This is a genomic window from Parabacteroides gordonii MS-1 = DSM 23371 (assembly GCF_000969825.1).
GTDB classification, from domain to species: Bacteria; Bacteroidota; Bacteroidia; order Bacteroidales; family Tannerellaceae; genus Parabacteroides; species Parabacteroides gordonii.
Map to the genome: position 1 here is coordinate 1,319,043 of NZ_KQ033920.1, position 40,388 is coordinate 1,359,430.

Consider the following 40,388-nt stretch of genomic DNA (forward strand, 5'->3'; position numbering starts at 1 on the left):
AGGACTCTGCATACGCACCACATTCAGACCGATGCCATGAACGTAGGTGGCAGTACGCTTGTTCCAGCGTTCCAGATTGTTTACTTCCTCCATATTCATGCCTAAGTTCATGTCCATGCCCGAACATATCCATCGTTCCAAAGGTTTATAAACCAACTGACTTTTCAAACTGCTACCTTTCCAGAAAGACATTCCATGAGGGGTATAAAAGAACCGGCTCTTGCCTTTGACACTATGTGCAAACTTCAGTAACAAGCCTCCTGTTTCTGTGTGTGTATGTACAATGTCATACTGCTCTCGTTTAAGAAGTTCTTTTAGTTGTGGCAAGCACTTCAGACTTCCAGTCAAACTATGGCGAGCAAAAGGGATAGAGTGTGTCTTTATACCATTAGCAACACACCATCCTTCATACTTTTGATTATGAATCTCTGGGCCTTCTCCATTTTCGAAGTTTGCACACAATTCCACATCATAACCTAATGCCAATAATGCATCTATATTTGCTTTATTAAAACGCCTATGAACAGACCCCATAGGCGCTAACATCAAAGCCTTCATCTTATTATTTGAAATTCTCCCAATTCTTAATCACCTCATCCCAAGGACCACGGTCTTCCTTATCATAGATGTACACACACTTGGCGTCTTTAAAGTCACGAAGCCACTCTGCGATAGAGCACATTCCACCTTCCACACGTTTTCCGTAGTCAATCACCTCACTCATTGAGGTAAATGGATCAAACTCTTTACGGTCTGCAGAATCGATATATCCATTCTCCATTCCCTTAATCCATAGGTAAGGTAATGGCATACCAGCGAACTTGCAGGTCGGATTCCAAGCAGAAGCACGGAAGTTTATTTCCATGAAGTAGTAGGTACCGTCTTTGTCAATCAAGAATTCCACTTCAAATACACCTTCAAAACCTATTTCCTCGAACATTGCCTGAAGTTTCTTTTCCATCTCCTTGTCCTCAAACATCTTCACATCATGATAAGGACTATAATACCCTTGGATGAGATACTTCCACTTCATTTCTGTGATAATCTGCATCTCCTTCCCTTTATTGATGGCGTAACCCTCCAAAGCCATTTCATTCTGCTTATCCACAAAATGCTGAATCATTATTAAAGGGCTTTCAATCTTAATGATAGCCTCTTTCAGTTCTTTCTCATCTTGACAGATATAGACATCACCCTTCCATGAACCAGAGTTAGGTGAAATGTCTTTGGTGATAATAGGATACCACAGATTTTCTGGAAACTCATCCTCCTTGCTGATGACATAGGAATCCAACACATCGAAGCCATGCTTCTTTGCAAGTTGCTGAATATTATATTTGTCCATAAATTCGTTTATACGACCAGCACGACCAGCGTTGTAGGTGATGAACTTGTCTTTCCATTCATCATAATGAAGGTCGAAATAACCTACCGATTTATCATCCGAAAAGACAATGTATGGTTTCTTGCCCGTTTCTGCTGCCAGATGACCATATTTCTCCATCAGAAGTTTAAAACCATCCTCAACAGTATCCACACGATACAGTTTTGAGATGTACTTACTCTTCGTTGCCACCTCGTAACGACGCATCACGGAGATATATACTGGATTCACGCCATTCTCACCCAGTGCGCGAATCATATTCAATGGGTTGTAATGCTCCAGTGCAAATACAATACACAAGTGGCCGTTGTATTGATTATTCATATATTTGATTATTTTTTATGCGTTCTTAAATATTCTATTAGTTTGAGCATTGAAAACAGTAAAAAAGTATGTTTGTGTTTGGCTAAAAGAAAAAAAACCTTCCACGCAAATGGCATCAAAGATGTATCTAATTTAGAGAGTGCGACTTCATAACGCTTACATTGAAGCATTTCCTTGATGAGCCTAGATCCTTCTATTAAACTATCATTAGAATGAGTTTGATTAATACCAGCCCCAAGAATACTAAGAGCTATTCTATTCTCAAGAGCTTTAGTATATTCTTCTCCCTTATTGTGCTTTACAATATATTCCTCCATATAGTCATACATTCTTTGCCACCTTTCAAACAAATGGGGATTGTACTTGGTAGTAAGCGACCCCTCGTTTATGCGAAGGTAATGGTAAAACGGTCTATCTATATAAACGAATCTATTGCAGTTTTCATAAAGTAGTATCTGATACCAACAATCTTCTGTACCAATAATCTTTGTATCAACAAAACGAATGTCCTTGAACTTCGAGGTTTTAAACAATTGCATACAAGCAGATACTATAAGATCACCGTCTTGAGGTCGAACCAATTCCTTACCTATCAATCCAAACAGTCTTCGGTGAATGTATGCTTTAATTTCGGGTTCATCCCATACAATTTTATCTTGATTAAACACATGATTGATAATGCTATGGTTTCCAAACTCCTTGGTATATGAAAACATCAAACAATCTGCATCCGAGACAACTATTTCATCATAACAGACTTTACAAGTTTCTTCATCCAGCCAGTCGTCACTATCCACAAACATATAATATTCTCCTATTATATGCTTCAACCCTTCGTTTCTTGCGCTTGACAGTCCTCCGTTCACTTTGTGAACAACGCGGATTCGACTATCCATTCTTGCATAATCGTCACAAATTGCAGGACATCCGTCAGGACTCCCATCATCAACAAGAATAATCTCAATATCGTGAAATGTTTGATTTATTAGAGATTTGACACATCTGTCTAAATATTTTTCAACATTATAAACAGGGACAATGATACTAATTAGGGGATTATCCATATCATATCTTACTAAGAATACACTGTACTATAGGTAAAAAAGGTGCCTTGATTCGTCTTTTCCACAGACATCGCTTCAAAGCACTTTGAATGCCAACCTTTCCATATACAGAATGAAATTTTTCTGCATTCGGAGCAATTGACGGCCTACTCAGATTATGATTTCCATCAATAGCTTCCTCTAAAGAACGCTCAACTGCCTCATACTTGTCTGCACAAGCGTCCACCAACAACTGTCCCTTGACATTATTAACAAACACCACAGACACATGACCATGAGGATTATGATTGAATGGTTCTTTCTTGCCAAGCCCCCAAAAGTCGCCAATTGTCAAATCACCAACACGTTTAGGTGAAGAATACCGACAAGTGAAGCAGGAATCGCGAAAACAGAGATTGTCATTGAAAGCCATGTAGTACAAATCCTTACATTCATTTTTATGGTAGACGCTACTACCTGACGATTTTATCGTCAGGTAGTAGCCTTTCGCTTCGCGAAAGGCTACTACAGAGACATCTTCTCGCTTAATACCTAACGACTCTATATACTCAAATAGGACTTGTTGCGATGGTACACCATGACAAATTAAATCTATGGTGTACAAATTATCATCAATTTTCCCTATATAGTTTTTTAAACCAGCTACCTGACAAGGAAGTCCAATAAAAAGCACAGATTTTTCTTCCTTCAAATCTTTCTTAATCGACTTGAATGTCTCGTTAATATGACTATGTACATATTTGCTTCCTTTCAACTTATAAGCATCCGCTTTATGGTCAATCCGAATATGTTCTATCACACCATAAGGAAGCGAGGCACACCCATATACAATTCCACTATTTTCCAACATATAGTTGGTAAAGCATGCTGCCGCTCCACCTGATGTACTACTATGATGCTCTTCATCGTCTTTCATCCAAAATGCCAAGGTCTTAGTTGGCTTCGATAATTCAATGGGGTTGTTTACTGGACAAATCTTAACACATTTGTTACATTCTATACACTTATCAGTTACCACAGGAAACAAATGCCCTACTTTTTCTGGTAACATTTGAATTGCGCCAACAGGACAAGCATTAGCACAAGCAAAACAGCCTGAACATTCGTCTAAGTCGCATACTTTATCTATCATACCTCTAAACTTTTCCTTAAAAACTCTATACTGGCCTTACGTGCAATGTTTATTCGCTTGTTTACGCTCTCAAAATCAGCAGAATAGGCTTGTTTACATTTCTCATTTACTGTAGTATACGTTATCTCTCGTACTTCAAGACCTGTTCTCTTCAATAATGTACTTATACGTGCATCGCTCATACCATCAATAGCAAAGAATGGTACATTTAGTAATATAGAGAAAACAGTACCATGGAATGATGAAACTACAACGAGTTTAGCATCACGTATCAAAGTCAAAAAATCAAGAGGTCCAGCATCATACCTTTTAATAAATGGGTTAAACACGTCATACTGATTTGAAAAGTTAGAAGTCACTACTGGCAAACCCGTAATCTTGGATATTTTCTTTACAATAGCCATTCGTTTTGGATCAGCAAACAATGTGTAGAAGAATATGTAATCCCCTTTCACTATTCGCTTCTCATCCTTTACCAGACTCAACCATTCTTCTTTTTTCAAAAGCAAAGTTGGATCAAGAACAATTTGAGGTTCCATCCCTATCAGTTGCTTTACATTATCGGCAGTTCCTTGTTCTCGTACGCTTATGGCATCAAAATCTTTCAAAGCGTCTGAAATACGATGCTTTGCTTCTGCGTCTCCCTTTGATGCTAACTGCCCAAAACTTGGAGCATATGATATTTTACGGCCCTCGTGCACAAAGGTAAGATAGTAAGACCAGTCGAAGTCTGCTGGAACAGGATTCCATATTTGGTCACTACCTGCTATATATAAGTCATAATCCAAATCAGCATTCTTCAAATCCTTCTCAGAAGCATATTCCTTTGTAACAATAAGTTTATTGTTAATAAACTCTTCAAACTTATCATACGCTTTTTTTAGCGGAAAATAATATAAAAGATGTGATAGGTTCTTGAATACATATTTTAAGCCCTTACGTTTTGTAAAAACCGTATATAGGTCTTTTTGCCGTTCTGTACGAAGGTTTATTATTTCATTTTCATAACCTAATTTTAATATGGCTTGCTGCAACGCGTATGCTTGAAGATTAGAACCATAATTATGAGCGGCATGGAAAGTTATTGTTGCTGTTTTTTTTGCCATACTAACTACGTTCTCCCTTGATTTTTAGTAATCCATTATAAACAAATCTCAAAATCATCTTTATTTTCCCCTTTATATAATAAGGGAATGCGATTTTTTTCATTTTAAAAATGCTATAACCATTGTTTTCCAACACTTTTGTAGACTCTTCTATTCCTGGTTTATTCCCCCCTTTTACAAATAGTTTATAATACAATTCATACAAGGTGTTCTTATCACTAATGCTAACAGATTCTTTTATTATGCCAAAATGCTTAACTGCCAGTTTTCTGCGATCTATGTCAAACACATCAGAAATAGTATTTGTCTGTTGGCCTCTGTGAATACGTGTCACGACAAGTAAATCTCTTTGGCATACAATAGTATATTTATTATACATAAGTATACGAAGCCACATATCTAAATCTTGAAGATATCTCATTGACTCATCAAATGTTCCAACTTTCTCAAAAATATGTCTTGGAATCAAAAAGCCAAGACCATTAAGGGCATAGTCATGTATAAAAGCATTAAAGACCTCTATATTATTCAATCGTCCCTCCAATGTCTTAACATGATGAGGTATCGGTTTTCTATTCTCATCTACAAGAGAACCTGAGCACAAGATAATGTCATTTTCATCTTGTATCAACGCAACTTGCTTTTCTATCTTGGTCGGTTCATACAAATCATCGTGAGAAAGCCAAGAGAAATACTCACCCTTCATTTCCTTGATACCTGTATTCAGAGCTGAAGATACGCCCCCATTTTTTTGATAGATATATCGAATCTTGTCACCATAAGACAATACCACACGCTCTGTGGCTCCATCGTCTGGAGATCCATCATTTACTACAACAATCTCAATATTCTTATATGTTTGAGCTAAGGTACTATCAATTGCCTCGGCCAAATATTTCGCCCCCTTATAGACCGGGATTACTATTGAAACCAATGGATTCTTATTCATATTGTTACTTTTCTATTTGCTTATACAATTGTCTATATTTTTCAGCCATACGATTAGCAGTAAACCTTTTGTGTATTAAATATGTATCTACATCGAGCTTTTCGGCGAGCATATCATTTGCAGCTTTATCCAAAGCATCAACATTGCCATACTCTACAAACTTTGCAAAATTTCCGACAAACACGCTTTCTGGTCCTCCAGCCCTAAACCCCACAATGGGAGTACCGCAAGCCAAACTCTCTGCACAAACCATGGAGAAAGTCTCACGTTTGCTGGTCAAAAGAGTAAGAGACGCTATATTATAATACCAAGAGAGTTCCTCTTTGTTTTGAGTATGGCTGATGGTTGTCACATTTTCTGGAAGTTCTCCATTTCCGTTATAGCCAACAATAACAAAGTGCCATTCAGGATTTCGCTTTGCAAGCTCTATAACATACTTGCCTCCTTTTAAAGGATGCAAGAAACTTGGCGTTACATGAAGAATAATAGGTTTTGAATTATCAATGCGGTTCTTTAATGGGTTATCCTGTAAAGCTACCGGATGGAAAGATACCAAGTTCAATCCATTCCCTATAGTATCGAACCTTGCATGAGTATGCTTGAAGATTGCTGATAGTCTGGCTCTATTCGTCAGCCAATCTGATACACTTACCACCGTCAGATTATTGAAGCCATTGAAAGCTTTCTGCATCTTGTGATAAGCGTGTTTTGCATCATCTCGAAAATGGTGTGTCAATCTGCCTTTAATTCTATCACAATTATGACATCCATTCACCCACTTCATGCAATCGTAGGCATGTTCACATCCTGCGGTATGCATTATCTCAGCGTGCAATGTCAGAACTGTAGGGATGTCTTTGCTCTTTAGATATTTAATAAGATCATATACATTGATAAAGTGTCCATTTAGGCAATGTAGATGAATAATTTCTGGCTTAAATTTCTCTATTGCCTTAATTGCTTTTCTCGTAGCTAAAGGAGAATAGGAAAAATCTAAACCAGTCATTCGTGACAATACTGCATGAATCTTGGCTTCAAACTCTGATGAGATTTTTATCACATTATGAGTGATGTTTTTTCCTTGCCTACCATATAAGATTAAGACCTCATCTCCATTGGAAGTACAAAAATTGGAAATATCTTCTACTATTTTTCCTGTACTTCCTATTGCGTATACGCAATTTATTTGAAGGATTCTCATAACTATTACAACACCGAATGATATTCAGGCAGATTGCTGCCTGTCAAGAAGAACAAATAATATAGACATACAACGGTAAAACTGAAATATATGAATTTGCGATAATTACCTGAATATTCTTTGAATGCACGCGGTAGCAATACCATCGCAAACATAGAAAAGTAAAATGAGATACGAGCCATCTCTGCCATCATTTCAGAAAGAGATTGAAAAACAAGACCCAAAAGTAACATATTAAAGAAAAAATTATTCTGAGTATCTCGCCTAATAAGATTATCCTTCACAGAGAAGCATACGAGGAAAAGTATAATTTGCATAATCCAAGCACTAAAATTCTGACTACTCTCATAAACGGTTCCATAAGTTGCAAATCTATCTTCAAAAAACAACTTTGAAAGCAAAACAATTTGATCAATTTGAACATATTTTCCAATAAAGAAAAGTCCGAATACCAAGAGTAAATACCACCATCGGACTTTCAAAAAGACTAATGGAATAGCAAGTAAGAATAAAACAGACGAGTTATGAATCAGATAAGCCAATCCAATAAGAATCGCAAAACAATAAATTGCTTTACCCCTTATGACTGACTTTATATCTTTCATACTATATTCTCTCAAATATTTTGCTCCAGCGAAGAACACCAATGAGAGGGCTGCTGTTTGACGTATGCCGGCAACATAGAATGCGAACAAACCTAACAGAAAGAATACGAGTATTGCGATCATGTAGTCCGTACTATTCTGCAACTCAGCTTTGAATACCTTGTACAATGAGCATACAGGAAACAATGCCCAAACCAAAAGAAAACAAGTATAATTGGTTGACAATAATGAAGGTATCCATGAAATAATCACATATAATGGTTCTTTCGTGGTAAATGCTAGTTTCCACATTTCAGAAAAAGACATATGAGAAAATCTTATAAAATCATCAGTATAGCTTAATGTATCAGTACCAACTGATACATCACGCAAACCAATGATAGCCAAAAGAAGAATCATTATCATGAAGAGATAATATACACTATCCTTGCGAGATTTCGTTGCCAACGTGCCCAAAATTAGTACAAAGAAAAATATTATGTAAACCATCTTATTTTAATATCTCAACTATAGATTTAGTCCTTTCTATTATATCATTATCAATCATAGTCCAATCTGTTGTTTTGTCCAACAGCGCAATAATTTGAGAAGCATGTTCTTTATACACAATATGATTTAACATTTCTATATTATATAGCAAAGTATAGAGTCGGTCGTTCATACCCACATTGCCTTCTTTTTCTGTGACAACTACAAAAGGCTTGTGAAGTTTCAAACACATCACTACACAATGGAATGAATCGGTAACAACAAACTCTGCATGTTTGATTTTCGAGAGCCAACCTTGCATTGTATAATCGTCATCTTCATTATTCCAAAGAATACACTTTCCTTTCAGTACGTTGCTGATCAATAGTTTTCTGTCTGCAATATGGCGGATAAAAAAGCTGTAAATGTATGATTCAGATTCGGAAGTTTTACATCCGTTAGCAAGTTGGTGGTAAAATTGTGGCTCCATCAACAGTGTCGGGTCAGGAACGACTATAGCATCGCCTCTACCTATGGACTTCACGATTTCGACACCTGTCTTCTCACGCACTGTTATCACATCAAAGTCCTTAATAAACTTTGCTGCCACACCACGAGCTATATCGGGATATTCCACACAACCAAAACTCAAAGCATATCCAATGCGTTTGCCATCAAAAGGAAATCCAAGAAAATATGCAGGTGATACCACCCCACAGCCTTCTCCTGACATCAAAAAGGAGGGGTTACATACCTGATCGCTTCCCGAAATGATAGCATCAAATTGTAATGCAAGTAAAGCTATATCTTTACAGTTATATACTCGCTCTGTTTGATTAAGATGTTCACAACGAAATTCGCGCAAAACAGATTCTTTCTTACGGTTATTAAAATATTCTCCCAAATTTAAAAACTTACGGAATCGTAAAAAGGTATAAAGATTATCGTCATACTGACGAGGCTTATAATTGATAACCTTCACATCATGCCCCATAGCTTCAAGATAGCTCTGTAATGCATAGCATTGTAGCACTGCCCCATAATTGGTTGCCCAATGAAATGTCAATATTCCTATTTTCATCGAAATAATCTCTTTATGACTCGTTTTAAGATATTCTGTTTCTTTCTTTTTAACGATAGAAGGGCTTTGATGCCTTGACATTTGTAACCACTCCAGAACTGCTGACGTTCCACAGGTTCGCTGGTACTTTTGAATATGCAAGAATTGTAATCGATGGAATTTTGATAATCAACTTGTTCCATTTGAATGTTGAACTGCTTGATAAATGCTTTGCCCTTTTGTGTGTTGTCACAGATAAAGCTGGTACCTTTGTTGTCATCCATCTTCGGAACGATATGTTCAATACCCCAGTAGTCGGCAAGAGTTATATCAGCTCTGCTTTTGCCTGCTTTGGCTGGGCAAGAGAAACATGATGGGCGAAGGGTGAGGTTGCGAACAAACGCCATCAGATATTTATTATCTCCAGCTCGTTCTGTGAATATCACCTTGTTTGCAGTATTCTTAATTGTGAACGAGTAACCTCTCCAACCTGTTGACTTATCTTTATGTAAGATAGAACCGATGTTCATCAAGTTTAATGATTCTAGATATTCTCGCCAAATTTTAGGGCTTGGTACACCATGACAGACAACCTCAATGGTAAGTAGGTTGTTATATTCCTTACGCAAATAATGATTCAAACCCGAAATTTGGCAAGGTGTTCCAGAAAACAGAACCTTACGATCTTCTTTCAAAAATGATTCAGTTTGCTTGAATGTTTCTCCTATTTGACTCTGAACGTATTTTGAACCTCTAAATGCAGCAAGACCTTGTTTTGTTTCGACACAAGCGTGAAACACTTGCCAGTTATTATCGAAACATGCTCCGAACACAACTCCGCCCTCAGCTATCACCTTCTCTGCAATGGCTGTAAAAATGCCACCACTACTACTTTGCTTACGTATTTCTTCGTCAGTATTCTTTGCGGCATAGCATGATAATGATTCCTGAGACTCCTCCTGATTGAGGCAAGGACATATTTTTTCACAGAGATGACAGTCAATACACTTGTCAAAATCAACCAATGGATAAAGAAATCCTTCCTCGTCCTCATGCATTGATATGCATTGCATGGGACACTTTTGTACACAGGCGTTACACCCACAACAATTATGTTTGTCGAGTATTTGAATCATGTATTAAAATCCTATAATCTTCAGATATTTTTTAGGTAATACTTTTCTTGCCAGATAGATGATCAGCATTGTTATAACTACAACGATTGCCCATCTTATTATCCAAACAGGTATCGAAACGAAATAGAATACCAGTATTATCACGAAGCAATGAATCAAGTAGATCGGGAAAGAATAATTCCCCATTACTATTAATACTTTATTTACGATGTTGCCTGATTTGTATTGCATTTCTATTCGTTTGGAGAAGAGCAAAAGTATCATTAGGAAAGAGAACACAAATGAAGATGGCTTTATACCATATCCTCCACCTGTAGCCTCATGTCTGAACTTCGTCTCTATTACCATCAGCACGAAACTAATTATTACACCAATGAGTATCCACCTTATATTATAATCTCGGCTGCTTCTTGAAATATATACTCCTAACCAGAAGAATATTAACCATACAATTACAGGACCGGCAAACACTATTAAAGGGAGTTTTGTAATACTCGTGTAAGAAACCACAGTGACACATATCATTGATATACAAAGAACTCCCCCCCTATTACAGGATTTAGCATTTTCTTTTGTATTACTGGGAGTAATAAATAACATTGAACGATTAATGCTATAAAATAATATATACTATAACCGCAAAAAAATAACAACAAGACATTCTCTAGTATCGATTGTCCTTCAAGTATTGCCAAGGCAAAATAGGGAATAGACCAGAATAGAACAGGAATATAAACCTTTGGTATCTGTTTCTTCCAAAACACAAAGACTTGTCTTTTATCTTCAAAAACCATCCTGCCGATAAAGAAGCCAGAGATAGCTAAAAACATAGGTACTGCCATATTGAAAATCTCGCGCATGCTTATAGCGCAGATGGATAACCAGCTTTCAAACTCACAAGCGTAGAATGTATGGATAGCAACAACCATCATGATGGCTATTCCACGAAGAGCATCAAAATATAAGTTTCTCTGCATACACCTTTACTTTTCTTTGATAGACTTCAAAATATTAAAAAGCCTAGAGTTCCTTGGGATTAATCTTCTAAAGAAGCTTACAATCTTATATGGTATTACCTGCATACGCATACAAAGAGTTATCTCATTCTTGAAATAAGGATACATCTCAAAATAGTCATGTTTACCATCTGATATTCGCTTCAACATTTGAACGAGATACCAACTTTTGTGCTCACGATAATAGTCTATATCAAACACCTTGCTGTATTTTTCAAGCACTCCAAGAGCATCTATTCCTAAAAGCGTACGTACACATTTCTCACACTTGCCACAATTGTCTCCTTCTTCCAGACAGACATTCAAGTATTTGTATGATGGAGCATATTTTACTACAGACTTCAGCTTTGTCATCCGTGACATGCCTTCACCCTCTGAATATACTCGCAAGTTATGAGTTGATAATAATGGCAATGAAAACATTTCATAACTCCCACAAGAGCTACCGGGCATATCATACAATCTGAATTCGTGATACTTATAACCAGATGAAGCATAATAATAAACTGAATAAAGTTTCTGTAAACAATACACTGCAAACATACTTGAATATGTGTGTGTCTTGAAGTGACTCTGTTTAATCACATCCTGCAAATTAGAATCACTTGTCACAAACTCAAAACCATATTCTTTTGCAAAACGTCTTGGACGTTCCAATCTTACATGGTAAAGATTCTCTGCTTTTTCTCCTTCCCCATGACTACCCACATTATTGAATGTCAAATGGGTGATATTATGCTTTCTGAATTTCATAGTCGTTTGACTTGCAAGGGCATGCATGGAGTCCACACCACACGAAATACCTGTACCAACTGCACCAGCACATGGCAATGATTTAGATGACACATCCGCTGTTATCTGTGGACGATAGAAGTCCTTGTTGTATTGCGCTATGGCATCAAGCAAGTATTTGTCTATATTGTAGTACAAATCTTCAGACAATGGTGCCTCGCTCACAATGTCATAATGGTTGCGCATGGCAAAGTTCAGCACTGCTATAACAAAGGCATCGCCACGTTCATCACAAAGATATTCCTCATATTTCTTGTCAACCTTAAACCATACCTCCTTACGCACACTGTCTATTGTAACATATGCAGAAAGTGTTGCCGTCGTACCATCAACACGTACTTGCGGCTTTTCAATCTTTATCATATTGTTATTTGTTTTTCTTGATTCTATTTAAAATCTTTTCTGTTATAAAGCCTTTTTCTGTTTTGTCAAGGCCAAACTTCCATATTAAGACAATCGATGTCAAGAATCCGACAACAGAATTTGCTATAAATGTCAAAAATGAAGTCTCTACAAAATTGTATATTGAAATTGGTACTACCAACGACAATGCCGATACAGGTAACAAGGGCAACATAATCTTAGCTAAATATGTACGTGCGGGGAAATCATTGTCACGCCTCAAAATTAATACCCTCACAAACAATCCGACAACGGCCAAAACCACCGACAATACAAAAGTACTATAAACAGGCATTTCCATTTTATACAACACATACGTCAAAATGAAAGTTACCAAGAATATTATAGCTATTGCCATTTGATAATTACGTATTTTTCCCGAAGCCAGATTTATTTGTGCAATGGGAACGTATGCAGAACTGATTAACAATTCTATCAACACAAGACGGGTGAACAACACGCAATATTCTGGTACTTGCTTCAACCACCACTGCAAAATGAAGTCTGTATATATAAGAACGGGGGTTGTCAAGACAAACAACAGATAGAACGAAAGTTTGGAAGAAGAGAACACAAGCCTGTACATATGCAGATATTCGCCAGCGGAATAACTCTTGATTATCTGTGGGCGTACTGCTGTCATAAAGTTTGTTACAAAATTATTGATTGCCGCTTGCACTTGTACGGCTATCGCACGAGCCGCATTGAACACAGGACCAAAGAAGATGTTTATCAGTACATTTACGCCTTGTTTACTTAACATATCGCTAATACAACCAAAGAGCATCCATCCAGAGAAGAAGAACATTTTTTTCATCAACTGCACATTCCACTTCCATTGATACTTGCACTTGGTAAAATTTCTGATACAATACACATTATATAAGATACGCATCAGAAGACTTACCCCAAGCGAAAGCAAACCATAAACAATCAGTTTGTTATAAGGAATAACCACAAGCAGATAAACAATCAATAGTTTCAGCACCACCTCTACAATAGAATAATAGGCATATACGCCCATCTGTTCGTTTGCAATTATAGCTGCATTATATGGTGTGCTTATTATACTCACAAACAAAGACAACACTGAGCAATGATACACCCACACAGCAGCATCAAATTGTTCGACAGGAATATTCAGCTTGTTATACACAAACCATAGTCCAACGGTTTCAAGCCCGATTACAGTGACTATGCCTATCAGATAATGGGCATTTACAGCATTGATAAAGACACTCCGCAACCCTTCATCATTGTTCCGCCCCATTTCATAGTTCAAGAAACGTTGCGTACTTGTGGCCATAGATGAGTTGAAGAAACTCAACATGGAAACGATTCCGCCCACAACATTATATATACCGAAATCTTCTACTCCCAGTGTATTCAGTACAACGCGGCTTGTATATAAAGCAACTACCATGCTGAAAAGCATACGGAAGTAAAGGAGAAGTGTGTTCTTTGCTATTCGGGTGTTGTTTGATGTATCTGACATTTATTTTTCTTTCTTTTCCATACCATCTATTGAAACCTACAATAAAATTCGTTTGAGGTTCTTCTTCATCTTGGACATCAACATTGCCAGTGTCCACCTGTAATCTGCATGTATTACGACTTACGCCAAACCATTTTGTTTATAATTCCAACATAACTCTGTATCAATTTAATGACCTTGGCAGATACATTGTTATCAGTATACGCAGGAACAGGACAGGCGTCATCGCCATTGGCATGCATGGCTGTGGCTAGTTCTACTGCTTGACATACAGCCTCAGAGGTTATGCTACCGATGGTAAACACACCTTTGTCCATAGCTTCGGGACGTTCTGTTGATGTGCGGACGCTTACTGCCGGGAACTTGAAGTATGCGCCTTCTTCCGGTACTGTACCAGAATCAGAAACCACACAGAATGCATTTTTCTGCAAATGGTTGTAGTCAAAGAATCCAAGTGGTTGGTTCTGGATGACTCGTGGATCGAACTTGAATCCACGTTTTGCGATCATCTTTTGGCTACGGGGATGGCAACTGTAAAGTATTGGCATATCGTAGGTTTCTGCCATTGCGTTTACTGCATTCATCAATGAGAAGAAGTTTTCCTCAATGTCGATATTTTCTTCACGATGAGCAGAAAGGAGGATATATTTCTTGGGTTGTAAATGCAGACGCTCCAATACATCAGATGCGTCAATCTCCTTTTGACAGGATTTCAATACTTCTGCCATTGGAGAACCTACAACATATGTATATTCTGGTTTTACACCACTCTGAAGTATGTATCGACGAGCGTGCTCCGAATAGCAGAGATTTACATCAGATGTTACGTCTACAATACGGCGTATAACTTCTTCAGGAAGATTTTCATCTTTGCAACGATTACCTGCTTCCATGTGGAAAATAGGTATTTTCAGACGTTTGGCTGCTATAATCGAAAGGCATGAGTTTGTATCACCAAGAACAATCACGGCATCCGGCTTGACTTCTGTCATCAAATTGTATGTCTTGGAGATGACATTACCCATTGTTTCGCCGATATTGTTGCCGACTACTCCTAAATAGTAGTCAGGGGCAGGAAGACCAAGATCTTTGAAAAATACCGCATTGAGGTTATAGTCGTAGTTCTGACCTGTATGTACAAGCACATGGTCGAAATATTTGTCGGACTTTTTAATAATTGCCGACATTTTTATGATTTCAGGACGTGTGCCTACAATGGTCATTAATTTTAACTTTTTCATTATCTGTCTGTTTATTTGAAATAATGAGGATAGAATTCTTTATGAGTGTTTACCCAATCTGCCATTTCCTTGATCTGCTGTTCATAAGAAGGAACAACAAATGAAAAATCGGCACGACGGTGACGGAGAGATTTATCCAACTGGAGCTTGTCACTCGGATTAATTACAATCCTGCCATTACGAAAATATTTGTTGAATAGTCCACAAAGATCAAATTTACTGATACTTTCGTTGTTTACCAAATTGTAAAGCCCTGTAAGATTTTGCTTAACAGCTTCTTCCATAGCCTTGACAAGTGTCAATGTGGTAACACCAGTCCAAATAGCTCCGGTAAAACCATTGATTGAATCTTCCTGTTTCATAAACCAATTGAAAAGCCCTATTCCTTTCTCGTTGATATCCGGCCCTACAATAGAATTACGGAATGTAAGATTCTTATCGTCATTTACTTCTCCGATTACTTTGGAACGATCATAAAAAATCTTTCCATCGGGAAACGAATCTTCATAATAAGGTCCTGTATTACCGGCAAAAATACAATCCGTACTCATATGGATGAGTTTGGTTTTACTTTCTCTCAATGTGTCAGCAATGAAATGCGGAAGAAAACCATTAAGCATCACAGCCATGGATTTGTGGTCTTCTGCATCTTGGTTGAGCACACCGATCGCATTGATCACGATATCAAAGTCATCGCCAAGAATAGCCGCCTTCACCTCTTCCGGTTTCATGGCATCACCGATAATGTTCTTACAGAACGATATCGGACGACGAGTGAAACCTGTTACATCATATCCCTGCTCTTTAAAATAAAGCGATATAACATGTCCAGCCATTCCGCTGGCTCCCAATACAAGTATTTTCATCTATTCTGTTATTTTTCACTGTATGAAATTGCCTTCACCGCTCATTTCGCGCTTAATATATTCCAAAGCGGCAATTTTAGCTTTAGTTTCTTCCAATGTCAGACGATAGGTATTATTTGAATTGAATTCGGTCAGAACATCACGCTTTTCATTTCCCTCTGTAAAGTATTTGTCATAATTAAGTGAGCGATTATCTGCTGGTACTCGGTAAAAATTGCCCATATCCTCAGCTTTGGCACACTCCTCATTGGTGAGTAATGTTTCGTACATCTTCTCACCATGACGGATACCAATGACCTTGATCTCCTCTTTCTTACCACCAAACAATTCACACACAGCCTCTGCCTGAGTTTGGATAGTACAAGCAGGTGCTTTCTGAACGAGAATATCGCCATTCTCGCCATGCTCAAAGGCGAAAAGCACGAGATCTACAGCTTCTTCCAAAGACATGATAAAACGAGTCATTTTCGGTTCAGTAAGAGTTACAGGATTACCATTACGAATCTGGTCAATCCAAAGAGGGATTACAGAACCACGGGAACACATTACGTTGCCATAACGAGTACAGCAAATTTTAGTATTGCCGGAGTAACGACTTTTTGCCACTGCAATCTTCTCTTCGATAGCCTTGGTGATACCCATAGCATTGATAGGATAAGCAGCCTTGTCAGTAGAAAGACAAATTACAGCTTCTACACTAGCTTCGATAGCAGCTGTCAAAACATTATCTGTTCCTATTACATTTGTCCTAACAGCCTCCATTGGAAAAAACTCACAACTTGGCACCTGTTTTAAAGCTGCAGCATGAAAGATATAGTCAACACTGTGCATCGCGTTCTTACATGACCGGAGATTTCGCACATCACCGATGAAAAACTTAATTTTATTTGCAACATCCGGATACTTGGACTGATATTCATGCCTCATGTCATCCTGCTTCTTTTCATCACGTGAGAAAATACGGATTTCACCGATATCAGTACGGAGAAAACGATTTAATACTGCATTACCAAAAGAACCTGTTCCACCAGTAATCATAAGGGTTTTACCTGCAAAAATGCTCATAAGTTTATAGATTTTAATATCTAATTATTTTTTACATTTATTCATCATTCCTTTCCAAACTACCATATTATGGTCACTATAAGATGTTTCCGGAGAATAGCATTCACGACCTTTCAACGATTTCGAATTGCTTTCATCCGAATTTTCAAATCTTTCCCTGGCACAGTGATTATACCACTATAGGAATTAACGCTTGTTGTTTCGAAGTGATTGTTGATCACACGGATGGTAATACCTGCCACTGGGAGCTTCCTGAAAACAAATAAGGAGGGAAAAAATACCAGTAGAATATTATTCAACCTTATCCAACACCTCATACTCCGAATTCCTACTCTTAAATTCCGGTACAATCCCTTTCATATATCTAACTGTTTCCATTTTATCTACTTTTATTGCAAAAGCGATTAAAGGACTCAAGAGTGTACAAATAGCATTATAATCATATTCTCTTACCTGGGCACAATATATCTTGGCGTTATTCGTAGGGAGTGTATTTTCTTTTGTTGCCAAAAGCTCTTCATACAGTTTCTCACCGGGACGAAGACCGGTATATTTTATTTCGATATCTTCACCGGGAGTAAGACCTGCCAGCTCAATCATACGGCGAGCCAAATCAGCGATCTTAACAGGTGTTCCCATATCGAAAACAAATATCTCACTGCCCTTTCCCATAAAAGCAGCCTCAAGTACCAAACGACAGGCTTCCGGGATTGTCATAAAGTAACGAATGATATCCGGATGAGTAACCGTTAAAGGACCTCCTTTCACTAATTGCTCACGGAAACGAGGTATAACAGAACCATTACTACCCAAAACATTCCCAAATCGAGTCGTGATAAAACGAGTTTTCCCGGGATGCAAGCCCTTGCTTATGGCGATACTTAAACTCTGTACATAGATTTCTGCCAGACGTTTGGAAGCCCCCATCACATTTGTAGGATTAACAGCTTTATCAGTAGATATCATTATAAATTTCTCCACATCATACTTAACTGCCATATCTGCTACATTACGAGTGCCATGCACATTCGTATGAACTGCTTCACAGGGGTTTTCCTCCATTAGAGGTACGTGCTTATAAGCAGCTGCATGGAATACATATTGGGGACAGAAACGCTTGAAAACGGACTCTACACGATCAACCATCCGAATGTCTCCCATAATAGGGATGCATTCAAGCCCGGGGAACTTCTCTTCCAATTCCAAACGTATATTATGCATGGGAGTTTCAGCACTATCAAACAAGATCAACTGTTTCAAACCGAATGTACAGAGTTGACGACAAAGCTCACTCCCTATCGAACCGGCAGCTCCGGTAACCAATACCACTTTTCCTTTTAAAGACGCTGCTATCTCATCCATATTAATACAGATTTCTTCACGGCCTAAAAGATCTTCAATACGTACTTCCGGTAAATTACATAGGTTTATTTTACCTTTTTTCAGTTCATCGATAGAAGGAAGCATCAGCATCCGGACTTTTTTCTTTTCGCAATAGCGAACCAGACGTTCACTCTCCTCTTTTACAATTGCATAGTCTGTGAACAAAATAGCCCGAATGTTTTTCTGATTCACTAAACGATTAAACTCAATTTGATTCTTTATTGAAAAAACCTTATACTTTCCTATACGCAATGATTGGCGCTCCCCAAAACGGAGAAAACCCTCCATCTGAAACATTTGCTTATCACATAAAGAAGAATCAAATAATAAGGAAGTGAGATTCTTCCCCTGATAAATCAATAATTTCCCCTGACCGGAAGAAACACTATTTACTATGATTGTATACGATACTATTAAGAGGGCACGCGATATAATAAGTATAGAGAATGTCAGAAATAAATCGATAACAGCTCCTAATACTAGCTCATGCACAGAATAGGTATCGGTAAAGAAATGAAATGATAAAAATAATAATGAGACTTTTATCAAAGACGAGATAGCAAATCTTCCGGTTTCTGTAAAAGCAGAATGTCTGATCACACCTTTATAAGTCTGACAGAAGTAAAAACTTATCAAACTATAAGATAATGATAGGAATAATATATTGAAAAGATTGCGATTGGAAGTCTCCGTTCCTAATATAAACCACAGGAAGGTTAGAGACGTAGAAGTGGAGAGAATTGATAAAAATAGATCAACAGAAAGGATTATCCATCGATTTAAGAATTTAACATGAGAAAACAATTCAATTAAATACCTGGCATTCATCGGATTAAGTTTAATACCATTACACACAGATGTTCGTCAGTCCCAATTGACCAACTACGCATAATGGCTTGATATACTAGTGTTTGCTGTAAAACAGGGTGACTAAAAAAAACGATCGTTTTTTCTAGTCACCCTGTTTTTATAATTTTAGTTAATCCTTGATTATTGCGTAATATTGAATAATTGAACTTATGTATTTAATAAATAGCTAAATAAAAAATTTCAGTCATATTGTATTTCAATAAATATTTAATACCTTTGCGCACATAATAATGACTAGAAAAAACGATCGTTTTTTCTAGTCATTATTATTTTGCAGTATTTTAAAATTTTAGAAGATTTACATTCTGAAACCAGACATATACTTCTGCTTATGAATAAAAAAAGCCCTGAGAAGTTTGTTTCTTCCCAGGGCTTTTGCTTTACTTATTTCTCTTTGTTTATTTATGCGTATCTTCTAAAATAAACTTAAGTGTTCCGGCATTCACCAGTTCCTCCTGAGAAATGGTATAGCCTTTCAACTTCTTTCCTCCGGCGGTTACTTCTTTTATATAGATATCTTCCGGAGTCTGGTGCATAGACTCGATCACCAACTCACCTTTCGGATAGAACTTTTTGTTCAGATCGATGATAACCTTGTTGAAGGTCGGTGAAGTAAGTACGTAATCCATATCTCCCGGGCAAGCTGGATAGAATCCCATCATTGAGAATACAGCCCAGGTAGACATTGTACCGGTATCATCATTTCCGGGAAGGCCGTTCGGAGCGTTATGGTAATACTTGCTTAACAGCTCGCGGACTGTTTTCTGTGTACGCCATGCTTCACCTTTAAAGTAACTGAACAGGTAAGGATAAGCAATATCCGGTTCGTTAGCCATATCGTAATGACCTTCATCGAATACCATTTGCAGTTTATCGACAAATTTCTTCTGACCGCCCATCAGCTTAACCAGCCCGGGGATATCGTGAGGCACATAGAATGTATAGTTCCAGGCACTTCCTTCATGGAAACCGGGGTTAGGTTCAAAGTTTTCACCTTGTTTCGGATTAAAAGGTGAATAGAATGTTCCGTCAGGCAAGATCGGACGAAGGGTACCGAACTCTTTACTATAATAATGTTTATAGCCCATTGAACGATCATAGAACAACTTGGCATCCTCTTTCTTTCCCAATGCTTTGGCAAACTGAGAAAGGTTCCAGTCGGCAATATAATATTCCAGTGCATGAGAAACGGAATTATCATACTGTTCGCGCAGAGGAACATATCCTTTACTCATATAATCATTATTGTCCGGACGAAGCAGGTTGAACTCACCGGGAGTAGTAGCTCCTTTACGCATCGCTTCGTAAGCTGTTTCAACATCGAAGTCACGCAGACCGCGCATCCAGGCATCTACTATATAAGGTATGGAAGGATCGCCTTCCATCGTCAAGGTTTCGCGTCCGTAGAGTTCCCATTTGGGCAACCAGCCGCTTTCCTTATACATATCGACCATCGTACGAATAATATCCAACTGACGTTCGGGGAAAAGCAACGTCATCAACGTGCTTACATTACGATACGTATCCCACAAGGAGAAAACTGTGTAGCGATTGCCTGTCGTATGACCGACTTTCAAACTTTCCATCATCGGGTATTCGCCGTTTACATCCTGAATGATATTCGGATGGATCAGCAGGTGATAAAGTGCTGTATAGAAGATCGTCTTATCATCTTTTGAACCTCCTTCAACTTTAACGCGCGACAGGTCGTTGTTCCACATCGTGCTTGCAGCAGCTTTAACCTTGTCGAAGTTGAAATCGGGCTGCTCGGTATTCATGTTCAAACGAGCATTTTCGATACTGACGAAAGAGACGCCCATCTTTACTTCGATGGCTTCATTTTCCTCTGTATCATAGGTAAGCCATACACCAATATCATCACCGCTCATTTCACGGTTGTATTTGGTATAGAGTTTATATTTACCGGAATAGATATCCCATTCGGCTTCTACCCCCTTCATTTCACGTTGTTTCTTCCAGTATCCTATCTGCTTGGGAGCTTTGCTTACCTTCATGACGAAATAGATCGGGAAAACGGCCTGGGGATTATAACAGAATGTTCCCAGCAACTTGCTTCCTTCAATCTCCGTATCACTGACCATACGGACAGTTGCTCCGGTTTCGTTTGTTAGTCCTTCACCTAGATTAAGCAGTATATTACCCTGCCCTTTCGGGAAAGTAAAACGGCTCAATCCTGTACGCATACTGGCTGTTGCTTCAGCTTTAATATTGTATTTGGTCAGGACGTTGCTATAATATCCCGGATGGGCGGTTTCATCTTTGTACTTACTACCGTATTGCTTGTAGTCCACATTCAATTCGCCGGCTGTAGGCATTAACAGGAGACTTCCCAGTTCAGGACAACCTACTCCACTCAGGTTTACATGGGCAAACCCTGTAAAGAAATCGTTGTCGGAGGAATAAGGAGTCGACCACCATTGGCTGTCTTTATCGAAACGGTTACTCTCCGATCCCATCACATTGAATGGAGTGACACTCATCATACCCTGCGGACAGATGGCGCCGGGATTCGTCGTCCCGTAATTGCTCGTCCCGATAAAAGGGTTTACATAATCTACCGGCTGTTGTGCTGCCGCCATCAGGCTACCACACAGCAGGAGGCTCATTACTTGCTTCTTCATTCTTGATTTATTTAGTTAATAATTTAAATATATACTGTTTAGTTACCATACGACAATTTCATCGACAAAGATAAATCCCTTGTTGGCTTCATCTGCTTTCAAACGGACATAACGGGCTTTCCAGTCACCACAGAAGGTATATTCCTGAAAAGAAAGTTCCGGATCTTTATTAGAAATAGTAGTCGGAATAAGACCTTGCGAAGTGAAGTTAGTTCCATCTTCAGAAGTTAGCAACTCCACACTGGCCGGTTGATACACTCCCGGGCCGATCAGTTGCATAAAACGGGCAGAGACTTTGTGGATATCGGTCACCTCTTCCATATCGATCACGCAATCCAGGTCATTCAGATAACCTTGCCAACGACCATCCAAATATGTGAGTCCGCCACGGTATCCGTCGAGCAGAGCATTCATTCCTCCGGCCATATAACCCGGATACAACTTACTATTATAATGTATAGGTTTGTTGATTGCACGGTGATAATCGACTTTCTTCTCAGTCGGAGTACCCTGCAATTCTCCATTTTTAAAGATTGCCGCTTTGATATAAGCAGAATCCTTTACCATGATCATGCCATCATAAAGGGAAGAAGAGGCAGTCGGAACTGCTCCGTCTGTTGTATAACGAATTTCAGCCGGATACTTTTCGGCATCCAGGAAGACTTCGATCTGCTTATTGACGGTATCGACCTTCATCGTCACTTCAAGTTCGTCGGAAAGGGTAAATGTATTAATACCCATTTGCTGCAATTTAACGATATGGGCATTCATACGCGGTTTGAAGTCATCCCATTCACGCTTTTCCTGCGGCGACCAGGCAATCTCGGCAAGCGCCAAAGCACGAGGGTACATCATATATTCCAGATGTTTTTTATCCGGGATATATTCTGTCCAGGTATTAGCCTGAACTCCCATGATATGTTTACTTTCTTCAACAGTAAGCGAATCAACCGGAATCGGGTTATAACTATACACTTTCTTGATCGGAGTATATCCGCCAATGGCATACGGCTGGGTTTTAGGATCCGCCTGATAAAAGTCGAAATACATATAATTACCTGGCGTCATAATAACATCATGTCCCATACGGGCAGACTTGATCCCACCACTTTCACCACGCCAGGACATAACGGTTGCTTCAGGAGCCAAACCGCCTTCAAGTATCTCATCCCAACCGATCAGTTTACGGTCTTTAGAGATCAGGTAATCTTCCGCTTTATGGATCATGTAGCTCTGAAGTTCGTCTACACTCTTCATGCCGTTCTTTTTCATCAAAGCCTGGCATTTCGGACAGGTTTTCCAGGCGCCTTTACCAGCTTCGTCACCACCGATATGGATATATTCTGAAGGGAACAGCTCGATCACTTCATCCAATACATCTTCCATAAAAGTAAATGACTTAGGATTACCGATACAGAAATCACCATTCTTATAAGGAACACCAGAGCAACTCAATTCCGGATAAGCGAATAATACCTCCTCCGAGTGTCCGGGAAATTCTATTTCCGGTATTACATTAATATGTTTAGATGCAGCATAAGCTACGATGGCACGGATATCGTCTTTCGTATAATAACCGCCATAAGCACCCGGAGTTCCCTCGGGTAAATATTGACGGTCTTTTCCATCCCACCATTTCCTCCAGTCGGATTCCGTACGAAAAGCAGCTTCTGTTGTCAACTTTGGATATTTATCCATCTGGATACGCCAACCACCGGCATCAGTAAGATGAAGGTGAAGATTATTCAATTTGTAAAAAGACATTACATCCATCAGTTTGAATACCTCTTCTTTCGGGAAGAAATGGCGCGACACATCCAGATGCATTCCCCGGTATTTGAAACGGGGCTCGTCCTGTATAGCCACATAAGGGAAGCCCTGGGGAGAAAATAACTGCCGGAGTGTCTGTTCCCCATAGAACAAGCCTGCTTCGGTAGCCGCTTTCAGGTCGATCCCTTTTTCATTAACTATAAGCTGATATCCTTCCGGATTTCCACCTATCGACTCATCCACGGTAAAGTGGACATTTGCTGGTTTTTCCGCAGAAAAGACGGCTGCACTGTCAGCTTTAAAAAAGCCTCCGGATGCACTAACCTGTGTGGGTAGCGGAATTATATTCAGTTGCACAGTCTCTTTCGGAGAACAGGCAACAAAAAATAAAGAACACGCTACGGCGACACCCGTTATCGTCATGCGCGATTGTTTTGGCAACAACATAATAATCAGTTTTTGTGTATTTATTCTTGGTGCGGTAAATATACAAAGAAAAAGGGAAAATCCCGTAAGAGATTTTCCCTTTATATGAGAAGAAAGCCGCACCGTAGATATGAACAAACTCCGTATGACAGGATTTGAGTGCTTTGCCACCTTTGTAATCCGCTGTGCGATGCATGCCCCGAAGGGTGCGGCCCGCCATTAGCGACAAGAGCTTTGTCTCGGAATTAAAATAAACTGATGAGTTTCCCAATCGAACAAGTGCGGCTAACTCATTTTTCTTATTACAAAGATATGTAAAGGCTTTGAATTATCCAAACAAAATGTAGAGTATTTGCCTTTAAATATTGAATAAAAAAGTAAACTCTCACTGTTTCAGAACGTATGAATTGTAAAAAGTAAACAAAAAAAGAGCCCTCTAATGAGGACTCTTCTCCTATTGACATTATGATATATCAATTACTTTACTTTAGCAACGATTGCTTTGAAAGCTTCCGGATGGTTTACAGCCAGGTCGGCCAACACTTTACGGTTGATTTCAATACCTGCAGCGTGTAAAGCTCCCATCAAACGAGAGTAAGACATACCTTCCAGACGTGCAGCAGCGTTGATACGCTGGATCCACAATGCGCGGAAGTTACGTTTCTTGTTACGACGGTCACGGAAAGCATAAGTCAAACCTTTTTCCCAGGTATTCTTTGCTACGGTCCACACATTCTTACGTGCACCATAATAACCTCTGGTAAGTTTTAAAATCCGTTTTCTTTTTGCTCTTGAAGCAACATGATTTACTGATCTAGGCATAATTCTAATCTGTTTTGAATGTTAGCGCCATCTTAATTATTTGATGATCTTACTTGCTAAATACATTCGGTTAATAAAAATCTTTGTAAAACTCGCTTAATTTAAGAAGATTACTTCATGCCAAGCATTAGCTTAACACTGTTTACATCAACAGTGGCAACAAGGCCAGTGTGAGTAAGGTTTCTCTTAGCTTTTTTAGTCTTCTTAGTCAAAATGTGACTTTTAAAAGCGTGTTTTCTTTTGATTTTTCCTGTTCCGGTAAGGGCGAACCTCTTTTTGGCACCGGAATTAGTCTTCATCTTAGGCATTTTCCAATTTTGTTTTAATTATTAAACTTGACACCCTCTAACGGGCGGTTTTTCTTATTCTTCATTTTCGTTAGCCTCAGACTCAGTCTTAGGCTTCAGAGTTATAACTTTCTTCACCACAGGTTTTGCAGGTCCTGCTGCATTTGCCGGTTTCGGAGCAGCTGCCGGAGCTCCTGCTTTTTTAGGTGTCAGCATGATGATCATACGTTTCCCTTCCAACACAGGTAATTGCTCTACCTTACCATACTCTTCCAGATCATTGGCAAAACGAAGTAACAAAACTTCTCCCTGCTCTTTGAAAAGAATGGAACGTCCTTTAAAGAACACATACGCTTTAACCTTTGCTCCTTCTTCCAGAAATCCTTTGGCATGTTTCAACTTAAAGTTATAATCATGATCGTCAGTCTGAGGTCCGAAACGAATCTCCTTCACTACAACCTTAACTGACTTCGCTTTTTGCTCTTTCTGTCTTTTCTTTTGCTGATAGAGGAATTTCTGGTAATCGGTTACTCTACAAACGGGGGGCGCAGCATTGGGTGAAATTTCTACCAGGTCAAGTGCCAGATCTTCGGCAATTTTTAATGCCTGAGAGATCGGGTATACTCCCGGTTCTACATTGTCACCTACTAAACGAACTTCACGAACACGAATACGTTCGTTGATTCTGTACTGTTCTTTCAGATTGTCATTCTTCATTCAAAAAGATTTATTCTCCTCGTTATTAGTTATTTATTGTTTACTTTTTTGCCAACGATTCATCATTTCCTCTACTTCATCGTTTAAAAGCGCTGCAAAGGTAGTAATTTTCATCGAACCTTTATCACCTTCGCCCTGTTTTCTTACAGAAACTTCATTATTTTCTGCTTCTTTCTCTCCTACAATGAGCATATAAGGAATACGTTTCAATTCGTTATCACGAATCTTACGACCAATTTTCTCGTTTCTGTCGTCTACCAATACACGGATATCCTGCTCTTCCAACTGACGGGCGATATCCCATGCATAGTCATTGAACTTCTCACTGATAGGCATGATACATACCTGATCCGGAGTCAGCCACAACGGGAATTTACCACCGGTATGCTCAATCAGTACAGCAACAAAACGTTCCATTGAACCGAATGGCGCACGGTGTATCATTACCGGACGATGTTTTTTATTGTCTTCGCCTGTATATTCCAGTTCGAAACGTTCCGGCAGGTTATAGTCTACCTGGATAGTACCTAACTGCCAGCGACGACCGATCGCATCTTTCACCATAAAGTCCAGCTTCGGACCGTAGAAAGCTGCTTCACCATATTCGATCTTTGCCTTCAGGCCTTTTTCCTGACATGCTTCGATAATGGCTGTTTCCGCTTTTTCCCAGTTGTCTTCCGAACCGATATATTTATCTCTGTTCACTTTATCACGCAAGGAAATCTGAGCTTCGAAGTTTTCAAAGTCAAGCGCCTTGAAAATGATAAAGATAATATCCATTACTTTCAGGAACTCATCTTTCAGCTGATCCGGACGACAGAACAAGTGAGCATCATCCTGGGTAAAACCACGTACTCTTGTCAGACCATGCAACTCACCACTCTGTTCATAACGATATACGGTACCGAACTCTGCAAAACGAAGAGGCAGGTCTTTGTATGAACGTGGGAATGATTTGAAAATCTCACAATGGTGAGGGCAGTTCATCGGTTTCAACAAGAATTCTTCACCTTCTTGCGGAGTATGAATCGGCTGGAATGAATCTTTACCGTATTTTGCATAGTGGCCAGAAGTCACATACAACTGTTTAGCCCCGATATGTGGAGTCATTACCTGCTGATAACCATATTTCTTCTGAATACGTTTCAGGAAGTCTTCCAGTTTCAGGCGCAACTGAGTACCGCGAGGCAACCACAAAGGCAAACCCGCACCTACAGCAGTAGAAAATGTAAACAATTCAAGTTCTTTACCGATCTTACGGTGGTCACGTTTTTTAGCTTCTTCCAATAACGCCAGATATTCATCCAGCATTTTCTTTTTCGGGAAGGTTATACCATACAAACGAACCAACTGTTTACGTTTTTCGTCGCCACGCCAGTAAGCACCGGCTACGCTCAAAATCTTAACAGCCTTCAAATAAGAAGTGTTAGGCAAGTGCGGACCGCGACACAAGTCTGTGAAAGCACCTTGCGTATAGGTAGTAATTGTACCGTCTTCCAATTCGCCGATCAACTCGGTCTTATATTCTTCACCTCTGTCACCGAACATTTTCATGGCATCTGCCTTGGTAATGTCCTGACGTTTGATTTCTTCTTTTCTGGCAACCAGTTCCAGCATTTTTGCCTCAATAGCAGCAAAATCACCTTCTTTGATTGTAGCTTCACCCGGATCCACATCATAGTAGAATCCATTTTCAATAGCCGGACCGATACCGAACTTAATGCCCGGATACAGTTCCTGCAATGCTTCAGCCATTAAGTGAGCACTCGAGTGCCAGAAAGCATGCTTACCTTCTTCATCATCCCACTTAAGCAAGTTAACTGTTGAATCTTTAGTAATAGGACGAGATAAGTCCCAGGTTTCCCCATTCACACTTGCGGCCAAAACTTCCTGAGCCAAACGAGAACTTATGCTTTCTGCGATCTGCATAGCAGTAGTTCCTTCAGCATATTCTCTTACGGAATTATCCGGAAATGTAATCTTTATCATAATCTGTTCTCTATAATTCTTTTTAATTAGGATGCAAATTTAGCATTCTTTTTCGTAAAATAATCCTTTTGCGCCAAAAGATATATGCTTTAAACCCAAAACAGACATGTTTTGTTGGCAAAGCATGTCTGTTTTGAACTTAATTGAGCAATATAAATTAGTTGCTTGTCATGCGCTTGATGATACTATAAGCATTAATGATACCCAGTTCGCCCGCCTTACTCAGGTCGGCTATCCCCTGATTGGCATCACCTAAAGACAAACGTGCCAATCCCCGGTTGAAGTATGCTTCTGCAAAATCGGGATCACGTTTGATCGCTTCATTATAGTCCTGTATAGCAGCTCTGAAGTCACGTTGAACGCAACGCAGGTTTCCACGATTGAAATAAGCATAAACAAAACCCGGATTCAAACGGATAACCATATCATAATCGCGTGTTATCATTTCATGCTCGTAAGCTCTTTTATTTTCTTTTACGTTAGCTGATGCAGGATCAGAAGGTGTCCTCGACAAACTTTGGTTTTTACCGATATTAAAATTCATGCTTCCCATAGATGCCGACAGATCATCCGTACTCGAGGCTTGCGACATATCATACACCAACTGTTTATAGCGCACCACTGCCCGGTTGAAATAAGCCATCGTATAAGTCGGATCAAGTTCAACTACCTTATTGAAATCCTTAATAGCTTCAGTAAAGTCCTGTACCAGCATATAATCGACAGCCCGACCGAAATAAGCATCGGCATTGCTTGAACGTGTTTCTATCTTAGCTGAGAAATCATTGATCGATTCAAAATGCACGGCAATCTGATCTTCAGTAAGAGCCGCTTCTTCATTCGTGATACGAAGTTTACGCGATAAAACCATACGGGCATTGAACTCCTCGATCATCTTATCGTAATAGACTATTTTTTTGATCGGGTCAATCTTTTCGTAATAGGTCAATACAAACTGAGGTTCCAGGTCTACACGCACATTACGATCTTGCACACGTCCACGAACATCACTCTGATATTTATTCCTTCGCTCTTCATCCTTATCATACACCACCAGACGATTAAACTTACTAATGTTCTTATCCGATTTTTCACGTGTATTTTCATCATTATTATTTGCAGCAGTTGCTGTTCCTGTCTGCCCACCGGCTTGACGGTCTTTCTTGGCATTGTTTTCCATCTCGATAGCAGCCCAGTAGTCACGGTCAGCACCCACAACATCGTTCATCTTACGTTTGGCTTCCGAACGGCTGTAATATCCGGGGGTAAAATTCGGATATTGTCCCAACACCACATCGTAATCACTTACCGCACCACGATAGTCACCGGTTTCAAAGCGGAGTAAAGCGCGGTTGTAATAAGCCATATAGTTATCCGGTTCCAGTTGGATCACTACATCGAAATCTTCAATAGCCCGGTTATTATCTCCCACCTGATAACGGAGCAGTCCACGGTTAAAGCGGGCAATCAGATTATTTTTATCCATACTGATGACCTGGTCATAGTCAGCCATAGCTCCACGAAGGTCATTCATCTGATAACGGACTAAACCTCGATTGATATAATAACCACCTTCGCGGGTATTCAATTTAATTGCTTCATTCAAATCGGCCAACGCATCTTTCAGGTCATTCGTCTGATAAAGCAAAATAGCACGGTTTCCATAAGCCGGAGCATAATACGGATCCATCTCAATCGCCATGTTGTAATCGGCAAGCGCTTTAACGGTATCTCCTTTCTCGCTGTACATGGCTCCGCGGGTCAGATAGTTCATGGAATATTTAGGATGCGCTTTCATCAGCACATCAAATGTCTTTTCTGCTTCGTCGTAATCTTTCCGCTGAATATTAGCTACAGCTTTATTGACAAGCATCTGCCGGTCTTCAGGCTTAAACTCAAGACCTTTATCATAGTCATTAATAGCCTCTGCATATTTTTCCTGGCTCTGACGAGCAATTCCGCGGGCGTAATAAGCCTGCACTAAAAAAGGGTTCCGCTGAAGACATAATGTACAGTCTTCCTCGGCACCCTTGTAATCGTCTAAGTTCACTTTTGCTACTGCACGGTAAAAATACGGTTCCGCCAACCAAGGCTTCGCTTTAATTACCTGATTAAAATACTGTATTGACAGAACATAGTCTTCAAAATACAGAGCATTACGTCCTATGGCCAGTACACGATCCGTATTGATCTGTGCCACTAGCGAAAGTGAACATATTTGTAATATAAAAAAGAGTATTGCCTTCTTCATCTATTCTAAATATCAACTTGAGTGAGGCAAAAATAAGTAAATTATCTTACTTAGACTCTATTTTTACCATCAAATGATCTTTTGTAATCTTATCTCCCTCTTTTACATCCAATTCGGTGATCACTCCGGCCACCGGAGCAACGATACGATTGTACATTTTCATCGCCTGATGGATAAGGAGTAACTGTCCGGCTTCCACCGTCTGTCCCTTTTCCACATAGATCTTCACGATGGTTCCCGGAAGAGTAGAAATTACGTCACCGACGAAGGGCTTATGCCACATCTTACGGTTTTTATATTTCTCAGTCAGCAGCGTTTTGTATTTACGGGCGGTAACTACAAAGTCTACATATTCATTTTCTTTATTTTCCATATTTTCAAAAAGTATATTTACGGATTCAATTAGAACGGAGGTATTCCGTGCTTTTTAGCCGGTCTGTATTCCTCTTTCAAAACAGAAAGCTTCAGCGCGTGAAGTAACAACGAACGTGTTTCTTTCGGCTCGATAACAGAATCGATAAATCCTTTTGAAGCAGCCACATAAGGATTAGCGAACTTCTCAATATACTCTTTTACTTTTTCCTGACGCATTGCATTCTGGTCTTCCGCTTCCATGATTTCCTTACGGAATATAATGTTGGCAGCACCTTCCGGCCCCATTACAGCGATCTCTGCACTCGGCCATGCGAACATAAAGTCTGCGCCCAGGTGACGTGAGTTCATTGCGATATAACCACCACCATATGCTTTGCGCAGAATAACGGTGATCTTAGGAACAGTAGCTTCAGAATAAGCATACAATACTTTTGCACCATGACGGATCACACCGGCATGCTCCTGATCTACACCCGGCAGATAACCCGGCATATCTTCCAGTGTAATAATAGGAATATTGAATGAGTCGCAGAAGCGAATAAAACGAGCGGCTTTATCAGCACTGTCGCAATCCAATACACCTGCCAGTACCATCGGCTGGTTAGCAACAAAACCGACAGTTTCGCCACCCATACGACCAAAACCAACTACGATATTTGCAGCCCATAGCTCCTGTACTTCCAAGAAGTCTGAATCATCAACAATACATTTAATAACATCGCGAACATCGTACGGCTGCTTCGGATCGGCAGGAACAACCTGTTCGATATTAAGCATAACTGACGGTTCTTTCGCTTCTACCGGTTTTGCGTGGTCTGTATTGTTCCAGGGAATAAAGCTAACCAGGCGTTTTACCTGCTCGAAACATTCCTGTTCGCTCAATGCATAGAAATGAGCATTACCTGTTGTTTCTGCATGAACACGAGCACCACCCAGATCTTCCATAGAAATATCTTCACCCAACACAGTCTTGATTACGTTCGGTCCGGTAATAAACATCTTAGAGATATTTTCTACCACGAACACAAAGTCTGTCAATGCAGGAGAATAAACAGCTCCACCGGCACATGGACCCAGAATCAAAGAAATCTGAGGGATAACACCTGATGCAATTGTATTTCTATAAAATATTTCGCCATATCCGGCCAAAGCACCAACACCTTCCTGAATACGAGCACCACCCGAGTCGTTAATACCGATAATCGGACATTTCATTTTCAGGGCATGGTCCATGATCTTCGTGATCTTACGGGCATGTTGCAAACCTAATGAACCACCGGCTACCGTGAAGTCCTGTGCATAAATACAAACCGGAGCTCCGAAAATTGTACCTGTACCAGTTACTACACCATCGCCCGGAAAGTCCTTCTTGTCCATTCCGAAATCGCGACCATCGTGCTTAACAAACAAATCGTACTCATGAAAAGAGTTCTTGTCCAACAAAGAAAGGATACGTTCGCGGGCAGTAAGTTTACCCATAGCAACCTGCTTTTCGATTGCAGCTTCGCCTCCACCCATCTCTACGACGGCTTTCTTTTCCCTGAGGGCCTGAATGTTTTTACTTAAATCTGTCATACTGATTATTTAATAGAGTTTTATTATTTACCGACAGCTTTTGCTCTGTATGAACAACGAGCAGTCCCTTTAATAATACTATTGAGTTTTCCTTTATTCAACTGGCGGCGGATAGGAGATACATTATCGATGAATACATGACCTTCCAAGTGTTCACATTCATGCTGTACCACACGAGCGGCAAAACCGTCCACCACTTCATCATGTTCGACCAGATCTTCATCTAAATATTTCACCCGGATCTTTTTGGCACGGGATACCTTCTCATGCACTCCCGGAAGGCTGAGACAACCTTCTTCCATAGAAATCTCCTCTTCACTTCGTTCCACAATATCCGGATTAATCATAGCACGCTTGAATCCTTTGCATTCAGGAAAATCGTCTCCCATCACATCTGCGTCAATAACCAGCAGACGGAGCGACAATCCAACCTGGGGAGCAGCTAATCCTACTCCATCGGCATTATACATGGTGTCAAACATGTTAGCCACTAATTGTTTTAAATCGGGATAATCTTTAGGAACATCTTCAGCCTCTTTTCTTAATACGGGCTGACCATATAAGTATACTGGTAAAATCATAAATTAAAACTGATATTTTTTATTTTCTAAATATGATTGCAGGATAATAACAGCACTGATTTCGTCTACCAGACCTTTATCCTGTCTTTTCTTTTTCTTTAAACCACCGTCAAGCATTGCCTTATGTGCCAGAACAGAGGTAAAGCGCTCATCGTAATATTCAACCGGAATATCCGGAATAGTTCGTTTCAGATGTGTAACAAAAGCCTCTACATATTTCATATTTTCGGAAGGTTCGTTATTCATCTGTTTAGGCTGACCGACAACAAACAGATCAACCGGTTCTTTAGATACATAACCGGATAACCAGGCCACAAGTTCACCGCTTGGTACTGTTGTCAGACCATTTGCTATCATCTGCAAAGTATCCGTAACAGCAATTCCGGTACGCTTCCGGCCATAATCAATTGCTAGTATCCTTCCCATAGACTGCAAAGATAGCACAAATATGCATTTATATTACACAAATACACAAAAAGTGTGCAATTTATGAGTTTAATAGGCATTCTTTTCTCCTTTTGACATATTCAGAACTGTCACCACTATGATCTTCAGATCCAGAAAAAATGACCAGTTCTCGATGTACCACACATCTCTTTTCACACGGCCTTCCATCTGTTCCAATGTCTTTGTTTCTCCCCGGTAACCGGTAACCTGCGCCCAACCTGTAACCCCCGGTTTCACCAGATGGCGCACCATATATTTATCTATAAGAGCAGAATATTGTTCAGTATGTTTCAACATATGAGGACGCGGTCCCACAACCGACATTTCTCCTTTTAACACATTAATAAACTGGGGAAACTCATCCAAGTTCGTGCGACGAAGGAAGTCTCCGATACGGGTTTTACGGGGATCATCTTTTGCAGCCTGCAATTTATCGGCATCTGCATTCACCCGCATTGTACGGAATTTATAACATTCGAACTCCTGCCCATACAGACCTGTACGTTTTTGTTTAAAAAAGATCGGCCCAGGAGATGTCACTTTTATCAAAGTACCGATAATAACATATAATATCGGATAGATCGTCAATAAAACCCCCAGAGAGAAAACAATATCGAAGGATCGCTTCAATGCCCGGTTATAAGCAGCCTGCAACGGTTCACGACGAATAGCCAATAATGGAATAGACTCCATTATCTCCATCACAAGACTCTTCTTGATATTTCGGTAAAATTCAGGGACAATATAGAAACGGATCATGTGCTTTTCGGCAAAATTCATTATCCGCAATATTTTCTCATCCTGTGTTCCAGGCAAAGTACAATAAATTTCGTCTATATCATTTGCCTGTACATAACTCTCCACATCATGCGTCATACCCAAATAATTCGGCAATACACTTTTCAAAGATAAATTATCATCAAAAAAGCCCATAACACTAAAGCCGTACGAAAGATCATCTTTCATAACCCGATACAACTCCATACCATTCTTTCCAGCCCCCACTATGATAATCTTCTTAAAGTTATGTCCCTTTCTCCGATACATCTTTAAAGTTACTCGAACTAAAACACGCCAAAGAGAAAAAATGACAACCGTCACGACATAATAAACCAGCAAGAATGTAGCCAACACATCGCCTATATTGAGAAATATAAGGCAGGTTGCAAATAAAAAGACCATTATAGAGACAAGAGCAAACGCACGCTGAACAATCTTATCTATAAAGATAACGGCCACATGCAATTGCATCGGTATAAAATAGAGAGAAAAGAAGTAACAAAAATTCAATAAAAGAACGACCTCCCTTAAACTCGAGGAAATCATTTTCGTATAAAACTCCCCTAACCCATTATAGACAGCAAAGAACAGCAGATTTATCACAAGTAAATCTCCCATCCCTATACACCATTGGATAAGGTAACCATGTTTTTTGTCGAATTCCATAATTGTGTTCTAAAATTCCACAAAAGTAAGCATAAATATGTGCAAAAAAAAGGCCGCACAACATAATGTGCAGCCTTTTTCAGATATAATTAAAAAATAATTAATTATTTGCAGACATGATTACAACACGGTTCCAGTTGTTTTCGCTATACGGCTGCTCGTCAGAACCTCTCCATTCGATAGTGATCTGGTTAGAGTTGATACCGTATTTCTCGATCAATTCTTTAGCAACGGCTTTAGCACGTTTTTCAGAAAGACCCATGTTATATTTCGAATTTCCTGTATTCTTATCAGCATAACCGATAACCTTGATCGGAGTATTGTTACCCTTCATGAATTCAGCAGTATTATAGATATTGATCTGCTGGTTCTTATCGATCTTAGAACTGTTAAGACGGAAGTAAACTACATTGTCAACATAGTTGTTTACAACATTTGTCACTACTTCTTCACATTCAGGACAAGATTCCGGACGTTTGCTCAGCTCATCGTTAGCAGCACGCAAAGAGTTGATCTGATTGTTCAAATCGTTCAACAATGCATAATCCATCGGTTCCAATACTTCGAAATTAGTTTTACCCAATTTGAATGTCAAACCTGCACTTAACTGAACGATACCGTCAGACAGGTGATACATAGAAATACGGTTAAACTGTTCGTTCAGCAATGAACCCTGAACTTCCACGTTCAAATCAACACGGTTGCTCAAACGGAAAGCAGTAAGGATACCGGCATTCAATGTAGGAGATTCTGTTCTTGCAAACTCAGCAGATTCTGTAGTTTTGAAACGCTGTGCATAACCAAAACCAACCCAAGGAATCAAACGGAAAACTCTCTTTTCATTATAAACACCCCAGAAGTTAGTCACATCCCATAACAAATCTACGTGAGCAGCTGCATATTTGTTGTGCTGCATCTTAGTAGCATTACCATCCTGATAAAATCCGTGTAAAATACCACCGTTCAACTGAGCACGGAAAGCCAGATACGGATTAAACCATTTACCAAATGAGAACTGAGGAGCAAAATTCAAACGGTTACCAAAATCCGCTTTATTATTCTGGTCACCTAATAACATACTTGCACCACCAGCAACAGAAATAAACCAATTGTCGCCAGCTTTGTTTTTCTTGAAATTTGTCTTATAACCTTTTTCAGTACTAAAACCAACTTGTGGTTTAAATTCCTGTGCAGACACAGAGAAAACGAAACCTGACAACAAAGCCAAAAGTAATACTTTAGTCTTCATATTCATCAACATTTTAATTAAACAATCAATTACCTCAAATAACGCTCAAATTTAGAGCAAAATTAACTCTTTTTTCAATTAAAACAAACTAAATCTATATTTTGTTCTTAATTTATTCAAAATAATTCAGAATTTTGTACCCGCCTTCCCGGAGATAAGACTCTTTTTTCATAAGCTTCACATCATTCTGCATCATATCCTGAATAAGAGCATCAAGGCTGTATTTCGGCTCCCAACCTAACCGGGTACGAGCCTTCGTAGCATCCCCGATAAGCAAATCAACCTCTGTCGGACGAAAGTACTGTGGATCAACTCCGACCACATCCTCTCCTATTCGTTCCTTAAAACTTTCGAGGTAAGACTCACCTACTTTCTCTATAAACATTTTTTCGTCAATATAGTTTAATAAAGCAACCTCATTAACATTTTCTCCTTTGAAAATAACTTCTACCCCTATTTCCTTAAATGCCTTGCTCACGAAATCACGAATAGTCGTGGTTATTCCGGTAGCAATTACATAATCAGAAGGTTCATCCTGTTGGAGAATGGCATGCATAGCACGAACATAATCCTTTGCATGCCCCCAGTCACGTTTAGAAGACAGATTTCCCAGATAAACTTTTTTCTGCATCCCCAGTGCAATACGTGACACGGCACGGGTTACTTTACGTGTAACAAACGTTTCACCACGCAACGGCGATTCATGGTTGAACAAGATACCGTTGGATGCGTGCATATTATAAGCTTCGCGATAGTTTACGGTTATCCAGTAACCATAAAGTTTTGCTACGGCATACGGGCTTCTCGGATAAAAAGGAGTTGTTTCCTTTTGAGGAACCTCCTGTACCAAACCGTATAGCTCAGATGTCGAAGCCTGATAAATACGGGTTTTAGTCGTCAGATTCAGTAAACGGACAGCTTCAAGGATGCGCAAAACACCCAAACCGTCAGCATTCGCTGTATACTCGGGAGTATCAAAACTAACTTTCACATGGCTCATAGCAGCCAGGTTATATATTTCATCGGGCTGTACTTCACCGATGATACGGGTCAGGTTCAGGCTGTCGGTCAGATCGCCATAATGCAGTATCAGGTTTCTGTTCTCTATATGAGGATCCTGATAGAGATGGTCGATACGGTCTGTGTTGAACATAGACGAACGACGTTTGATGCCATGCACTATATATCCTTTCTTCACAAGATATTCAGCCAGATAGGCTCCATCCTGTCCTGTTATGCCTGTAATTAAAGCTACTTTACTCATTATACTAAGTTTATTATTGTTTGTTCAAATACCAGTTATACAAAAGCTCCACCCCTTCGGCAATCTCAATCTGATGATGCCAGCCCAGGGCATGAAGTTTACTTACATCGGTTAGTTTACGCAGAGTGCCATCGGGCTTGGATGAGTTGAAGGTAAGCTCACCTTCAAAACCGACCTTTTCACGGATCAGGGTAGCCACTTCTTTTATAGACAATTCCTTTCCCGTACCTATATTAATATGCGTGTTACGAACTTCTATTCCTTCGGGACGGACATCTGAGAAATCGATATGTTCCATAATATAAACGGAAGCGTCCGCCATTTCTTCACTCCAAAGGAACTCACGAAGCGGCTTCCCAGTTCCCCAGAGCTCCACTTTACCGGGACAAATTCCGTATTTCTCAAGAATTGCCAGAATAGCATCTTCAGAGGCTTCTCCGGATACGCCTTCTACCGGACGTGTATTCAGATCTTTACGCAACGCATCCCAATCTTTCCTGTGCAGACACTTCGCCAGATGAATCTTACGGATCATAGCCGGAAGCACATGGGAAGTTTCCAGGTTGAAGTTATCGTTCGGGCCATAAAGATTTGTCGGCATCACAGCAATATAGTTCGTTCCATATTGCAGGTTGTAGCTTTCGCACATTTTTATTCCGGCAATCTTTGCAATGGCATACGGCTCATTCGTATATTCCAGCGGAGAAGTCAGCAGACAGTCTTCCGGCATGGGTTGCGGAGCTTCACGAGGATAGATACAAGTGCTTCCCAGGAACAGCAACTTCTTTACATTATTAATATAGGAAGCATGGATCACATTATTTTGTATCATCAGATTGATATAAATAAAATCCGCACGATACACGCTGTTCGCCATAATTCCTCCTACATGGGCAGCAGACAAGAATACATACTCCGGTTTCTCCGATGCAAAAAATTCGTTTACAGCGATCTGGTCAGTCAGATCGAGCTCTGCATGCGTCCGCAGGACAAAGTTCGTATAACCTTTCTGTTGCAAGTTCTTCAGAATGGCAGAACCGACCAGGCCACGATGACCGGCTACAAATATTTTACTGTCTTTATTCATTCCTTTATCAGTTTCAATAAATACTGACCATATTGATTCTTAATCATCGGAGTGGCAAGTTCTTTCAACTTGTCGGCATCGATCCACCCTTTCCGGAAAGCGATCTCTTCGAGACAGGCCACTTTCAGTCCCTGACGTTTCTCAATCACTTCGACAAAGGTCGACGCTTCCGAAAGCGAATCGTGCGTACCTGTATCGAGCCAGGCAAAGCCACGGCCCAGTAACTGTACTTTCAGCTCCCCGTCGTTCAGGAATTCCTGATTGACTGTTGTGATCTCCAGTTCTCCACGGGCTGACGGCTTAATTTGTTTTGCCACTTCAACCACTTTATTCGGATAGAAATAGAGTCCAACCACGGCATAGTTCGACTTCGGAGCTTTCGGTTTTTCTTCGATGCTCAACACGTTTCCGTCTTTATCGAATTCGGCAACCCCGTAGCGTTCCGGATCGGTGACGTAATAACCGAACACGGTTGCTTTTTGTTCTTTCTCCACATTGTTAACGGCCTCTTTTAACATAGCTGTAAAGCTTTGTCCGTAAAAGATATTGTCGCCCAGCACCAGGCAAGCCGAGTCATTACCAATAAATTCCTCCCCTATAATAAAGGCTTGTGCCAGCCCATCGGGCGAAGGTTGTTCGGCATACTCAAAACGCACACCATAATCCGAACCGTCTCCCAACAACCGACGGAACCCGGGCAGATCCTGCGGAGTAGAGATGATCAGTATCTCCCTTATACCTGCCAGCATAAGAACAGATATAGGATAATAGATCATCGGTTTATCATAAATCGGCAACAATTGTTTGGAGACACCTTTGGTGATCGGATACAAGCGGGTACCCGAGCCTCCTGCCAGTACAATACCTTTCATAAGAGCAGACTTTAACTTGTGTATAATTTATTAAACAGACGACAAATGTATATAAAATATTCCGGTTTGTCTTTACCTTAAAACCTTTCTTTCCCACGCTTTGTTACAGAAGAAATTCTTTAATTTTTAAAAGTTACTCAATATGAATGCATTTAACGAAAAAATTAGTTCCGCCGTACAAAACTGGTGGGTTTCTCTTCTGCTGGGATTATTATATATCCTGATTGCAATATGCCTGATGTTCACACCGCTGGCAAGTTATATTGCTTTAAGTATGCTGTTTAGTATAGCCATGTTCGTAAGCGGTACCTTAGAGATCCTGTTTGCCGTATCAAACCGTAAGCATATATCCAGCTGGGGCTGGTATCTGGCAGGAGGTATTATCGACCTGATACTTGGTATCTATCTGATGGCCAGTCCGGGTCTGAGTATGACTGTTCTGCCTTTCATTCTGGCCTTCTGGTTAATGTTCAGAGGCTTCTCTTCAACGGGTTATGCGATGGATCTGAAACGGTTCGGCACCGGAAACTGGGGTTGGTATATGGCCTTCGGTATCCTGGCGATCATTTGTAGTATCGCTATCATCTGGCAACCGGGACTGGGTGTATTCACTCTTGTCTATATGATAGCCTATGCGCTGCTGATCATCGGTATCTTCCGTGTAATGCTTTCTTTCGAACTGAGAAGCTTGCATAAGAGACTGGAAAAAGAATAAGAAAGAACTGAAAACTTCAGCAGAAAAGCGATCAGTATCATATATTGTGATACACATGTATCATATATTATGAGAAGATAGTATCATAATATATAAGAATCAGTTCTCATATATTATGATACAAATCTTCCATTATCCTCTGACTTTACCTGAAATAGGTTTACAAATTAATTACTTCAATACTAAAAAACTTGTCAAAATAAGTTTATTCATACTGACACTCTTTACAGTAGCTAACCGTGTCTTACTAAAAAAGTTTACACGGTCAACAATGGACAATCCGGAGCCTCTTTCTTTCCGGGGGAACAAGTGGG

General features: G+C 39.8%; 35 protein-coding genes (1 of these 35 only partly in view). 1 reads left to right on the forward strand and 34 read right to left on the reverse strand.

The annotated features are described in order from the left end of the window. The 34 genes from HMPREF1536_RS22605 to rfbA all read right to left on the reverse strand — a co-directional run. Window positions 1–558 carry the beginning of a glycosyltransferase gene (locus tag HMPREF1536_RS22605; protein WP_052349850.1) on the reverse strand. 579 nt of this gene lie to the left of the window's left edge, so the window shows 558 of its 1,137 coding nt (coding positions 1–558); the start codon lies at window positions 556–558; its stop codon lies off the left edge, out of view. A 4-nt stretch (window positions 559–562) separates the two neighbouring features. Further along, on the reverse strand, window positions 563–1,708 hold the full coding sequence (locus HMPREF1536_RS22610; protein WP_028728180.1) for an ATP-binding protein: 1,146 nt from the start codon (window positions 1,706–1,708) through the stop codon (window positions 563–565). An 8-nt stretch (window positions 1,709–1,716) separates the two neighbouring features. Further along, window positions 1,717–2,772: a glycosyltransferase family 2 protein gene (locus HMPREF1536_RS22615; RefSeq protein ID WP_028728181.1), complete on the reverse strand. Its 1,056-nt coding sequence runs from the start codon at window positions 2,770–2,772 to the stop codon at window positions 1,717–1,719. Window position 2,773: 1 nt separating this feature from the next. Next, a complete protein-coding gene (locus HMPREF1536_RS22620; RefSeq protein ID WP_052349851.1) occupies window positions 2,774–3,904 on the reverse strand; it encodes a Coenzyme F420 hydrogenase/dehydrogenase, beta subunit C-terminal domain in 1,131 nt (376 codons plus the stop codon). Continuing rightward, window positions 3,901–5,010, reverse strand: a complete 1,110-nt coding sequence (locus HMPREF1536_RS22625; RefSeq protein WP_028728182.1) for a polysaccharide pyruvyl transferase family protein — start codon at window positions 5,008–5,010, stop codon at window positions 3,901–3,903. The genes HMPREF1536_RS22620 and HMPREF1536_RS22625 overlap by 4 nt, the downstream gene beginning before the upstream one ends. A gap of 1 nt (window position 5,011) precedes the next feature. Beyond that, a complete protein-coding gene (locus HMPREF1536_RS22630) occupies window positions 5,012–5,959 on the reverse strand; it encodes a glycosyltransferase family 2 protein (protein ID WP_052349852.1) in 948 nt (315 codons plus the stop codon). 4 nt (window positions 5,960–5,963) lie between these two features. Beyond that, window positions 5,964–7,160 (reverse strand): glycosyltransferase, encoded by a 1,197-nt coding sequence (locus HMPREF1536_RS22635; RefSeq protein ID WP_028728183.1) that lies wholly within the window; start codon window positions 7,158–7,160, stop codon window positions 5,964–5,966. Window positions 7,161–7,165: 5 nt separating this feature from the next. Next, window positions 7,166–8,170, reverse strand: coding sequence for an EpsG family protein (locus HMPREF1536_RS22640; RefSeq protein WP_157395720.1), 1,005 nt, complete (start codon window positions 8,168–8,170; stop codon window positions 7,166–7,168). An 85-nt stretch (window positions 8,171–8,255) separates the two neighbouring features. Next, window positions 8,256–9,314, reverse strand: a complete 1,059-nt coding sequence (locus HMPREF1536_RS22645) for a polysaccharide pyruvyl transferase family protein (protein ID WP_044192445.1) — start codon at window positions 9,312–9,314, stop codon at window positions 8,256–8,258. Continuing rightward, entirely contained in the window at window positions 9,311–10,429 is a 1,119-nt protein-coding gene (locus HMPREF1536_RS22650) for a Coenzyme F420 hydrogenase/dehydrogenase, beta subunit C-terminal domain (RefSeq protein WP_028728185.1), read from the reverse strand. The genes HMPREF1536_RS22645 and HMPREF1536_RS22650 overlap by 4 nt, the downstream gene beginning before the upstream one ends. A gap of 3 nt (window positions 10,430–10,432) precedes the next feature. Beyond that, complete coding sequence (locus tag HMPREF1536_RS28470; protein WP_081693343.1) at window positions 10,433–11,029, reverse strand: acyltransferase family protein; 597 nt, start codon at window positions 11,027–11,029, stop codon at window positions 10,433–10,435. Beyond that, on the reverse strand, window positions 10,951–11,406 hold the full coding sequence (locus HMPREF1536_RS22660; protein ID WP_028728187.1) for an acyltransferase family protein: 456 nt from the start codon (window positions 11,404–11,406) through the stop codon (window positions 10,951–10,953). The genes HMPREF1536_RS28470 and HMPREF1536_RS22660 overlap by 79 nt, the downstream gene beginning before the upstream one ends. A gap of 6 nt (window positions 11,407–11,412) precedes the next feature. Beyond that, the gene (locus HMPREF1536_RS22665; RefSeq protein ID WP_028728188.1) at window positions 11,413–12,600 is read right to left on the reverse strand and encodes a hypothetical protein; all 1,188 of its coding nucleotides are present in this window, start codon (window positions 12,598–12,600) and stop codon (window positions 11,413–11,415) included. Window positions 12,601–12,604: 4 nt separating this feature from the next. Further along, window positions 12,605–14,134 carry an MATE family efflux transporter gene (locus tag HMPREF1536_RS22670; protein WP_028728189.1) on the reverse strand — a complete coding sequence of 510 codons (1,530 nt, stop codon included), beginning with the start codon at window positions 14,132–14,134 and terminating at the stop codon, window positions 12,605–12,607. Between the two features lie 113 nt (window positions 14,135–14,247). After that, window positions 14,248–15,375, reverse strand: coding sequence for a non-hydrolyzing UDP-N-acetylglucosamine 2-epimerase (wecB, locus tag HMPREF1536_RS22675; RefSeq protein WP_028728190.1), 1,128 nt, complete (start codon window positions 15,373–15,375; stop codon window positions 14,248–14,250). Between the two features lie 11 nt (window positions 15,376–15,386). Next, window positions 15,387–16,241, reverse strand: coding sequence for an SDR family oxidoreductase (locus HMPREF1536_RS22680; RefSeq protein WP_028728191.1), 855 nt, complete (start codon window positions 16,239–16,241; stop codon window positions 15,387–15,389). Between the two features lie 15 nt (window positions 16,242–16,256). Beyond that, a complete protein-coding gene (locus tag HMPREF1536_RS22685) occupies window positions 16,257–17,306 on the reverse strand; it encodes a polysaccharide biosynthesis protein (protein ID WP_028728192.1) in 1,050 nt (349 codons plus the stop codon). 291 nt (window positions 17,307–17,597) lie between these two features. After that, entirely contained in the window at window positions 17,598–19,517 is a 1,920-nt protein-coding gene (locus HMPREF1536_RS22690; protein ID WP_028728193.1) for a UDP-N-acetylglucosamine 4,6-dehydratase family protein, read from the reverse strand. A gap of 440 nt (window positions 19,518–19,957) precedes the next feature. Beyond that, on the reverse strand, window positions 19,958–22,201 hold the full coding sequence (locus HMPREF1536_RS22695) for a GH92 family glycosyl hydrolase (protein WP_028728194.1): 2,244 nt from the start codon (window positions 22,199–22,201) through the stop codon (window positions 19,958–19,960). A gap of 42 nt (window positions 22,202–22,243) precedes the next feature. Next, window positions 22,244–24,418, reverse strand: coding sequence for a family 20 glycosylhydrolase (locus HMPREF1536_RS22700; protein ID WP_028728195.1), 2,175 nt, complete (start codon window positions 24,416–24,418; stop codon window positions 22,244–22,246). 456 nt (window positions 24,419–24,874) lie between these two features. Then, window positions 24,875–25,219: a 50S ribosomal protein L20 gene (rplT, locus tag HMPREF1536_RS22705; RefSeq protein WP_022455800.1), complete on the reverse strand. Its 345-nt coding sequence runs from the start codon at window positions 25,217–25,219 to the stop codon at window positions 24,875–24,877. A 110-nt stretch (window positions 25,220–25,329) separates the two neighbouring features. Beyond that, window positions 25,330–25,527: a 50S ribosomal protein L35 gene (gene rpmI / locus HMPREF1536_RS22710; RefSeq protein ID WP_007657083.1), complete on the reverse strand. Its 198-nt coding sequence runs from the start codon at window positions 25,525–25,527 to the stop codon at window positions 25,330–25,332. A gap of 54 nt (window positions 25,528–25,581) precedes the next feature. Then, window positions 25,582–26,223 carry a translation initiation factor IF-3 gene (gene infC, locus HMPREF1536_RS22715; RefSeq protein ID WP_028728196.1) on the reverse strand — a complete coding sequence of 214 codons (642 nt, stop codon included), beginning with the start codon at window positions 26,221–26,223 and terminating at the stop codon, window positions 25,582–25,584. A gap of 33 nt (window positions 26,224–26,256) precedes the next feature. Further along, on the reverse strand, window positions 26,257–28,212 hold the full coding sequence (gene thrS / locus HMPREF1536_RS22720) for a threonine--tRNA ligase (RefSeq protein ID WP_028728197.1): 1,956 nt from the start codon (window positions 28,210–28,212) through the stop codon (window positions 26,257–26,259). Between the two features lie 157 nt (window positions 28,213–28,369). Beyond that, entirely contained in the window at window positions 28,370–30,463 is a 2,094-nt protein-coding gene (locus HMPREF1536_RS22725; protein WP_028728198.1) for a tetratricopeptide repeat protein, read from the reverse strand. 46 nt (window positions 30,464–30,509) lie between these two features. Then, on the reverse strand, window positions 30,510–30,836 hold the full coding sequence (locus HMPREF1536_RS22730) for an acyl-CoA carboxylase biotin carboxyl carrier protein subunit (protein WP_028728199.1): 327 nt from the start codon (window positions 30,834–30,836) through the stop codon (window positions 30,510–30,512). Window positions 30,837–30,865: 29 nt separating this feature from the next. Then, window positions 30,866–32,413 carry an acyl-CoA carboxylase subunit beta gene (locus HMPREF1536_RS22735; RefSeq protein ID WP_028728200.1) on the reverse strand — a complete coding sequence of 516 codons (1,548 nt, stop codon included), beginning with the start codon at window positions 32,411–32,413 and terminating at the stop codon, window positions 30,866–30,868. A 23-nt stretch (window positions 32,414–32,436) separates the two neighbouring features. Continuing rightward, on the reverse strand, window positions 32,437–32,994 hold the full coding sequence (def, locus tag HMPREF1536_RS22740; RefSeq protein ID WP_028728201.1) for a peptide deformylase: 558 nt from the start codon (window positions 32,992–32,994) through the stop codon (window positions 32,437–32,439). Window positions 32,995–32,997: 3 nt separating this feature from the next. Further along, window positions 32,998–33,420, reverse strand: a complete 423-nt coding sequence (gene ruvX, locus HMPREF1536_RS22745) for a Holliday junction resolvase RuvX (protein ID WP_028728202.1) — start codon at window positions 33,418–33,420, stop codon at window positions 32,998–33,000. 69 nt (window positions 33,421–33,489) lie between these two features. Next, window positions 33,490–34,887, reverse strand: a complete 1,398-nt coding sequence (locus HMPREF1536_RS22750) for an undecaprenyl-phosphate glucose phosphotransferase (RefSeq protein ID WP_028728203.1) — start codon at window positions 34,885–34,887, stop codon at window positions 33,490–33,492. Window positions 34,888–34,987: 100 nt separating this feature from the next. Then, entirely contained in the window at window positions 34,988–36,136 is a 1,149-nt protein-coding gene (locus HMPREF1536_RS22755) for an OmpA family protein (RefSeq protein ID WP_028728204.1), read from the reverse strand. A 112-nt stretch (window positions 36,137–36,248) separates the two neighbouring features. Then, entirely contained in the window at window positions 36,249–37,400 is a 1,152-nt protein-coding gene (gmd, locus tag HMPREF1536_RS22760; protein ID WP_028728205.1) for a GDP-mannose 4,6-dehydratase, read from the reverse strand. 13 nt (window positions 37,401–37,413) lie between these two features. Next, the gene (locus HMPREF1536_RS22765) at window positions 37,414–38,487 is read right to left on the reverse strand and encodes a GDP-L-fucose synthase family protein (RefSeq protein ID WP_028728206.1); all 1,074 of its coding nucleotides are present in this window, start codon (window positions 38,485–38,487) and stop codon (window positions 37,414–37,416) included. Continuing rightward, complete coding sequence (gene rfbA, locus HMPREF1536_RS22770; RefSeq protein ID WP_028728207.1) at window positions 38,484–39,359, reverse strand: glucose-1-phosphate thymidylyltransferase RfbA; 876 nt, start codon at window positions 39,357–39,359, stop codon at window positions 38,484–38,486. Before rfbA ends, HMPREF1536_RS22765 begins: the two co-directional genes overlap by 4 nt. Before the next feature lie 142 nt (window positions 39,360–39,501). On the opposite strand from rfbA, the gene HMPREF1536_RS22775 reads away from it, so the two are divergent. Beyond that, on the forward strand, window positions 39,502–40,074 hold the full coding sequence (locus tag HMPREF1536_RS22775; protein ID WP_028728208.1) for an HdeD family acid-resistance protein: 573 nt from the start codon (window positions 39,502–39,504) through the stop codon (window positions 40,072–40,074). Window positions 40,075–40,388 lie beyond the last annotated feature (314 nt).

What these genes read in the sequence shown, in the direction of transcription:
- HMPREF1536_RS22630 (WP_052349852.1), bottom strand. Translation starts at nt 5,959, where the DNA reads ATGAATAAGAATCCATTGGTTTCAATAGTAATCCCGGTCTATAAGGGG.
- infC (WP_028728196.1), bottom strand. Translation starts at nt 26,223, where the DNA reads ATGAAGAATGACAATCTGAAAGAACAGTACAGAATCAACGAACGTATT.
- HMPREF1536_RS22635 (WP_028728183.1), bottom strand. Translation starts at nt 7,160, where the DNA reads ATGAGAATCCTTCAAATAAATTGCGTATACGCAATAGGAAGTACAGGA.
- HMPREF1536_RS28470 (WP_081693343.1), bottom strand. Translation starts at nt 11,029, where the DNA reads ATGTTATTTATTACTCCCAGTAATACAAAAGAAAATGCTAAATCCTGT.
- HMPREF1536_RS22610 (WP_028728180.1), bottom strand. Translation starts at nt 1,708, where the DNA reads ATGAATAATCAATACAACGGCCACTTGTGTATTGTATTTGCACTGGAG.
- def (WP_028728201.1), bottom strand. Translation starts at nt 32,994, where the DNA reads ATGATTTTACCAGTATACTTATATGGTCAGCCCGTATTAAGAAAAGAG.
- HMPREF1536_RS22730 (WP_028728199.1), bottom strand. Translation starts at nt 30,836, where the DNA reads ATGGAAAATAAAGAAAATGAATATGTAGACTTTGTAGTTACCGCCCGT.
- wecB (WP_028728190.1), bottom strand. Translation starts at nt 15,375, where the DNA reads ATGAAAAAGTTAAAATTAATGACCATTGTAGGCACACGTCCTGAAATC.
- HMPREF1536_RS22620 (WP_052349851.1), bottom strand. Translation starts at nt 3,904, where the DNA reads ATGATAGATAAAGTATGCGACTTAGACGAATGTTCAGGCTGTTTTGCT.
- HMPREF1536_RS22680 (WP_028728191.1), bottom strand. Translation starts at nt 16,241, where the DNA reads ATGAAAATACTTGTATTGGGAGCCAGCGGAATGGCTGGACATGTTATA.
- rplT (WP_022455800.1), bottom strand. Translation starts at nt 25,219, where the DNA reads ATGCCTAGATCAGTAAATCATGTTGCTTCAAGAGCAAAAAGAAAACGG.
- HMPREF1536_RS22700 (WP_028728195.1), bottom strand. Translation starts at nt 24,418, where the DNA reads ATGTTGTTGCCAAAACAATCGCGCATGACGATAACGGGTGTCGCCGTA.
- gmd (WP_028728205.1), bottom strand. Translation starts at nt 37,400, where the DNA reads ATGAGTAAAGTAGCTTTAATTACAGGCATAACAGGACAGGATGGAGCC.
- HMPREF1536_RS22775 (WP_028728208.1), top strand. Translation starts at nt 39,502, where the DNA reads ATGAATGCATTTAACGAAAAAATTAGTTCCGCCGTACAAAACTGGTGG.
- HMPREF1536_RS22625 (WP_028728182.1), bottom strand. Translation starts at nt 5,010, where the DNA reads ATGGCAAAAAAAACAGCAACAATAACTTTCCATGCCGCTCATAATTAT.
- HMPREF1536_RS22690 (WP_028728193.1), bottom strand. Translation starts at nt 19,517, where the DNA reads ATGAATGCCAGGTATTTAATTGAATTGTTTTCTCATGTTAAATTCTTA.
- HMPREF1536_RS22685 (WP_028728192.1), bottom strand. Translation starts at nt 17,306, where the DNA reads ATGAGCATTTTTGCAGGTAAAACCCTTATGATTACTGGTGGAACAGGT.
- HMPREF1536_RS22670 (WP_028728189.1), bottom strand. Translation starts at nt 14,134, where the DNA reads ATGTCAGATACATCAAACAACACCCGAATAGCAAAGAACACACTTCTC.
- HMPREF1536_RS22660 (WP_028728187.1), bottom strand. Translation starts at nt 11,406, where the DNA reads ATGCAGAGAAACTTATATTTTGATGCTCTTCGTGGAATAGCCATCATG.
- ruvX (WP_028728202.1), bottom strand. Translation starts at nt 33,420, where the DNA reads ATGGGAAGGATACTAGCAATTGATTATGGCCGGAAGCGTACCGGAATT.
- rfbA (WP_028728207.1), bottom strand. Translation starts at nt 39,359, where the DNA reads ATGAAAGGTATTGTACTGGCAGGAGGCTCGGGTACCCGCTTGTATCCG.
- HMPREF1536_RS22615 (WP_028728181.1), bottom strand. Translation starts at nt 2,772, where the DNA reads ATGGATAATCCCCTAATTAGTATCATTGTCCCTGTTTATAATGTTGAA.
- HMPREF1536_RS22750 (WP_028728203.1), bottom strand. Translation starts at nt 34,887, where the DNA reads ATGGAATTCGACAAAAAACATGGTTACCTTATCCAATGGTGTATAGGG.
- HMPREF1536_RS22725 (WP_028728198.1), bottom strand. Translation starts at nt 30,463, where the DNA reads ATGAAGAAGGCAATACTCTTTTTTATATTACAAATATGTTCACTTTCG.
- thrS (WP_028728197.1), bottom strand. Translation starts at nt 28,212, where the DNA reads ATGATAAAGATTACATTTCCGGATAATTCCGTAAGAGAATATGCTGAA.
- HMPREF1536_RS22645 (WP_044192445.1), bottom strand. Translation starts at nt 9,314, where the DNA reads ATGAAAATAGGAATATTGACATTTCATTGGGCAACCAATTATGGGGCA.
- HMPREF1536_RS22765 (WP_028728206.1), bottom strand. Translation starts at nt 38,487, where the DNA reads ATGAATAAAGACAGTAAAATATTTGTAGCCGGTCATCGTGGCCTGGTC.
- HMPREF1536_RS22735 (WP_028728200.1), bottom strand. Translation starts at nt 32,413, where the DNA reads ATGACAGATTTAAGTAAAAACATTCAGGCCCTCAGGGAAAAGAAAGCC.
- HMPREF1536_RS22650 (WP_028728185.1), bottom strand. Translation starts at nt 10,429, where the DNA reads ATGATTCAAATACTCGACAAACATAATTGTTGTGGGTGTAACGCCTGT.
- HMPREF1536_RS22695 (WP_028728194.1), bottom strand. Translation starts at nt 22,201, where the DNA reads ATGAAGAAGCAAGTAATGAGCCTCCTGCTGTGTGGTAGCCTGATGGCG.
- HMPREF1536_RS22665 (WP_028728188.1), bottom strand. Translation starts at nt 12,600, where the DNA reads ATGATAAAGATTGAAAAGCCGCAAGTACGTGTTGATGGTACGACGGCA.
- HMPREF1536_RS22755 (WP_028728204.1), bottom strand. Translation starts at nt 36,136, where the DNA reads ATGAAGACTAAAGTATTACTTTTGGCTTTGTTGTCAGGTTTCGTTTTC.
- HMPREF1536_RS22640 (WP_157395720.1), bottom strand. Translation starts at nt 8,170, where the DNA reads ATGATAATGATTCTTCTTTTGGCTATCATTGGTTTGCGTGATGTATCA.
- rpmI (WP_007657083.1), bottom strand. Translation starts at nt 25,527, where the DNA reads ATGCCTAAGATGAAGACTAATTCCGGTGCCAAAAAGAGGTTCGCCCTT.